The sequence below is a fragment of the Streptomyces sp. NPDC088766 genome (assembly GCF_044750845.1).
Taxonomy (GTDB): Bacteria; Actinomycetota; Actinomycetes; order Streptomycetales; family Streptomycetaceae; genus Streptomyces.
The window spans coordinates 339444-394390 of record NZ_JBIVKQ010000001.1 but is presented as its reverse complement, the minus strand read 5'-3'; the positions used below and the strand labels follow the sequence as shown (position 1 = coordinate 394390).

At 71.4% G+C, this 54947-nt stretch carries 56 protein-coding genes and 1 tRNA gene (2 of these 57 cut by a window edge); 22 read left to right on the top strand and 35 right to left on the bottom strand.

Going from position 1 to position 54947, the window contains the following annotated elements; all coding sequences use genetic code 11:
* The 5 genes from ACIP5W_RS01795 to ACIP5W_RS01775 form a co-directional block, all read right to left on the bottom strand.
* Nucleotides 1-532: the beginning of an AI-2E family transporter gene (locus ACIP5W_RS01795; RefSeq protein WP_401465131.1), read on the bottom strand. 893 nt of this gene lie to the left of the window's left edge; only the first 532 of its 1425 coding nucleotides appear in the window; its start codon is at nucleotides 530-532; its stop codon lies off the left edge, out of view.
* Nucleotides 533-667: 135 nt separating this feature from the next.
* The gene (locus tag ACIP5W_RS01790; RefSeq protein ID WP_401465128.1) at nucleotides 668-1354 is read right to left on the bottom strand and encodes a transglycosylase SLT domain-containing protein; all 687 of its coding nucleotides are present in this window, start codon (nucleotides 1352-1354) and stop codon (nucleotides 668-670) included.
* Between the two features lie 408 nt (nucleotides 1355-1762).
* Nucleotides 1763-3088: a PhoH family protein gene (locus ACIP5W_RS01785; protein ID WP_401465125.1), complete on the bottom strand. Its 1326-nt coding sequence runs from the start codon at nucleotides 3086-3088 to the stop codon at nucleotides 1763-1765.
* 378 nt (nucleotides 3089-3466) lie between these two features.
* Nucleotides 3467-4240 (bottom strand): isoprenyl transferase, encoded by a 774-nt coding sequence (locus tag ACIP5W_RS01780; RefSeq protein WP_401465122.1) that lies wholly within the window; start codon nucleotides 4238-4240, stop codon nucleotides 3467-3469.
* Nucleotides 4241-5220: 980 nt separating this feature from the next.
* The gene (locus tag ACIP5W_RS01775; RefSeq protein ID WP_401465119.1) at nucleotides 5221-6096 is read right to left on the bottom strand and encodes an LLM class flavin-dependent oxidoreductase; all 876 of its coding nucleotides are present in this window, start codon (nucleotides 6094-6096) and stop codon (nucleotides 5221-5223) included.
* Nucleotides 6097-6448: 352 nt separating this feature from the next.
* Here ACIP5W_RS01775 and ACIP5W_RS01770 point away from each other — a divergent pair, with 352 nt between their 5' ends.
* Nucleotides 6449-6832 carry a DUF192 domain-containing protein gene (locus tag ACIP5W_RS01770; protein WP_401465116.1) on the top strand — a complete coding sequence of 128 codons (384 nt, stop codon included), beginning with the start codon at nucleotides 6449-6451 and terminating at the stop codon, nucleotides 6830-6832.
* Between the two features lie 17 nt (nucleotides 6833-6849).
* On the opposite strand, the gene ACIP5W_RS01765 is transcribed toward ACIP5W_RS01770, so the two are convergent.
* Nucleotides 6850-7671: an NmrA family NAD(P)-binding protein gene (locus ACIP5W_RS01765; RefSeq protein WP_401465113.1), complete on the bottom strand. Its 822-nt coding sequence runs from the start codon at nucleotides 7669-7671 to the stop codon at nucleotides 6850-6852.
* A gap of 87 nt (nucleotides 7672-7758) precedes the next feature.
* On the opposite strand from ACIP5W_RS01765, the gene ACIP5W_RS01760 reads away from it, so the two are divergent.
* Nucleotides 7759-8178: a winged helix-turn-helix transcriptional regulator gene (locus ACIP5W_RS01760; RefSeq protein ID WP_401465110.1), complete on the top strand. Its 420-nt coding sequence runs from the start codon at nucleotides 7759-7761 to the stop codon at nucleotides 8176-8178.
* A gap of 251 nt (nucleotides 8179-8429) precedes the next feature.
* On the opposite strand, the gene ACIP5W_RS01755 is transcribed toward ACIP5W_RS01760, so the two are convergent.
* Nucleotides 8430-8645, bottom strand: a complete 216-nt coding sequence (locus tag ACIP5W_RS01755) for a hypothetical protein (RefSeq protein ID WP_401465107.1) — start codon at nucleotides 8643-8645, stop codon at nucleotides 8430-8432.
* Nucleotides 8645-8893: a hypothetical protein gene (locus tag ACIP5W_RS01750; RefSeq protein WP_401465104.1), complete on the bottom strand. Its 249-nt coding sequence runs from the start codon at nucleotides 8891-8893 to the stop codon at nucleotides 8645-8647. Before ACIP5W_RS01750 ends, ACIP5W_RS01755 begins: the two co-directional genes overlap by 1 nt.
* 146 nt (nucleotides 8894-9039) lie before the next feature.
* Between ACIP5W_RS01750 and ACIP5W_RS01745 the strand changes: the two genes are divergently transcribed.
* Nucleotides 9040-9345 (top strand): GntR family transcriptional regulator, encoded by a 306-nt coding sequence (locus ACIP5W_RS01745; RefSeq protein WP_401465101.1) that lies wholly within the window; start codon nucleotides 9040-9042, stop codon nucleotides 9343-9345.
* Between the two features lie 13 nt (nucleotides 9346-9358).
* Here ACIP5W_RS01745 and ACIP5W_RS01740 read toward each other — a convergent pair whose 3' ends face one another.
* From ACIP5W_RS01740 to ACIP5W_RS01675, 14 genes are all read right to left on the bottom strand, one after another.
* Nucleotides 9359-9985, bottom strand: a complete 627-nt coding sequence (locus tag ACIP5W_RS01740; RefSeq protein ID WP_401465098.1) for an OmpA family protein — start codon at nucleotides 9983-9985, stop codon at nucleotides 9359-9361.
* A 6-nt stretch (nucleotides 9986-9991) separates the two neighbouring features.
* Nucleotides 9992-10576, bottom strand: coding sequence for a hypothetical protein (locus ACIP5W_RS01735; protein WP_401465095.1), 585 nt, complete (start codon nucleotides 10574-10576; stop codon nucleotides 9992-9994).
* A 34-nt stretch (nucleotides 10577-10610) separates the two neighbouring features.
* The gene (locus ACIP5W_RS01730) at nucleotides 10611-11213 is read right to left on the bottom strand and encodes a pilus assembly protein TadG-related protein (protein ID WP_401465658.1); all 603 of its coding nucleotides are present in this window, start codon (nucleotides 11211-11213) and stop codon (nucleotides 10611-10613) included.
* Nucleotides 11210-11440, bottom strand: a complete 231-nt coding sequence (locus ACIP5W_RS01725) for a Flp family type IVb pilin (RefSeq protein WP_401465092.1) — start codon at nucleotides 11438-11440, stop codon at nucleotides 11210-11212. The genes ACIP5W_RS01730 and ACIP5W_RS01725 overlap by 4 nt, the downstream gene beginning before the upstream one ends.
* 114 nt (nucleotides 11441-11554) lie before the next feature.
* Nucleotides 11555-12331, bottom strand: a complete 777-nt coding sequence (locus ACIP5W_RS01720; protein WP_401465089.1) for a response regulator — start codon at nucleotides 12329-12331, stop codon at nucleotides 11555-11557.
* A 50-nt stretch (nucleotides 12332-12381) separates the two neighbouring features.
* Entirely contained in the window at nucleotides 12382-13839 is a 1458-nt protein-coding gene (locus ACIP5W_RS01715) for a sensor histidine kinase (protein WP_401465086.1), read from the bottom strand.
* 9 nt (nucleotides 13840-13848) lie between these two features.
* A complete protein-coding gene (locus ACIP5W_RS01710) occupies nucleotides 13849-14736 on the bottom strand; it encodes a DUF5936 domain-containing protein (protein WP_401465083.1) in 888 nt (295 codons plus the stop codon).
* A gap of 54 nt (nucleotides 14737-14790) precedes the next feature.
* Complete coding sequence (locus ACIP5W_RS01705) at nucleotides 14791-15735, bottom strand: type II secretion system F family protein (RefSeq protein ID WP_401465080.1); 945 nt, start codon at nucleotides 15733-15735, stop codon at nucleotides 14791-14793.
* Nucleotides 15736-15870: 135 nt separating this feature from the next.
* On the bottom strand, nucleotides 15871-17208 hold the full coding sequence (locus ACIP5W_RS01700; RefSeq protein WP_401465077.1) for a CpaF family protein: 1338 nt from the start codon (nucleotides 17206-17208) through the stop codon (nucleotides 15871-15873).
* Nucleotides 17209-17224: 16 nt separating this feature from the next.
* Nucleotides 17225-17584, bottom strand: a complete 360-nt coding sequence (locus tag ACIP5W_RS01695) for a TadE/TadG family type IV pilus assembly protein (protein WP_401465074.1) — start codon at nucleotides 17582-17584, stop codon at nucleotides 17225-17227.
* 43 nt (nucleotides 17585-17627) lie between these two features.
* Nucleotides 17628-17960 (bottom strand): pilus assembly protein, encoded by a 333-nt coding sequence (locus ACIP5W_RS01690; RefSeq protein ID WP_382782947.1) that lies wholly within the window; start codon nucleotides 17958-17960, stop codon nucleotides 17628-17630.
* A 142-nt stretch (nucleotides 17961-18102) separates the two neighbouring features.
* On the bottom strand, nucleotides 18103-19359 hold the full coding sequence (locus tag ACIP5W_RS01685) for a CpaE family protein (RefSeq protein ID WP_401465070.1): 1257 nt from the start codon (nucleotides 19357-19359) through the stop codon (nucleotides 18103-18105).
* A gap of 11 nt (nucleotides 19360-19370) precedes the next feature.
* Nucleotides 19371-20078: a Flp pilus assembly protein CpaB gene (cpaB, locus tag ACIP5W_RS01680; protein WP_401465067.1), complete on the bottom strand. Its 708-nt coding sequence runs from the start codon at nucleotides 20076-20078 to the stop codon at nucleotides 19371-19373.
* Between the two features lie 178 nt (nucleotides 20079-20256).
* Nucleotides 20257-21147: a hypothetical protein gene (locus ACIP5W_RS01675; RefSeq protein WP_401465064.1), complete on the bottom strand. Its 891-nt coding sequence runs from the start codon at nucleotides 21145-21147 to the stop codon at nucleotides 20257-20259.
* A 247-nt stretch (nucleotides 21148-21394) separates the two neighbouring features.
* On the opposite strand from ACIP5W_RS01675, the gene ACIP5W_RS01670 reads away from it, so the two are divergent.
* Nucleotides 21395-23086: a chitinase gene (locus ACIP5W_RS01670; protein ID WP_401465061.1), complete on the top strand. Its 1692-nt coding sequence runs from the start codon at nucleotides 21395-21397 to the stop codon at nucleotides 23084-23086.
* A gap of 255 nt (nucleotides 23087-23341) precedes the next feature.
* A tRNA-OTHER gene (locus ACIP5W_RS01665) sits at nucleotides 23342-23401 on the top strand.
* 120 nt (nucleotides 23402-23521) lie between these two features.
* On the opposite strand, the gene ACIP5W_RS01660 is transcribed toward ACIP5W_RS01665, so the two are convergent.
* The 3 genes from ACIP5W_RS01660 to ACIP5W_RS01650 form a co-directional block, all read right to left on the bottom strand.
* Nucleotides 23522-23989: a type II toxin-antitoxin system VapC family toxin gene (locus tag ACIP5W_RS01660; protein ID WP_401465059.1), complete on the bottom strand. Its 468-nt coding sequence runs from the start codon at nucleotides 23987-23989 to the stop codon at nucleotides 23522-23524.
* Nucleotides 23979-24248 (bottom strand): type II toxin-antitoxin system Phd/YefM family antitoxin, encoded by a 270-nt coding sequence (locus ACIP5W_RS01655; RefSeq protein ID WP_401465057.1) that lies wholly within the window; start codon nucleotides 24246-24248, stop codon nucleotides 23979-23981. The genes ACIP5W_RS01660 and ACIP5W_RS01655 overlap by 11 nt, the downstream gene beginning before the upstream one ends.
* Before the next feature lie 318 nt (nucleotides 24249-24566).
* Complete coding sequence (locus ACIP5W_RS01650) at nucleotides 24567-25004, bottom strand: hypothetical protein (protein ID WP_401465054.1); 438 nt, start codon at nucleotides 25002-25004, stop codon at nucleotides 24567-24569.
* Between the two features lie 195 nt (nucleotides 25005-25199).
* On the opposite strand from ACIP5W_RS01650, the gene ACIP5W_RS01645 reads away from it, so the two are divergent.
* The 5 genes from ACIP5W_RS01645 (at nucleotide 25200) to ACIP5W_RS01625 (ending at nucleotide 32514) form a co-directional block, all read left to right on the top strand.
* Nucleotides 25200-25787: a hypothetical protein gene (locus ACIP5W_RS01645; RefSeq protein ID WP_401465051.1), complete on the top strand. Its 588-nt coding sequence runs from the start codon at nucleotides 25200-25202 to the stop codon at nucleotides 25785-25787.
* Nucleotides 25784-26476: a hypothetical protein gene (locus tag ACIP5W_RS01640; protein ID WP_401465048.1), complete on the top strand. Its 693-nt coding sequence runs from the start codon at nucleotides 25784-25786 to the stop codon at nucleotides 26474-26476. Before ACIP5W_RS01645 ends, ACIP5W_RS01640 begins: the two co-directional genes overlap by 4 nt.
* Nucleotides 26476-31194: a putative T7SS-secreted protein gene (locus ACIP5W_RS01635; protein ID WP_401465045.1), complete on the top strand. Its 4719-nt coding sequence runs from the start codon at nucleotides 26476-26478 to the stop codon at nucleotides 31192-31194. Before ACIP5W_RS01640 ends, ACIP5W_RS01635 begins: the two co-directional genes overlap by 1 nt.
* A 17-nt stretch (nucleotides 31195-31211) precedes the next feature.
* Entirely contained in the window at nucleotides 31212-31610 is a 399-nt protein-coding gene (locus ACIP5W_RS01630) for a hypothetical protein (RefSeq protein ID WP_401465042.1), read from the top strand.
* Between the two features lie 448 nt (nucleotides 31611-32058).
* Nucleotides 32059-32514: an Imm50 family immunity protein gene (locus ACIP5W_RS01625; protein ID WP_401465655.1), complete on the top strand. Its 456-nt coding sequence runs from the start codon at nucleotides 32059-32061 to the stop codon at nucleotides 32512-32514.
* 8 nt (nucleotides 32515-32522) lie between these two features.
* Here the strand turns inward: ACIP5W_RS01625 and ACIP5W_RS01620 are convergent, their stop codons facing one another.
* Complete coding sequence (locus tag ACIP5W_RS01620; RefSeq protein ID WP_401465039.1) at nucleotides 32523-33023, bottom strand: ATP-binding protein; 501 nt, start codon at nucleotides 33021-33023, stop codon at nucleotides 32523-32525.
* A gap of 232 nt (nucleotides 33024-33255) precedes the next feature.
* Between ACIP5W_RS01620 and ACIP5W_RS01615 the strand changes: the two genes are divergently transcribed.
* Nucleotides 33256-34107 (top strand): helix-turn-helix domain-containing protein, encoded by an 852-nt coding sequence (locus ACIP5W_RS01615; RefSeq protein ID WP_401465036.1) that lies wholly within the window; start codon nucleotides 33256-33258, stop codon nucleotides 34105-34107.
* 9 nt (nucleotides 34108-34116) lie between these two features.
* Nucleotides 34117-34308 carry a hypothetical protein gene (locus ACIP5W_RS01610; protein ID WP_401465033.1) on the top strand — a complete coding sequence of 64 codons (192 nt, stop codon included), beginning with the start codon at nucleotides 34117-34119 and terminating at the stop codon, nucleotides 34306-34308.
* Nucleotides 34309-34315: 7 nt separating this feature from the next.
* On the opposite strand, the gene ACIP5W_RS01605 is transcribed toward ACIP5W_RS01610, so the two are convergent.
* Both ACIP5W_RS01605 and ACIP5W_RS01600 read right to left on the bottom strand, forming a co-directional pair.
* Entirely contained in the window at nucleotides 34316-34705 is a 390-nt protein-coding gene (locus ACIP5W_RS01605; protein WP_401465030.1) for a hypothetical protein, read from the bottom strand.
* A complete protein-coding gene (locus ACIP5W_RS01600) occupies nucleotides 34702-37419 on the bottom strand; it encodes a SpoIIE family protein phosphatase (protein ID WP_401465027.1) in 2718 nt (905 codons plus the stop codon). Before ACIP5W_RS01600 ends, ACIP5W_RS01605 begins: the two co-directional genes overlap by 4 nt.
* Nucleotides 37420-37623: 204 nt before the next feature.
* On the opposite strand from ACIP5W_RS01600, the gene ACIP5W_RS01595 reads away from it, so the two are divergent.
* Nucleotides 37624-38130, top strand: a complete 507-nt coding sequence (locus ACIP5W_RS01595) for a SigE family RNA polymerase sigma factor (protein ID WP_398098879.1) — start codon at nucleotides 37624-37626, stop codon at nucleotides 38128-38130.
* A 177-nt stretch (nucleotides 38131-38307) separates the two neighbouring features.
* The gene (locus tag ACIP5W_RS01590; protein ID WP_401465024.1) at nucleotides 38308-39588 is read left to right on the top strand and encodes a hypothetical protein; all 1281 of its coding nucleotides are present in this window, start codon (nucleotides 38308-38310) and stop codon (nucleotides 39586-39588) included.
* A 114-nt stretch (nucleotides 39589-39702) separates the two neighbouring features.
* Here the strand turns inward: ACIP5W_RS01590 and ACIP5W_RS01585 are convergent, their stop codons facing one another.
* The gene (locus ACIP5W_RS01585) at nucleotides 39703-41028 is read right to left on the bottom strand and encodes an Nramp family divalent metal transporter (RefSeq protein ID WP_401465021.1); all 1326 of its coding nucleotides are present in this window, start codon (nucleotides 41026-41028) and stop codon (nucleotides 39703-39705) included.
* 382 nt (nucleotides 41029-41410) lie between these two features.
* Here ACIP5W_RS01585 and ACIP5W_RS01580 point away from each other — a divergent pair, with 382 nt between their 5' ends.
* Nucleotides 41411-42775, top strand: a complete 1365-nt coding sequence (locus ACIP5W_RS01580; protein WP_401465018.1) for a M14 family metallopeptidase — start codon at nucleotides 41411-41413, stop codon at nucleotides 42773-42775.
* A gap of 9 nt (nucleotides 42776-42784) precedes the next feature.
* On the opposite strand, the gene ACIP5W_RS01575 is transcribed toward ACIP5W_RS01580, so the two are convergent.
* The 4 genes from ACIP5W_RS01575 to ACIP5W_RS01560 all read right to left on the bottom strand — a co-directional run bounded on the left by ACIP5W_RS01575 (nucleotide 42785) and on the right by ACIP5W_RS01560 (nucleotide 45873).
* Nucleotides 42785-43426, bottom strand: coding sequence for a hypothetical protein (locus tag ACIP5W_RS01575; protein ID WP_401465015.1), 642 nt, complete (start codon nucleotides 43424-43426; stop codon nucleotides 42785-42787).
* A gap of 153 nt (nucleotides 43427-43579) precedes the next feature.
* Complete coding sequence (locus tag ACIP5W_RS01570; RefSeq protein ID WP_401465012.1) at nucleotides 43580-43990, bottom strand: RidA family protein; 411 nt, start codon at nucleotides 43988-43990, stop codon at nucleotides 43580-43582.
* Between the two features lie 21 nt (nucleotides 43991-44011).
* Nucleotides 44012-44755 (bottom strand): IclR family transcriptional regulator, encoded by a 744-nt coding sequence (locus ACIP5W_RS01565; protein ID WP_401465009.1) that lies wholly within the window; start codon nucleotides 44753-44755, stop codon nucleotides 44012-44014.
* Nucleotides 44752-45873 carry a sugar kinase gene (locus tag ACIP5W_RS01560; RefSeq protein WP_401465006.1) on the bottom strand — a complete coding sequence of 374 codons (1122 nt, stop codon included), beginning with the start codon at nucleotides 45871-45873 and terminating at the stop codon, nucleotides 44752-44754. Before ACIP5W_RS01560 ends, ACIP5W_RS01565 begins: the two co-directional genes overlap by 4 nt.
* A gap of 133 nt (nucleotides 45874-46006) precedes the next feature.
* Between ACIP5W_RS01560 and ACIP5W_RS01555 the strand changes: the two genes are divergently transcribed.
* Nucleotides 46007-47284, top strand: a complete 1278-nt coding sequence (locus ACIP5W_RS01555) for an amino acid deaminase (RefSeq protein ID WP_401465003.1) — start codon at nucleotides 46007-46009, stop codon at nucleotides 47282-47284.
* Between the two features lie 10 nt (nucleotides 47285-47294).
* Nucleotides 47295-48911, top strand: a complete 1617-nt coding sequence (locus ACIP5W_RS01550; RefSeq protein WP_401465000.1) for an amidohydrolase family protein — start codon at nucleotides 47295-47297, stop codon at nucleotides 48909-48911.
* A 39-nt stretch (nucleotides 48912-48950) separates the two neighbouring features.
* Here the strand turns inward: ACIP5W_RS01550 and ACIP5W_RS01545 are convergent, their stop codons facing one another.
* Complete coding sequence (locus ACIP5W_RS01545; RefSeq protein ID WP_401464997.1) at nucleotides 48951-49862, bottom strand: serine protease; 912 nt, start codon at nucleotides 49860-49862, stop codon at nucleotides 48951-48953.
* A gap of 590 nt (nucleotides 49863-50452) precedes the next feature.
* Nucleotides 50453-51121 carry a hypothetical protein gene (locus ACIP5W_RS01540; protein ID WP_401464994.1) on the bottom strand — a complete coding sequence of 223 codons (669 nt, stop codon included), beginning with the start codon at nucleotides 51119-51121 and terminating at the stop codon, nucleotides 50453-50455.
* A 125-nt stretch (nucleotides 51122-51246) separates the two neighbouring features.
* Here ACIP5W_RS01540 and ACIP5W_RS01535 point away from each other — a divergent pair, with 125 nt between their 5' ends.
* The 5 genes from ACIP5W_RS01535 to ACIP5W_RS01515 form a co-directional block, all read left to right on the top strand.
* The gene (locus ACIP5W_RS01535) at nucleotides 51247-52458 is read left to right on the top strand and encodes a pyridoxal phosphate-dependent aminotransferase (protein ID WP_401464992.1); all 1212 of its coding nucleotides are present in this window, start codon (nucleotides 51247-51249) and stop codon (nucleotides 52456-52458) included.
* Between the two features lie 113 nt (nucleotides 52459-52571).
* Nucleotides 52572-52985 (top strand): hypothetical protein, encoded by a 414-nt coding sequence (locus tag ACIP5W_RS01530; protein ID WP_401464989.1) that lies wholly within the window; start codon nucleotides 52572-52574, stop codon nucleotides 52983-52985.
* A 93-nt stretch (nucleotides 52986-53078) separates the two neighbouring features.
* Complete coding sequence (locus ACIP5W_RS01525; protein WP_401465652.1) at nucleotides 53079-53663, top strand: Uma2 family endonuclease; 585 nt, start codon at nucleotides 53079-53081, stop codon at nucleotides 53661-53663.
* Nucleotides 53664-53792: 129 nt separating this feature from the next.
* The gene (locus tag ACIP5W_RS01520; RefSeq protein ID WP_401464986.1) at nucleotides 53793-54869 is read left to right on the top strand and encodes a hypothetical protein; all 1077 of its coding nucleotides are present in this window, start codon (nucleotides 53793-53795) and stop codon (nucleotides 54867-54869) included.
* Between the two features lie 24 nt (nucleotides 54870-54893).
* Nucleotides 54894-54947, top strand: partial view of a toxic anion resistance protein gene (locus tag ACIP5W_RS01515; RefSeq protein ID WP_401464983.1) — the start only. 1122 nt of this gene lie beyond the right edge of the window; 54 of the gene's 1176 nt are visible here — the first part of the coding sequence; it begins with the start codon at nucleotides 54894-54896; its stop codon lies beyond the right edge, outside the window.

Here is a 54947-nt window from a genome sequence, read left to right as displayed (position 1 = left end):
TGTTGAGGAGCCAGCGGCGGAGGTCGTCGATGCCGTCCTGGACCTGGTCGGAGAGGTTGTCGATGTTCTCCATGACCTGCCAGGTCACGAACCAGCCCATCAGGCCGATGACGACGAACCCGAGTATGGCCGTCAGCGCGGTCGCGGGCCCGCCGGGGACGCCCAGCCGCTTCAGCCGGGCCACGGTGGGTTCCAGGAGCGCGGTCAGCAGCAGGGACACCACGAAGGCCAGCACGACCAGTTGGACGGCGGTGATGACCTTCATCAGGACCCAGACGGTCCCGGCGAGCACCAGCAGCCGCCAGCCCGCCTCGGCGGCGACCCGGACGCCCCACGGCACGACCTGTGCCGGGTCGGGGCGCGGCGCGGGCGGCGGCAGTTCCGCGGTGGGCGCCACCGGCGTCTCGGGCACCGCCGGTTCGGGTCCGGCGCCGCTCTCTCGGTCGGCCTCGGCCCGACGTTCGTCGAGCCGCTCACCCATCTCGGTCAGACCGGCACCGAGCCGGCCGAGCCACCCTGGCACTCTCGACATGATCCGCCTTCTTCCCCCGTCTCTCCCCACCACTCACCCCTGGAGTCGTCGGCATCGACCGTACAGGGCGAAAGCCCCTCCCCCGAGGACGGGGAGGGGCTGCGCGGGGTTGAGCGGGTGTCGCGGGCGTGCGGCCTAGTACCAGTGGTTGGCCTGCCAGAACGACCAGGCGTCGCACGGGCTGCCGTAGCGCTCGTTCATGTAGTTCAGCCCCCACTTGATCTGGGTGGCCGGGTTGGTCTGCCAGTCGGCGCCCGCGGACGCGTACTTGCCGGCGGGCAGCGCCTGGAAGAGGCCGTAGGCGCCGGAGGAGGCGTTGACGGCCTTGTAGTTCCAGCTGGACTCGTGGTCCACGATGTTGCTGAAGCACTGGTACTGGCCGCCGGGCACCATCTGCTGCGCCATCGCCTGGATCTGGGCGATCGTGTAGGAGCTCTGGACGGCGAAGGTCACGGAGCCACGGCTCGCGGCGGCCTTGGCCTCGGCGCGTTCCTTGGCTTCCGCGGCCGCCTTCTCGGCGGCCTCCTTCTTCGCGATCGCGGTCTTGGCGGCGGCCTTGCGGGCCGCTTCCTCGGCGTCCTTCTTGGCGCTCTCGTCCGCCGCGATGGCCTGGACACTGGCCTGCTGCGTCAGGGAAGCGGTCTGCACCTGGGCCTGCTGGCCCACGGGGATGTCTGCGAGGAGCGTCGTGGCCTCGCTCGCCGTCGCTTCCGCGTCGTTGGACTGCGCGACGCTGCCCGAGGCAACGCCGACCACGCTTCCGACGGCGGTGACCGCGGTGGCCGAGGCCACTGCGAATCCCCGGACCGAGATCCGGCTCACACGGTTTCCTTCCAGCATCGCCCGCTTCGGTGACCCTGGCGGACGCAATCGTGCCCTTGAACACTGGCCTCCCAACTGCGGGGTCACGGGAGGCGCGGGCCCGGTGGGCAACTCCCTGTCCGGGAGCGCCGCGTGGTGCTCGGGCGGCATACGACGAAGCTATGGAGTTGGTGTGGTGCCGTATCGCTGGCGATACATGTGTGTCGTATGCGGGGCCTGACAGGATGGAGACTCTGCCGTAACCCGACGCCGGGTGGCAATTCCGAGTTGCGTGTGAAAGCTCACATCCCGTTTCGCCCTGGGTATTTCATCGTTCGCCCACATGCGAAGGCGCCGCCCGACTAGGCTCACGGCCTTTGCCGAGCGGCGCCAACTCTCCGACGGTGCCCACGAAACGGGGCGGGCCGGTCAGATGTGACCGTCCTCCAGCATTTCGGTCACAAGGGCCGCGATCTGGGACCTCTCGGACCGGTTCAGGGTGACGTGCGCGAAAAGCGGATGCCCCTTCAGTTTCTCCACGACGGCGACGACGCCGTCGTAGCGGCCGACCCGGAGATTGTCCCTTTGCGCAACATCATGGGTCAGAACGACCCGCGAATTGGCGCCGATCCGGGACAGAACGGTCAGCAGGACGTTCCGCTCCAGCGACTGGGCCTCGTCCACGATCACGAACGCGTCGTGCAGCGAGCGGCCGCGGATGTGGGTGAGCGGCAGGACCTCGAGCATGCCGCGGGCGGTGACCTCCTCGATGACCTCGCGGCTGGTGACCGCGGACAGCGTGTCGAAGACCGCCTGCGCCCAGGGGCTCATCTTCTCGGCCTCGGAGCCGGGCAGGTAGCCCAGTTCCTGCCCGCCCACCGCGTACAACGGGCGGAAGACCATCACCTTCTGGTGCTGGCGGCGCTCCAGGACCGCCTCCAGACCGGCGCACAGCGCGAGCGCCGACTTGCCGGTGCCGGCCCGGCCGCCCATCGACACGATCCCGACGTCCGGGTCGAGCAGCAGATCGAGCGCGATGCGCTGCTCGGCGCTGCGGCCCTTGATGCCGAACGCCTCCCGGTCGCCGCGCACCAGCCGCACACTGCCGTCGGCGGTGACCCGGCCGAGCGCCTTGCCGCGCTCGGACTGGATGGTCAGGCCGGTGTGCACGGGCAGCTCGGAGGCTTCCGGGACGTACACGCGTCCTTCCTCGAAGAGGATGTCCACCTGTTCGCCGGGGAGCGTCAGTTCCGACATTCCGGTCCAGCCGGAGGAGTCCGTGATGGCCAGTTCGGCCCGGTACTCCTCGGCGAGCAGTCCCACGGAGGACGCCTTGATCCTCAGCGGGAGGTCCTTCGACACGACGGTGACGTCGAACCCCTCGGCCTGGAGGTTGCGGGCGACCGCGAGGATGCGTGAGTCGTTGTCCCCCAGGCGGTAGCCGGTGGGCAGCACGCTGGGGTCCGAGTGGTTGAGCTCGACACGGAGGGTGCCGCCCAGCTCCCCGATCGGAATGGGGGCGTCGAGACGGCCGTACTTCACCCGGTAGTCGTCGAGCAGGCGCAGGGCCTGCCGGGCGAAGTAGCCGAGTTCGGGATGGTGCCGCTTGGCCTCCAGCTCGGTGACCACGACGACGGGGAGCACGACCTCATGCTCGTCGAAGCGGTTCATGGCGTGCGGGTCGGCCAGCAGGACGCTGGTGTCGAGAACGTAGGTGCGCCGGTCTGGCTTGTGGCGCTTTGTGCTGGTCACCACGGAAGGACGTACCCCCTCGGATGAGGTCGGGGAGCGACGGAGTGGAGCTGGACCGGAATTCGACCGCCTGCACGGGCCGAATACCGGCCCTCCGCTGCGTCCGTGCGGACCGCACGATCGGGCTGGTGCAAAGGGCCTCCCGGGCGGACGGCCCCGTGCCGTCCGCTGAGATCCGACACCCGTGGTTCGGGCGTCGACCTGCTTGGTTTATGCCCTCGAAGATGCGCCGCCATGCCACGGCACATGACGACGCACCGATGAACTCCTTGTTACTTCCGCCCCGGACGGGGTACCCGGGGGGGCTTTCACGGGGACGGCGGAGAGGTGCGGCCGGTGCGTGCGGCCGGAAACGGCCTTCTTGCCGGTGGTGCGGTCGGCTCAGCCGCCGTAGCGCCGGTGCCGGGCCTCGTAGTCGCGCAGGGCGCGCAGGAAGTCGACCTTGCGGAAGGCCGGCCAGAACACGTCGCAGAAGTGGTACTCCGAGTGAGCGGTCTGCCACAGCATGAATCCGGACAGCCGCTGTTCGCCGCTGGTGCGGATCACCAGGTCGGGGTCGGGCTGGGCGCCGGTGTAGAGGTGGCGGCCGATCATGTCGATGTCGACGGACTCGGCGAGGTCCTCCATCGAGACGCCCTTGTCCCGGGCGTCGAGGATCATCGAACGGACCGCGTCGGCGATCTCCTGGCGGCCGCCGTAGCCGATGGCGACGTTGACGAGTATCCCGTCGACGTCGGCGGTGGCTTCCTCGGCCTCCTTCAGCGTGCGCTGCATGCCGGCCGGCAGGAGGTCGGGCGTGCCGACGTGGTGCACGCGCCAGCGGCCGTCGGCGGCGAGGGTGCGGACGACGTCCTCGATGATGCCGAGAAGGGGGACCAGCTCCTCCTTGGCGCGGTCGAAGTTGTCCGTGGACAGCAGCCAGAGGGTGACGACGCCGACGTCCGTCTCGGAGCACCAGCCGAGGAACTCCTCGATCTTGTCGGCGCCCGCCCGGTGGCCGTGCACGGTGGTGGAGCCCGCGGCCTTCGCCCAGCGCCGGTTGCCGTCCATGATCACGCCGATGTGCTTGGGCACCTGAGCGTGGTCCAGGTGGCCTTCCACCCGGCGCGCGTACAGCCTCACCAGCAGGCCGCGCAGCTTGTCGCGCAGGTTCACGTGAATGTCAGCCCCTCCGTGCGGTGGCGGTCCCCGCGGGCGGCAGCCTACCCCCACGGGAGCCGGGGCGGGCGGGCGGGGTGCGGGAGGCCCTCGCGCGACCCCGTCCCCGCGGGCACAAAAAACGGGCCGGTCCGTGGGGGGGATACGGACCGGCCCGAGGGGGGGTTTCCACCATAACCCTTCGTGAGGGATGCCGCGTGCATCGGCGCGCCACAATTACTCTCCGGAGCCGTCCGGCGACGGGGCGCTGACGAGTCGGGGTGGGATTCGCAGGTGGTTCACGACCGAAAGGCGGCGGAATCCAGGCGGACCGCCTCGGACGCCGATGAAAGCGGAGACTTTTCCGCCGATCGGGCCCCGCCCGGGCCGCGCGGCCGACTTCCCTCCGACGGGCTAACCCCGGCCGCACGTCCGCTTGACGCGGCACGTCACCGCGCAGCCCCCTCCGCTGCACGGTGACGCCCGCGCAGCTTTGCTGGCGCGAATTGCCTGGCGTCGAATCTACCGGAGGCGGGGCGGCGGTCCGGACCAACTCCGATAACGATGTGGAAACCCTGTGGAGATGACGGGGCGATGTGTGGAGAAGTAGGCCTGATGCCCGGTTCGCGCAGGGTCGTTGTCCCGACGCAGGCTCGAGGGACGGCCGGCCCCCTGAGGCTCGACGGGGGCGGCGGGCGCAAACAGGTCGCGGCTCCCGGAACGAACGGGAGTCGGGCGAGCGGGTCCGGCGGATGGGCGAAGTGCTGCGAGCACGGACGGAGTTGGCGGTCAGGGAGGTGACGGCCGGGCCGCACGCCCGACGGCCGGGCGCACGGCCGGAGTGCCGGGACGCACCACAGGGCAGCGTCGAAACGTACTACGGGGCAGCGTCGGGACGTACTACGGGGCCGGTCTGCGGGCGTCGACGAGGTGGCGGGGCCGGTCCTCGCCGTTGCGCGACGACGACTGCCGGGAGCCGTTCCTCTTGGCGGACACGGTCACTTCACCAGGGGCCGTACGTCGTCGCCCACGAACCGGATGAAGCCCTCGGGGTCGGGTTCGTCGGCGGTCGGCAGGAGGACGACCGTGTCGGCGCCCGCCTCGGCGTACCGCCGGACCCGCTCGGCGACCTCGGCCGCGTCCCCGGCGACACCCAGACCGGGCACGTCGGCGACACCGGTCGCGACCAACTCCCGCTGGAGGCGGGCGGCGGCGTCCTCGCCGGTGGCGGTGAAGAGATAGACGACGATCTTGTGCGGGGCGGCGTCCCGGCCGGCCGCCGCCCTGCCCTCCGCCACCAGCCGGCGGGCCTCGCGCACGCCCTCCGGGGTGAAGACCTCGTTGAGGACCGTGCCGTCCGCGACCTCGCCGGACAGCCGCAGGGTGCGCGGGCCGATCCCGCCGACCAGCACCTCGGCCCCGCCCGGCGGCGGCCAGTCGAGGGCGACGTCGTCCAGCGTGACGTACCGTCCCCGGGTCGTGATCCGCTCCCCGTTCAGCAGGCCGCGCAGGGCGAGGGTGTACTCGCGCAGCAGGGTCAGCGGGGAGGCGGGGCGGGCGCCGACCTGGCCCATCCAGTCCTGGACGCCGTGGCCGATGCCGAGGCTGACGCGGCCGGGGAACATCCGGTGCAGGGTGGCGGCCTCCATCGCGGTGACGGCGACGTTGCGCAGCGGCACCGGCAGCAGACCCACCCCGATCCGGACCCGCTCGGTCCAGGCGAGCGCGGCCGCGGCGGCCGAGATCCCGGCCTCCCGGAAACAGTCCTCGAAGACCCACAGCTCGTCGAGTCCGGTGGCGTCCGCGAGACGGGCGATCGTGCGGAGCCGCTCCGGGGGCAACTGCGGGCGGAAGATGGCGCCGAGTTCGGTCATGATCCCTTCTTATCCGGGTGTCCCCGTCCGGACAACTCCTTTACCGCGCAGCCGATTCGGCGGGTTCGTGGGGCGCAGCCGGGACCCTCCGTGTACCCGTCGACGGAGACGGAGACCGAGGCGGAGGCGGAGGCGGTCAGGACGACGTCACGCATGGCGGTGCCCCTCGCTGGTCCTCGGGTCCTTCCGCCCACGGTGCCACGGGAGGGGTGTGGTGGGGGTGGGGCGGGGATACGGTCGTGTCGTGGCGCGGGAGTCAGCGCCGGGGGGTGCTGGGCTCACTGGGGCCACTGGGATCGCGGGGTCGGTCGGCGGATCGGATCCGGGGACAGGGACAGGGACGGGGACGGGAATGGGACGGCGGTTTCGGGACGGGCGGGGGCGGCTGGTCGTGCGGGGTGAGGGCGGGGCGGCGGTGACGGTCCCGCTGGAGATCGCGGCCTCGTACCGCGCCCGCACGAGGGGCCTGCTGGGGCGGGACGCGGTCGAGGGCGCGCTGCTGCTCTCCCCCGCCGGCAGCGTGCACACCTTCGGCATGCGGATGCCCATCGACGTCGCCTATCTGGACCGCCGCCTGACCGTCCTGTCCGTCCGCACCATGCGCCCGGGACGGCTGGGCCTGCCCCGGCTGAGGTCACGTCATGTGCTGGAGGCGGGGGCGGGGGTCATGGCGGGGTGGGGGGTGCGGGTGGGGGCCCGTATCGAGGTGGAGGCCGATTTCGGGCGCTCTGCGTGAGGGACCGCTGCTAGCGGCTAGCGGCTTGCTTCCGGTCGGGTGGCGGACGCGGCTGCAACGGCCGTGGCCAGTGGGTCGCGGGCCGGGCGGCCGAGAAGATCCGTGAGGTCGGAGGCGGTGCCGTCCAGGAAGCCGTGCCGGATGCCCGTGGCGATCGAAGCGAGCATGGGCGGCTGGAACGGCAGGAGCCCCGGCGTCTCCTCGAGGAGCCTGCGCCGGTACTCGCCCAGCCCGATGGTGCGGTGCGGGACCCCGAGCCGGTCGGCCACCTGGCCTGCCGTGATCGGCGTACCGACAAGGTCGTGGACGCGCCCGCCGTGTGCCGCCGGACTCACCGCGACGATCGCCGCGGCGTCGGCGAGATCCTCCCGCGCGACGGCCGCCAGGGCACCGTCCCCGAATGCGGACTCCACGCCGTCGTCGGCCCACATCAGCAAGCCGCCGAAGAGTTCGGCGTACAGGCCGTTGCGCAGGATCGTCCACGGCAGTCCGCTCGCCCGCACCAGGCGCTCGGTGGCACGGTGTGCCGACGCGAAACCGAGATGGTCGCCGGCAGTGGTCAGGCTCGTGTACACGACGTGGCCGACACCGTCGCGCGCGGCGGCCTCCAGAACCGCCGCGTGCCGCCCGACGACCTGGTCGTCCTCTGCGTAACCGGCGGAGATCAGCACCAGGGTCGACACCCCGGTGAGGACGAGGCTCGCGTGGTCGTCGAAGTCGAGGTGCCGCATCCCCTCGCCCGGCGTGCGGCTGCCCCCCGTCGCAGCGGCGCCGCCGGCCCGCAGCGCCGCAAGGGTGGCCGAGCCGAGGTTCCCGTTCGCTCCCGTCACCAGGATCATGTCGATCGCAGCCTTCCGTCGTGGTTCCCATCGGTAACTACGCTTGATCCTTGATCGCGCCCCCACCGGCTTCAAGAAGGCAGTTCGATGTCACTCACGCACACCGGGGTAACCACCCCCGCCGACCTCGCCCCCTGCGGCCGCGAAGACCACCCCGACTGCGGGATCCGCGACGTCCTCGACCGCATCGGCGACAAGTGGTCGGTGCTCGTGATCGTCGAACTCGCGGGCGGACCGCGCCGGTTCCGCGAACTGCAGCGCGCCGTCGAGGGCATCTCCCAGCGCATGCTCACCCTCACCGTCCGCAGGCTCGAACGCGACGGCCTCGTGCTGCGCACCGTGTACCCGACCGTCCCGGCCCAGGTCGACTACCGCCTGACCGAGACCGGAGCCGGCCTGACCCACCTGGTCAAGGCACTCGCCGACTGGTCGCTCGCCCACCGCGCCGCCATCGCGGAGGCACGGCACGCCTACGACCGGGCCCACCCCGACCACGACATCCGCTGACGAGGAACACCGTCACCCCGCACCGGGCGTCCGGGGCGGGGCCTACGGGCCGGCCCGGTCCTCGTTCCCCGCAGGCGGGCGGTGGCAGGCGCAGCCGCAGCGGCGCACCAGCAGCAGGCCCCCGCCGTGCGGGAGCGGGACATCCCGCAGGCGGTCGCACGCGCCGTGTATGTCCTCATATCCGGGCCTGCGCGCCAGGGCGCACTCGGGCGACGGTTCGCACTCGTCCGTCGCCGGGCCGGGGGGTGCGGTCACTGCCGGTCCCCGGCCGGGCCGGGCAGTCGCCGTACGGGAAAGGCGTCCTGCTGCGGCGGGTAGTGCACGGCGCACGCCTGGCACGCGTACACGACGAAGCCCGGCCCCGAGTTCTGGTGCACCACGGCGACCACGACCGGGGTTTCCGTGGTCACCTCGCAGCGCACGCACATCCGCACCGGCGGGCGGGGCTTCCTGCCTTCCGCCCCCATCAGGCCGCCCTCTCCGCCGCGAGCACGTACGGGCGGACCGGGGCGGTGCGGGCGCCGTCGAGCAGCACGGGCAGCCCGTACGGGGAACGGGCTGTGGGGAGCGGTACGACCACGGGGCCGGGCCGGCTCTCCGGGACGCGGGCCGGGGCCGTAGCGGCGGGGCACGTACCCGCCCGGCGCCTGCCGGTGCCGGGCCCGAACACGGCCAGGGTCCAGCGCAGCAGCGCGTGGATAATGCTCACTGTCATCAGCTCCTTGAAAGCTGGTGGTCGTGCCCCGGGGCCGTTCGCGCGGTCGCCGGGGTCTCGTCTGCCCACGATCCCACTAAGCCATGTATAGCTATGTATAGCTCTCTATAGATTCGCGCAGCTCAGCACCGACCTATGTTGCCCTTGTGAGTGACCGCAGTGAGGTGCCCGACTTCAACCCGCAGGGAGCCCAGCTCATCTACGTCGCCGTCGCCGACCACGTCGAGGCAAGGATTCGAAGCGGGGAACTCCAGCCCGGCGCCCGCCTGCCCTCGGAGCGCGATCTCGCTAAGGAGTACGGCGTCGCCTACCTCACCGTCCGACGGGCCGCCCAGGTTCTGCGCGAACGAGGGCTCGTCGAGACCGTTCACGGGCGTGGGACCTTCGTCGCCGACCCACTGCCCGAACCAGCCCCGAGCACGCCGGGTAAGGGCGAGGGGCCGGTCGGCTGAGCAGATCGGCCCGTCAGCCCGCCGTCCTCGGGAACGTGACCTCCACTCGGCGGTTCTTCTTGCGGCCTGCCTCCGAGGCGTTGTCGGCGATGGGGTACTGCTCGCCGTAGCCGCGCACCTCGAAGACGACGTTCGCGTCGTTCAGATCGCCGGCGAGGGCGGCCTGGACCGCGTTCGCCCGCTGCTTCGACAGGACGTCACCGTGGGCGGAGGAACCGAGGTTGTCGGTGAAGCCGAAGACCCGGATCTGCGTGGCGTTCTGCTTCTTGATCTCCGCGGCGATCCCGGCGATGCGGGCCTTCGCGTCGGCGCTGAGCTTGGCACTGTCCTTGCCGAAGAGGACCTCCGCCTGGAGGGCGAACTTCACGTCCGCGTTGGTGTCCTCCCGCCGCTCGTCGCCGGTCTCGTCCTCGACGACCTGCTTGATGTCGAGCACCTTGGGCTCCGCGAGGGTGGCGCCCTCGGGCAGCTTGAGGTCGGGGTCGTTGGGGTCCACCTCCACGGGGGCGGTGGCCGTGGGTTCGGTGCCCGGCGGGACGCTGGGGTCGTCGGCGCGGGCGGGGGGCGCGGTGAGGACGAGCAGGGTGGTGGTGAGCAGGGCCAGGGGCAGGTGACGGGGCGCGAGTCCGGTGTGGGTCATCGGGGCTCACCCGGAGATCTTGATGACCGCGCTGGGGAACAGCGGCAGCTGGAAGGAGACGTCGGCCGTGCCGGCGGGCGGCGACGGGAACTGGAGGAACACGTCGATGGATTCGCCGGCCTTGAGCGTCGAGAAGCCCGTCGTCGTCAGGGGGCGGCCTTCCGTGTCACGGAGGACGTAGTAGCGCTTCTTGCTCTTGGAGTCGACGAGGGTGGCTCCGCCGAGGGACCTTCCGTTGTTCATGATCTCGGTCTCGTTGCCGCTCAACTCCAACGGAACAACCGCTACTTCCGAACCGTCATTCTTCAGGACACCATTCACCGTCACGAAGCCGCCGGAGTCGCGCGCGGCAGAAGTGATCTGAAGGAGAAGCCCGCCGGGCCCCTTCACCTCTGCCAACGGATCGTCGGACTTCCCCTCCTGAGGGTTCGGCTGCGATCCATCGGCCGTGGAAGCGGACGACGAGCTTTCAGGCTTCTTGGCGTCGTCGCCCCCGCCCCCGCCGCAGGCTGCCGAGCCGACGGCCAGCCCGGCCACGGCGGTCAGCGCGACCATCCCCCTGCGGGCTTTCCCCGTGAACCGCATGCTCATCACTCTGTTTCCTTCTCCACTCGTCATTCGCTCGTCAGTCGGCCAGGTGGACGTCAAAGAGGTCTTCGGGCCCGGGCAGATCGCCGAGGTCGTCAGGATCCAGCTCCCAGTCATCCCCGCCCTCACAGATGAGCTTCGGCAGTGCGTCCTCCTCGGCGTCCTCACCCGGGGGGTCGAAATCGCACAGCGGTTCGATCACGGCGACGGCGTCGGCGCGCGCCCTCGTGGTGCTCGTGGCAGGAATAACGGATTTTCCCGCCGCTTTGTTCGCCTGGACGGTGACGCGGAATCGCAGCCCGTCCGGGTCACAGCCATCCAAGGTGGCATCGTTCTGTGCGGCGAGCTCACCGGCGCGCCAACACGGGTCGGGTAGCCCCAACCCGTCGCCGCCCTCGAAGATGTCCTGCCATTTCGTGGGATCGAGAACGTCCTCCACCCACTGACCTGCAAGCCCGTCCCTGGTCTCCTGCGCGGCCGCCAGCGCCGCCGCGTCAGCGGCGGTCTGGGCGCCGTTGCGGTTCACCGCGGCCTGGCCGACCGCGAAGTACGCGAACGCGAGAAAGAGCAGGCCCGCCACCACCGTGAGGTAGATGGGGAAGACCTGCCCTGCGTCGCCGTGCCCGCGTGAAGGCGTCAGGGAGCCACCTTGGCGATCTGAGCTGTCAGCTTGTTGACGATGGTCGCTCCCAGGTTCGTGTTCGCGATCAGCACCACGATCGCCACCACCACCGCGATGATGCCCAGGTACTCGACCGCGGTCTGCCCCCGGTCGCCGCGGCGACGGGCGGCCTCGGCCGTCGTGTTCTTCCAGCCGCTCACCCGGACCTTGGCCGCGACGACGGTCTTCAGCATCAGGTCGCTCATGGTGTTCCCCTCCGTTTGCGGCGTTACCGGCACGAGGAACGTAGAGCGGAACGGGAGTCCCGGCGGAGGGTCCCAGGGCCCAATCGCGGGCCCAATCGGGGGTGCGGCGGCTTGTCACGGGGTCACCGCCGTTCCCAGCCACTTGGCCGCCGCTTCGGAACGGCTGGTGCTGTGGAGCTTGGCGAAGATGCGGTTGATGTGGTTCTTGACCGTCTTCTCGCTGATGAAGCAGGTGGCGGCGATCTGCTGGTTGGTCAGGCCCGCTGCGATCAGGTCCATGATCTCCGCCTCCCTCGCGCTGAGTTGGTGCGCCCCGACCGACTGTCCCACAAGTGGTTGCATATGCGAAAGCCGTTCGCGATAAGTCGCAGGGAGTAAGGAACCTGAGGAACCGTCATAATGTGCACTCGCATTGGAGGAGCGGAGGTGGGCGAGCACCGCCGTCGCCGCCGCGGGGGTGAAGTGGGCCCGTCCCGCCACGATGTCCCGGATCGCGGAGAGCAGCTCCGTGACGGTGAACTCGCCGTGCACCAGGTAGCCGCCCGCCCCGCGCCGCAGGGCCTCCTGGACGACCTCCGACTCGCTGCTGTAGGTGAGCATCACGACGGGGGCGATGCGCACCAGGTGGGGAAGTGCCGAGAGGCCGTCCACGTCGGGCATGCGGACGTCCAGCAGGACGAGGTCGGGGCGGTGGTGGAGGGCGGCCTCGTAGGCCTGGCGGCCGTCGGCGGCCTCGGCGACCACCGTGATGTCCTCCACGCCGGAGAGGAGAGCGGTCAGGCCGGCGCGGACCACCGGGTTGTCGTCGGCCACCACCACGCGCACCGGCGTGGACGGGGGCGGTGGGGCGAAGGCGTCACCCAAGGGGGTGGCGGGGGGCTGGTCCGGCATCGGGCGGCCTCCTCTCGGGGGGTGGGGGGTCGGGTCGTAGTGTGTGCCGGTCATGGTGTCGAAGTCGTGAGTGCCGCGAGCGGGAGTTGCAGGAACACTCCGGTGCCGCGGGGGTGAAGACCGTCGCCGAAGCGGATGCGGGCGCCCACGGTCGCGGCCCGCTCCGCCATGCCGACGAGTCCGAAGTGCCCTGTGCGGCGCAGCTGTTCGAGGTCGGTGTCGGGCGGCAGGCCGGGGCCGTCGTCGAGGACGCCGACGTCGAGGAGTCCGTCCCGCACGCCTGCCCGTACCTCGACGCGGGTGGGGTCGGCGTGCCGGTGGGCGTTCTCCATGGCTTCCGCGGCGATGGTCAGGAGGTGTCGGGCCACCGCGGGCGGGACGGGGAGCGTGCTGCGGTCGCCCGTGGGCCGGTAGGTGGCCGGCAGGCCGGTCCGGGCGGTGAAGGCGCGGGTGTGGGCGGCCAGTTCGTGCAGGAGGTCGACGCCCTGGTCCGGGTCCGTCTCGCGGCGCAGGTCGGTGAGGAGTTCGCGGGACTCGGCGGCGGCGCGGCGGGCGGCGCGGGCGACGAGTTCGGCCTGTTGCCGGACGCGGTCCGGGTCCATGGCCGCCGACCCGGCCGAACGGGCCAGGCCGTCCGCCGCGAGGGCCACGCCGTGCAGGGTCTTGGCGACGGAGTCGTGCATCTCGCGGGCCAGGCGGGCCCGTTCGGCCGCGACCGCCTGGGTCACGGCCAGCCGGGCCTTGACCGTGGTCAGGGCCAGGGTCGCGGTGCCGAAGCGGAGCATGAGGCCGCGCAGGGTGGAGCCCACGGCCCCGGTGATGACGCAGAAGCCGGGGAGCAGCAGCCTCTCCGCGAGGCCGGCGCCGGACTCCCGTTCCAGGGTGGCGTGGACCAGCAGCAGGATCAGCGACTGGAGCGAGGCGAAACCCGCGGCGCCCCGCCAGCCGTAGACGATGCCGGCGAGGAGGGGGGTGCAGACGCTGACGTAGGCGAGCGTGGTGTCGGGGCCCGCGGAGATCAGCAGCAGGGTGCCGAAGAGGGTGTCCACGGCGAGCAGGGTGGGGTGGCGCAGCAGGAGGGGCCCGAAGCGTTCCCAGTCCCGGAAGAGGACGTAGGAGCCCATGAAGGTGATGACCACGGCCGCGCCGACCAGGCGGGCCCCCAGGCCCGGTGAGGCGTTGAGGAGGGCGGCCGGGGCGGCCAGGGCGATCATGGCGAGCCGGAAGCCGAAGACCTGGCGGCACATCGCCTGGAGGGCGTTGACCTGGAGCGGTATGGGCGGCTCGGCCTCCCGCCGCTCGGCCGGGAACTCGGCCGCGGAGGCGGCGGGTGCGCCGACGGGGGCGGCGGCGGGGGCGGGGGCGGGGGCGGCGGCGGAAACGGGGGCGTCCGCGAGGTCCGGACCCGCGGCGGGAACGCCGGCCGCCGCAGCGGCTTCCGCCGCCCGTGCACGGCGGCGGCGCAGCAGGCCGCCGCGTCGCCCCGGAGTGGCCGTCATGGCCGTCATCCCGCTCACCTACTCGCCCGTGATCGAGCTGAAGTCCGTGCCGGAGCCCAGCAGCATGCCCGCGCCGAGGAGGAGCATCGTGGCCGGGACCATGAACGTCGTGATCATCAGCGTGGCCTTGGGGACCGCGCGGGCGGCCTTGCGGCGGGCGTTCTGGGCGTCCGTACGGCGCATGTCCTTGGCGATCGCGACCAGCGTGTCGACGATCGGCGCGCCCAGTTCCTCGCCCTGCTGGAGTGCGGTGACGAACATGGCGACCTGCTCGGAGTCGTTGCGGCGGCGGAGTTCGGCGAAGGCGTCGCGGCGGCTCATGCCGAGGTCCATCTGGCGGAGCGTGATCCGGATCTCGTCGGCCCACGGGCCCGCGTACCGGGACGCCACCCGGTCGAGGGCCTGGCGGAAACCGAGGCCCGCGCTCACGACGACGGCGAGTACGTCCAGGAAGTCCGGCAGGGTGCGTTCGATCGCGTCCCTGCGGACCCGGATCGCCGACCAGATGCCGACCTCGGACCAGAACAGGCCGAACGCGATCATGAGGAGGGCGAGGAAGAAGCTGCCCTGGAGCAGCGCGGCCAGGGCGCCGAGTGCGCCGATCGCCCCGTAGACCGCCCGGCGGGCCGCGTAGCGGTCGATCGTCAGGCCGCCGGGGTTGCCCGCGAGGTCGATCCTGCGGCGGTATCCGGCGACCTGCCGGGGACCCATGAGCCGCAGGACCGCGGGGGCGTAGCGCATGCCGAGGCGGTCGACGAGGGAGCCGACGGCACCGGTACGGGTGGCGCCGACCTCCAGCGCCAGGGCGAGGTCGCTGGGCAGTTTCACCTCGGCGCGGTACATGCGCAGGCCGGCGAAGACGCCCCAGACGGCGAGGCCCATGACGAGTGCGAGCAGAAGTTCCATGGCGGTCGATTCCTCCCTCGGTCCTGAAGTCCTCAGTCCTGAAGTCCTCAGTCCTCAGACGTCGATGCGGGACATGCGGCGGATGAGGACGAAACCGACGGCGTAGAGGGCGAAGGCGATGATCACGCTGGCCTGGCCGGCGGCAGATCCGGTCATGCGGTCGAGGGTGCCGTCCGCGACGCTGTCCATGAGGAACAGGGCGCCCACCCCCAGCGCCGGCACCGCGTAGGAGGTCATGTTCACCTGGGACAACTGGGTCCGGACCTCGCGGCGGGTCTCCTTGCGTTCCTCCAGCGTCTCCGTGAGGTTGCGCAGGGCGCCCACCACCTGGCCGCCGGCCCGGTTGGACAGGACGAGGGTGGTGACCAGGACGACGAGTTCGCGGGAGGGAAGGCGGTCGGCGAGTTCGCCGAGGGCGTCGTCCAGGGAGTGGCCGACGGCCAGTTGGTTGGCGACCTTGGCCAGTTCCTCGCCGGCGGGGGCCTCCAGTTCCTCCGCGGCCATGCCGATCGCGGTGCGCAGGGCGAGGCCCGCGTTGGTGGCGTTGGCCAGGATGCGGGCCAGTTCGGGGAGTTGGTTGATGAAGCGTTCGATGCGTTTCTGGCGCTGCCAGTTGAGGAACTGCCAGGCGGCCCAGATGCCGAGCAGGCCGGCCAGGGGGCCGAAGAAGGGCGCCAGGGTGGCATGGCCGATCAGCCACAGGGCCGCGACCGCCGTCAGCATGTGGGCGAGGAACTCGCCCGGCGTCACGTCCAGGCCGGTGGCCGTCAGCCGCAGTTCCAGTGTGCGGCCGAGGTCGGTGCGGCGCAGGCGGCGGTCCAGGGTGCGGAAGCGGCGCCGGCGGCCGGCCGGGGGGACCTGGCCGGTGGCGGTGAGGCGGTCGACGAGGGCGGCCCGCTGGGCGCGGCCCCGCGCGTAGGTGTGCACGCCCGCGACGGCCAGGCAGCAGGTCAGCAGGCTCACGCCGGTGGTGAGGGTGATCAGGTTCTGGAGGGTCATGTGGGGTCCTGCCTGTCCTGTCCTGTTCCGTTTCCGTCCTGGCCGCGCTGTCGCGAAGGTCTGCTGCCGGGCTGTGGGGCTGTGGGGTTGTGGGGCTGTCGGGCTCTCCGGCCACTGGGCTGTCGCGCTGTCGGGTTATCGGGCTTCTCTGGTGGTCAACTCGTCGAGCGTGCGGGCCACTCCGAAGGCCTGCGGGATCGGCTGGCTCGCCATGTAGAGGCGGTCGGCGGTGCGGCGCGGCAGCGGGTGGTACGCGAAGACGCCGTGGATGCGGCCGTCCGCGCCCATCGGCCGGGCGTTGAAGCGGGCGATGGTCGCCAGCCGGTACGGCTCCCCGCCGTGGCTGTCGAGCAGCGCGATCTCCGTCACCCGCCGGGTCCCGTCCGCGAAGCGGGTGAGCTGGACGATGACGTCGACCGCGCTGTTGATCTGGTCGTGCAGGGCGACGAACGGGATCTCGACGTCCGACATGGACGCCAGGGTCTGGAGCCGCATCAGGGCGTCCTCGGCGCTGTTGGCGTGGACGGTGGCCAGGGAGCCGTCGTGACCGGTCGACATCGCCTGGAGCATGTCCAGGGACTCGCCGCCGCGGACCTCGCCGACCACGATGCGGTCGGGGCGCATGCGCAGCGAGTTGCGGACCAGGTCGCGGATGGTGATGCGGCCCTTGCCCTCGACGTTCGGGGGCCGGGACTCCAGGCGGATGACGTGGGACTGCTGGAGCTGGAGTTCGGCCGAGTCCTCGATGGTGATGATGCGTTCGTGTTCCGGGATGAGCCCGGAGAGGGCGTTCAGGAGGGTCGTCTTCCCGGTGCCGGTCGCGCCCGAGACGATGATGTTGAACTTCGCCTGCACCAGTGCCGCCAGCAGGTACAGCATCGGCTCGTCCAGCGAGCCGAAGCCGATCAGTTCGTGCAGGGTGAAGGAGCGCGGGAAGCGGCGGATGGTGAGGGTGGGTCCGGTGAGGGACAGCGGGGGGATGATCACGTTGACGCGTTCGCCGGACGGGAGGCGGGCGTCGACCATGGGGTTGGTCTCGTCGACGCGGCGGTTGACCGTGGAGACGATGCGCTCGATCGTCTGCATGAGCTGGTCGTCGGAGGCGAAGCGGAGGGGCAGTTGTTCGACCCGGCCGCCCCGCTCGACGAAGATCGCGTCCGGGCCGTTCACCATGATCTCGGTGATGGAGGCGTCCTCCAGGAGCGGTTCGAGGATGCCGAGGCCCAGCGCCTCGTCGACCACCCTGCGGATGAGCTGTGCGCGCTCCGTCGTGGACAGCACCGGGCCCTCGCGGCTGATGATGTGCGCCAGCACCCGTTCCAGACGGGCCCGGCGCTCGGCCGCCGCCAGTGCGCTCATCTCGGCGAGGTCGATCTCCTCCAGGAGCTTGGCCCGGTAGGAGGCGACCAGGTGGCCGTCCTCGCCCCGGCCGCCGTGCTCCTCGGGCGAGGTGATGCGTGCCCGCAGGCTCATGTCGAAAGCCCTTCCCTCAGTGGTCGACCGGCATGGTGGCCGTCTTGTGGGCCTCACCGAAGTCCCCTATGCCGGGGATGACGGAGGGGATGGTGACGGTGGAGGTGACGCGGACCTCGTCGCCCAGGTCCTCGGGGGCACAGCTGGTGCCGCCGGCGAGCCAGGAACTGACCGCGCCCTGGCAGGCTCCCCCCGCGCCCTCGCCGAGCGACGCGCTGCGGGCCCCGGCCCTGGCCGCCGTACCCGCCTGCTGCGCCGCGTACGCGATCAGGCCCAGCTGTACGGCGGCCAGCGCGACGAGCAGCAGGATCGGCAGGAAGCCGAGGTACTCCAGGGCGACCTGTCCCCGGTCCCGTCCGAGGCGACCACGTCCCATGTCACGTCCGAGGCGTTCACGTCCGAGGCGTCCACGTCCCATGTCAGTCGCCGTCCTCTTCCTCCACGGCACCGGCGTGGCCCTTCACCTCGAACGGGAAGTCGATCGCGCCCGGGAACAGGACCGGGACCCGGAGGGTGACGGTCGCCGTCACGTACCCGCCCGACGTCGGGCAGCTGACCGTGGCCCCGGAGCGCCACGCGTCCGACAGCTTGTCCAGTCCCGCCTGTTCGCACACGGCCTGCCGCTCCCCCCGCTGCGCCGCCGTCCCCGCCCGCACCGCCTCGTCGGCAGCATTCCCCGCGAGCGTGAACGTGTATCCCACGAGCACGAACTGCCACACCACCACCAAGGTCACGATGATGAGCGGGGTCATGCCGAGGAGTTCGACGGTGACCTGGCCCCGGTCGCCTCCGTACCGCCCCGGTGCCGGTCTCCGTGGTGTCGGCAAGGTCGGTCGCCATGGTGTCGGTCGCTGTGGGGCCGGTCGCTGTGGGGCCGGCCGTCGTGCTCTCACGTCACTCCCTCCTGCGGCGGAATCCCGCCGCCCCCCGGTCGCCGCCGCGCCCGGCCCGGCCGGACCTTCGGTGCTGCGAGCCCTCCGGGGCCGCGACGAGGCCGAGTTCGCCCGCGAGGGCCCACATGGCCTGGCGGACGGTGCCCTTGCCGTCGAGGGCGTGGACGCGGCCGGCGTCCACGGCGGACTGGAGTTCCTTGAAGTTGGCGGGGATCGCGGTCTCCGCGACGGGCGTACCGGTGATCTTCTGGACGAGCGCGGGCTGGATCTCCGTGGCGCGGCTGTGGCGGTTGACGACGACCGTGGTCTCCTCGGCCTTGCGGATCTGGAGGCGGTCCCACATGCGGACGGTGCGTTTGGCGCCGCGGACGGCGACCACGTCGGGAGTGGTGACGAGCAGGGCGCGGTCGGCCATCTCGACGGCGGTGGCGCCGGCCCCGCCGAGCTGGGCGCCGCAGTCGACGACGACGACCTCGTAGCGGGAGCGCAGGGCGCCGATGATCTGGCGGGCGGCGCGGTCGGTGACCTCCTCGCCGCGTTCGCCCTCGCCGGGGGCGAGCAGCAGGGCCACGCCGGTGTCGTGGCGGAAGACGGCCTCGGCGAGGATGCGGGGCGAGAGGTCGTTGATCGCGGCGAGGTCGACGACCGAGCGGCGGAACTGGACGTCGAGGTAGGAGGCGACGTCGCCGGCCTGGAGGTCCAGGTCGACGAGGGCGGTGGGACGCCCGGAGGCCTGTGCGGCGAGGGCCAGTTGGACGGCGAGCAGGGTCGCGCCGACGCCTCCCTTGGCGCCGCTGACCGTGACGACGGTGCCGCCGACGCCGGTGAACACGTCGCCGCCGTGGCCGAGATGGCGTCGTACGCCGACCGACCACTGGGCGACGGCCTGGACGCGGTGGGCGAGGTCCTCGTAGCCGAGGGGCAGGGTGACCAGGCCGCGGGCGCCGGCGTCCATGGCGGCGGAGAAGAGGCCGGGGCCGGCGTCGGTGGTGACGAGGATGACGCCGACGGCGGGGAAGCGCAGGGCGACGTCGCGGACCAGTTCCAGGGCGGGGACGGGACCGATGCGCTCGTGGACGATGACGACCTCGGGCAGTTCGTCCACCGACTCGGCGGCGAGGCGGGCGAGGGTGTCGACGAGCTGGGTGGAGTCGGCGACCGGGGTGACGGGTTCGGCGTCGGGGAGCTGGCTGAGCAGGCTGGTGAGGGAGCGGACCGCGTCCGCGTCGCCGACGGCCGGGAGGATCCTCGTGGGCATGGCGGCGGCCCTCACTTGTCCGTGACGAGTTCGTACGTGCGGTCCTTGTCGGGGACCGTGGTGGGAGTGCCGGGCGCCACCAGGGCGAGCCGGACGCGCTTGGCGAACGACTCGGCGTACGTGATGCGCTGGGCGTCGAGGGTGGACAGCGCGAAGGTGATGGGGACCGCCTCGGTGAGCTGCTGTCCGCGGTCGTCCTTGTCGGGGTTCAGGGCGCGCAGGTCGCCGACGTCGAGGACGCGGGCGTTGGTGACGATGATCTTCGACTGGTCGGGGTCGCTCTCGCGGGCGCCCTCGAAGGTGGCGTAGACGTTGACGGAGGAACCCGGGGTGATCTTCCCGGCTACGCCGGTCGCCGCGTCGATCATGATGGCGACCTCCTGCTGGCCGGCCTGGAGGGCGGGCTGGTCGACGATCATGTCGCTCTGGAGCAGCGAGCCCTTCTTCAGGGTCGTCACGGCGATCTTGCCGCGGATGCCCGCGAGGTCGGTCACCGCGTTCCCGGAGAGCCAGCGCTCGGGCATCTCTATCTTCTCGAACTGGTCCTCGGTGAGGGGCGCGTAGGGAGCCACGTCGGACCTGACCCGGTACGCGGTGACCTCGGGGCCGACCTTGGACTGCACGTCGTCGATGACGGAGAGGACGCCGGCGAAGGCGCCGAGGGCGCACAGAACCGACAGGAGCAGGAGGATCACGCCGCGGCGCTGACGGGAGTTCATGAACCGGTGCAACCTCGTTGGGGGTCGGATCGAGCGGACGGTGGCGGGGCGGGCGGGGGACGTGGTGGGGCGGGCGGAGGGACGTGGCGGGCGGGGCGGAGGGACGTCGGCGGTTCCGGGTCGGGGCCGTCCGGGGCGGGCCCGGGCGGATCGCGCGGTCGGGGGGCCTCGTGCCGGCTCAGCCGCCCGTGGTGAGTGCGCGGTGCGGGGGGCCGCCGCCGGTGAGGGCGCGGGCGGGGGCGGGCTCGTGGGCGGGCGGCGGGGTGGCGGAGCAGAAGACGCAGAGGTCGCCGATGACGTCGACGCCGCACCAGTGGCACACGGCCTGGCGGACCGAGGTGACCAGTTGGTAGAGGACCGACAGGTCGGGCAGGTAGGCGCAGAACTCGATCAGCCTGTCGGTGCCCCACCAGGCGGCGGACTCGGCGGGCGCCTCCGTCTCGCGCAGGCCCTGGGTCCGCCAGGCGGGGGCGAGGGTGCCGGTGACCCAGTCGGACTGGAGCCGGCCGCGGGCGACCAGCATCCGGGTGCCGAACTCGGGTCCGGGCAGGACCGTCTCCGGCCCGGCCTTCACCAGCTGGGGCTGGGGGTGTGCCAGTACGGCGAACTGGCTGCCGGGCATCCACGACCGGGCGTGCGAGGTCAGGCCGACGGGGACGCGGTCGAGGCGGGCCACGGAGGCGAGGAGCGCGCCGGCGTGGATGTAGTGCGTGAGCAGCCGGCCGGCCGAGGCGAGCACGCCGGGGCTGAGGTCGCAGGAGGCGAGCTGGCGCAACTGGCGTGCCAGGACGGCGAGTCCGAGGGGCGGCAGGTCCGGCCGGAACAGGGCGATGCGGTCGCTCTCCAGGAGGGAGCGGACGGTGTGCAGCCGTTGTTCGACGGCGGCGGGGACCGCCTGCGAGTACACGACGACGAGGTGCCCGTGCTGGTCGAGGAGGGTCTGGACGTCGGCGACGGCCTGGTCGAGGGGCCGGCGGTCCAGGCCGTCGAGCACGGCGGCGGGCACGGTGCGTTCGTCCTGCGGCGGCAGGGCCAGGTCGGCACCGGTCACGGCAATGGCAGTTGGCACGCGCAGCTCCCCGATTCCCGCGGTCCGGTCCACCGGGAGTTACTCCGGCGCACCGAGGTGACTTCATTGCGTGACTACCTCAGCACTGTATCCACGCCGCTGTGGCGGGAGAACAGCTTTCCGTGGCCGCCTGCGGACGGATCTTCACGCAAGTCACTGCAAAACGGGGCAGGTTGCTCACGAGGGTCCGTCGCGGACCGGCCCCTTGACGCTTGACAACGGAATTGGTCTGGACCAACTTATTGTCATGTCCCCACTTAAAAGATCGGCCCGGCTCTGGTCGGGAGCCGTCACCGCAGCGCTCGCCCTCACCCTCGCGGGCACGGGCCAGGCGTCCGCCGCGGACGTCAACAACGCCAGGAACGCCGGCTTCGAGTCCGGCCTGGGCAACTGGACGTGTTCCGCGGGCAGCGGGACCACCGTCGCCTCCCCCGTGCACGGCGGCACGGCCGCGCTGAAGGCGACCCCGGCGGGCCAGGACAACGCCCGCTGCACCCAGACGGTCGCCGTGAAACCCAACTCCACCTACACGCTGAGCGCGTGGGTCCAGGGCGGCTACGCCTACCTCGGCGCGACCGGCACCGGCAGCACCGACGTCTCCACCTGGACCCCGGACTCCGCCGCCTGGAAGCAGCTGTCGACGACGTTCTCCACCGGCGCGTCGACCACCTCGGTCACCATCTACCTGCACGGCTGGTACGGCCAGGCGGCCTACCTCGCCGACGACGTCTCGGTGTACGGCCCCGACGGCGGCGGGGGCACCGACCCGGGCCCCACGGTCCCGTCCGCCCCGGCCGGTCTCACGGTCTCCGCCACGACGTCCTCGTCCGTCTCCCTGGCCTGGAACGCGGTCTCCGGCGCGACCGGGTACGGCGTCTACCGCGACGGTACGAAGGTGACGGCGGTGACCGGCACCTCGGCCACCGTGACCGGACTCGCGGCGGCCACGTCGTACTCCTTCCAGGTCACCGCGACGAACGCGGCCGGCGAGTCGGTGAAGTCGGCGGCGGTGACCGGGCGGACGGCCGCGACCGGACCGGGCGGCGGGGGCTCGGTGCCCAGGCACGCCGTGACCGGCTACTGGCAGAACTTCGACAACGGCGCGACGGTCCAGCGGATCTCCGACGTGCCCGCCCAGTACGACATCATCGCGGTCGCCTTCGCCGACGCGACGACGACTCCGGGCGCGGTCACCTTCACCCTCGACTCGGCCGGCCTGAAGGGCTACACCGTCGACCAGTTCAAGGCCGACATCAGGGCCAAGCAGACGGCGGGCAAGAAGGTGATCATCTCGGTCGGCGGCGAACGCGGCACGGTGACCGTCAACGACCCCACCTCCGCCACCAACTTCGCGAACTCCCTCCACGCCCTGATGCAGACGTACGGCTTCGACGGCGTCGACATCGACCTGGAGAACGGTCTCGACGCGACGTACATGACGCAGGCGCTGCGCTCGCTGTCCGCGAAGGCGGGGCCGTCCCTCGTCCTCACGATGGCCCCGCAGACCATCGACATGCAGTCGACGTCCAACTCCTACTTCCGGACGGCCCTGAACGTGAAGGACATCCTCACGGTCGTCAACATGCAGTACTACAACAGCGGTTCGATGCTGGGCTGCGACGGCAAGGTCTACAGCCAGGGCACCGTGGACTTCCTCACCGCCCTGGCCTGCATCCAGCTCGAAGGCGGCCTCGCCCCCTCCCAGGTGGGCCTCGGCCTCCCCGCCTCCACCCGCGGCGCGGGCAGCGGCTACGTCTCCCCCACGGTCGTCAACAACGCCCTGGACTGCCTGACCAGGGGAACCTCCTGCGGCACCTTCAAACCGTCCCGCACCTACCCCGACCTCCGCGGCGCGATGACCTGGTCCACCAACTGGGACGCGACGGCGGGCAACGCGTGGTCCAGCGCGGTGGGACCGCACGTGCACGGGCTGCCGTAGGGCGGACGCCGGTTGAGGGGGTGACGACCTCTCGCCTGCCGAGTGTGCGTCCGTTCTGGTCCGGCTGGAGGCGATCACCGACCAGTGGGCACGGGGGAAAAGCGACCAGCCCCTCCAACAGCACCTGGAGGACGCCCGCCGGTTGGCGGGCGTCCTGCGCCTCTGCATCGAAAAGGACGCCCCGCCGGCCTTCCTCTGAGGCAACCAGCCACGGAACCCGCTCACGGGACAACCCTCGGGTCGCCGGCCAGCCGTGCCCCGTAGCCAGTCCAGCGCAGGGAGCAGGTGTCGCAGGTTCGAATCCTGCCGGGGGCACACGGCACAGGGCCGGTTCCAAGGACTTGATCTCTCGAACCGGCCCTGCCCCATGATCACATCCGTGCCACGCGCGGACCATGAAGTCCGGTGTGCTTCCACCGCACCGGTGCCCTGCCGTCAGCCTTCGTGGGGCACCCTCGGCCGGGTGACCGGCACGACGGTGAGGAGGTCGTCCAGCTCTTTGAAGTCGTCGGGGTTGGTCGTGAAGAGGGGGAGGCCCTCGGCCACGGCGATGGCAGCGATCATCAGGTCGGCCACCCGGCGGCGCGGCTTGCGGCCGGCGCCGATCACTGCGGCACAGATACGGCCGTAGATGCGGGCTGCTTCGGCGTCGAAGGGGATGGGGTCGAACTCGTTCTCGGCGCGTTGCAGGACGTCGAGCCTGCGGGCGCGTTCGGCGTGCTCGTCGTAACTGCTCTGTTCGTCGTTGCGACGGACCTCGTGCGGACCGGCGGACAGCTCGGCCAGGGTGATGGCGGTGATCGCCATTTCGTCCGGCAACTCCTCGGGGGCCACCCAGCGGCGCAGAATCATGATGTTGGTGTCGAGGAGGCCCTGCTGATACGTCGAGCGGTCAACGGTCATAGGGGTCGTCCAGGTAGGTGTCGGCCGTGGCGTCCTGATCGGCGCGGAACCTGTCAAGGTTGATGCCGGGGGCGGTCCTGGACATCGCGGCGAACTCCTGGCGGGAGACGAACCGACGGCGTCGACGCAGCGGGACGAGCTGGCCGATCGGATGTCCGTCGCGAGTGACGGTGAACGACTGGCCGCCCTGTATGGCATCCATGATCTCTCGGGACCGGCTGCGCAGATCCCGTTGGGTGATTTCGGGCTGAACGCTCATATCGACCAAGGTAGCACTCGGTGCCACCAGGTAGCACGTGACGGCCGAAGGCTTGCACCGACAGACCTTCGGCCGTGGCGGCCGGATATGGCCTTCGCCGGTCGCTTCGGTGGGAGCCACGGGTGAGAAGGCACCTGACATCCACAGTCGACATCAGCGATGTCGGACGGCCGAAGCCGGCACTTCATCCAGATCGGCTTCTCAGTTCCGTGTCACAGCCGTGTGGGACACAGAGGTCAGAAACGGTCGACGAGGGTGTCCTGCGGTCGGGTGGCCAGATGGCTCACCAGGTCAGGAAGCGCCAGTTCAGCAGAATGATCACCCAGCCTCCCTGTACGTACGGCGGTCGACGAGGAGCAGGGCGGAGCAGACGACGACGCAGGCCAGCCCCGCGTACAGCAGAGGCAGAACCCAGAACCGCACCTCCTGGCTACTGTGGCCGCCGGTCCAGTGACAGGTGATGGACGGGGGGAAACTGTCCACACTCACCGAGACCAGGACGTGGTCCCGCCCGGCATCCATGTACACGCCGCCACCGGTCTTGTCCCCGCACACGTCGAGCGGATTCGTGAAGGCGAGCCCGTAGACGGTTCCGGCCCCGTAGGCGGCGAGCGCTGCCGCAACCCCGATCGCAGCCCAGCGGGCCGGTCGTGAGGGTTTCCTCCTGCTCACCCACAGCGCGTACGGGAACGTCCCGACGGCGAAGAGGAGGAGGGTGACGGCGGGCGGGCCGAAGAACGAGAACAGAGACACCATGCGCCTTGACGCTGCTCAGAACGGAGGAGTCGCTGCCGGCCGCCCGACGCTCGGCCCGGCGGACTCTTGCCGTACGTCGCTGCGCCTCCCCTCAGCGGCCTCGCCCGCATACGGGTGCCGCCGACCGCAACGCCGAACCGCCTTCCGGCGAGGCGGCGTTGCGGTCGGCAATGTGCTGGTGTTTTGATGCCGGACATGGCTGAACAGGGGGACGGGGACGGTCCGAAGGCCCACACCCGCAGGTCCGTACTGGACGACTACGCGGAGCTGACCGGACCGGGCACGGCGGACGAGCGCCCCCCTTCGGCCACCGCGAAGGTGCTTCCCGCCCCGGACGACGGAGCACCACCCTCGCCCGTTCCGGCATCACCCGAGCTCGCGCCCTCCTTCCCGGAGACGGACGACATCGCCCGCGGCCGTCGCGAGTTCGGCGCGCTGCTGGGCGAGTTCCGCCGTACGGCCGTCCTGGTCCCGGTCGGCGAGGACGAGGCCCCCCTGGTCGCGGACCACGGCGGGATCCGTTGGCTGTACGCCTTCTCCGACGAGTCGGCGCTTGCCCGGTTCGCGATCGCGAGGGGCGAAGCCGCACGCGAGTGGCCGTACCGGCGGGTGCTGGGAGCCCGGTTGCTGGACGCCGGGGTCGGGGCGACGGGCGTGCCGTGCGGGGTGGCTCTGGACGTGGGGAGCGAGGGGAACGGCGTGCTGTTCCCGCCTGTGGCAGGGATCGTGCCGGACGCGGTGGCGGTGGACTTACGGGCGGCACACGGGGAGGAGCCGCGATGAGCGGTGACGAGGACAAGGACATCAAGGCGTCGGGCCTGGACTCGATCGCCCGGGGGATCACTCTGACGCTGGCCGAGTTGAAGGAGATCGGTGTCGACAGCATGGCCGGGTCGGGCCGGGGCTTCTCCGGACTCTCCCTCTCGGGACTGCAGTTGGGGCACGAGGGGCTGACGTCGGCGTTCACGACGTTCTGCGAGCGCTGGGAGTGGGGCGTGCGCTCGCTCGTGATCGAGGGGAACGGCTTCGCGCAGAACGTGGGGCTCGCGGCGGGCACGCTCCACGAGACCGACGAGTACGTCGGTGGCGCGCTGAAGGTCGGGGCGAACTCGCTGCTGGGCAACCCGTACGCCTCCGAGGAGGAGGTCACGCGGATGGGCTGGGGCGAGCTGGCCCAGAACAACATCGACGCCTACCGCAATCCGGACTACAGCAAGGAGTCCTTCGAGCAGGCGTGGGAGAACAGCAAACAGGGCTGGAAGGACGCGGGCCGGGACGTGATGACCTCGCGCTGGGCGGGGCCGATGTACCTCAACCCCGAGAACCTGCACGGCGCCTTCGGGGTGGATGACGCGCAGTACGACCAGTGGCTCGACGACACCTTCGGTCCCTCACCGGAGGAGCGGGCCGAGGCAGCGGAACAGCAGGGGCAGCAGGGGCAGCAGGGGCAGCAGGACGGGAACACCGGCTGATGGACATCGGCAAGCTGGTCGACTCCGGTCTGGAAAAGATCGATGACGGTGTCGACGCGGGCAAGAAGTTCCTCGGTGAGGGCATCGACAAAGGCACCGACCTCATCGGGGAGGGACTGGAGAGGGTCGGCGCCGAGGGCTGGGCCGACAAGGTCGAGGACTTCGGTGACAGTCTTGCCTCGGAGCTCGGGGCGACTCCGGGCGAGCAGCAGCTCGGGGAGACCGACCAGGCCGACGAGCTGATCCACGGAGACCCGGCTGCCATCCGGGGGGCTGCCGGGCACCTCAAGGACTTCCGGAAGGCCTTCGACACGACCGGCGAGGGCATGCGGAAGCTGGACTCCTCGCACTGGAAGGGCGAGGCCGCCGACACCTTCCGCGAGAAGTTCGCCATGCATCCCGCCAAGTGGCTGCGCGCGGCGGACGCCTGTGACAAGGCCGCCAAGGCCCTGGAGGACTTCGCCGACACGGTGACCTGGGCACAGGGCCAGGCGAAGAACGCCATCGCCCTGTACAAGCAGGGCCAGAAGGCCTCCGAGCAGGCGAGGGAGACGTACAACAAACGCGTCGACGCCTACAACGCCAAGATCAAGGCGAACGAGGAACCCGGCCCGCGCCCGGAAAAATTCGAGGACCCCGGCTCCGCCGACATCGCGCGTGCCCGCGAGATCCTCGCGGAGGCCCGGCGCCAGCGCAACGACGCCGGCCGCACCGCCGCCACCTCGGTCACCGCCGCGCTCGCCCACGCCCCGGCCGAACCACCGGCGTTCGACCGCCTCAAGGCCGATGCCGGCGACGGGTTCGCGGCGGTCAACACCGAGGGCCTGCACCTCCTGGGCGGCGTGGTCAAGGGCACGGCCGGGCTGGTGAACTTCGCCCGCGGCCTCAACCCGATGGACCCGTACAACGTCACGCACCCGGCGCAATACCTCCAGAACGTCAGCATGACCCTGTCCGGTCTCGTCTCGGCCGCCTCACACCCCGAGCGCACGGCGAAGGCGGCATGGGACGGTTTCGTGAAGGACCCGTCGGAAGGAACGGGGCGGCTGCTTCCGGAGCTGATCGGCACCAAGGGCCTGGGCGCGGCCCGGGGCGGCATACGGGCCGGCGTCAAGGCCGGAATGGAGGAGGCCGCCGAGACGGCGGCACGCCGGGAGGGGAGGGGAGCCGCCGAGACGGCCCGGGAGCGTCCCGCCGAGTACGACAACCCCAATCCCCGTGACAAGGTCGACAAGGATCCCACCGACCCGGTCGACCTCACCACCGGCAGGATGTACCTGCCGCAGACGGACGTGACGCTGCCGGGCGCCCTCCCCCTCGTCTTCCGGCGACGCGTGGAGTCGGGCTACCGCTTCGGACGCTGGTTCGGACCGTCCTGGTCCTCGACGGTCGACCAGCGCCTCGAGATCGACTCCGAGGGCGTCGTCTTCGTCACCGAGGACGGCATGCTGCTGTCCTACCCGCACCCCGCACCCGGTCTGCCGACGCTTCCCGGTCACGGCCCGCGCCGGCCGCTGGACCGCGTGGACGGTGGCTACACGGTCACGGACCCGCGGACACGCCGCGTCTGGCACTTCGCCGACCGCGGTGACGACCTGGCGGTCCTGGAACAGATCGACGACCGCAACGGCAACTGGCTCACCTTCGAGTACGACGCCGAGGGCACGCCGCTGGGGATCGTCTCCAGCGCCGGTTACGACGTCCGTGTCTCCACGGAGGCGGGCAGGGTCACCGCCCTGCGTCTGTCGGCGGCCGACCAGGTGCTGATGCGTTACGGATACACCGACGGCAACCTGACGGAGGTCGTCAACTCCTCCGGCCTGCCCCTGCGCTTCACCTACGACGAGGCCGGCCGCGTCACCTCCTGGACGGACACGAACGACCGCGGCTACACCTACGCGTACGACGACCGGGACCGCTGCGTCGCCGAGGGCGGCTCGCACGGCCACATGAGCCTGCGGCTGTCGTACGGCGAACGGGACCCGGACACCGGTCTGAGGGTCACCACGACCACCACCGCCGAGGGCCACACCCGCCGCTACACCGTCAATGACGCCTGCCAGGTGATCGCCGAGACCGACCCGCCGGGCGCGGTCACCCGCTTCGAACGCGACCGGTACCACCGCCTCCTCTCCCGCACGGACCCACTCGGCCACCGGACGACGTTCACCTACGACGCAGCGGGCAATCTGCTCGCGCTGACCCGTCCCGACGGGCGCGCGTCGAGGGCCGAGTACAACGACCTCGGGCTGCCGGTGAAGGTGGTGAACCCGGACGGCACCACCGTCCGCCAGACGTACGACGACCGCGGGAACCGCACGTCGGTGACGAACCCGGCGGGCCGGACCACCCGCTTCACCTACGACGAGGCCGGCCACCTGACGTCGGTGACCGACCCTCTCGGCCGCACGACCACGGTGGTGTGCGACCGTGCGGGCCTCCCGCTGGAGATCACGGACCCGCTCGGCTCGGTCACCCGCTACGAACGCGACGCCTTCGGCCGCCCCGTCACCGTCACGGACCCCACCGGATCGGCGACCCGCCTGGAGTGGACGGTGGAGGGCCGCCCGGCCCGCCGTACGGCAGCCGACGGCACGACCGAGTCCTGGACGTACGACGGCGAGGGCAACTGCACCAGCCACACGGACGCGACGGGCGGCGTCTCCCACTTCGAGTACACCCACTTCGACCTGCTGACGGCCCGCACCGGCCCGGACGGCGTGCGGTACACGTTCGACCACGATCTGGAGCTGCGGCTGACGAAGGTCACGAACCCGCAGGGCCTGACGTGGACGTACGCGTACGACGCGGCCGGCCGGCTGGTCACGGAGACGGACTTCGACGACCGCGCGCTGACGTACACGTACGACGAGGCGGACCGTCTGACGTCCCGGACGAACGCGCTCGGCGAGGTCGTGTTCTTCGAGCGCAACGCGCTGGGGCAGGTGATCCGCAAGGACGTGGCCGGCAGGGTCACGACATACGCGTACGACATGACCGACCGGCTCGCGCAGGCGACGGGCCCGGACAGCACCGGGGTGACCCTGCTGCGGGACCGCTTCGGGCGCCTCAGATCCGAGACGGTCGACGGCCGGACCCTGACCTACGGGTACGACGAATCGGGCCGCCGAACGGGCCGTACGACCCCGACCGGCGCGGTGACGACGTGGTCGTACGACGCGGCGGGCCGCCGCACCGGCATGACGGCCTCGGGCCGCTCCATCGACTTCACGTACGACGAGGCGGGCCGCGAACTGGCCCGCCGCATCGGCGAGACCGTCACCCTGGAGCACGGCTACGACGACCTCGGCCGCCTGACGAGGCAGTCGGTGACGGGGCCGGGCGGCCACGCCGTCCAGTCCCGCACCTACACCTACCGCGCCGACGGCAACCTGACCGGCATCGACGACCAGCTCTCCGGCTCCTGCCGCTTCGACCTGGACGCGGCGGGCCGGGTGACGGCGGTGCACGCGGCGGACTGGACGGAGACGTACGCGTACGACGCGACCGGCAACCAGACCTCGGCGTCCTGGCCCGCCTCCCACCCGGGCGGGGAGGCGACCGGCGACCGCGAGTACACGGGCACCCGCATCACCCGGGCCGGCCGCGTCCGCTACGAACACGACGCGCTCGGCCGCATCGTCCTGCGCCAGAAAACCCGCCTGTCCCGCAGGCCTGACACCTGGCGCTACGAGTGGGACGCCGAGGACCGCCTGACGTCGGTGACGACTCCGGACGGCACGCGCTGGCGGTACACCTACGACCCACTGGGCCGCCGCACGGCGAAGCTGCGTCTGGCGGAGGACGGCGAGACGGTAGTCGAGCAGGTGCTGTTCACCTGGGACGGCACGACCCTGTGCGAACAGACCACCACGTCCACGGACCTGCCCAACCCCGTCACCCTCACGTGGGACCACAAGGGTCTGCAACCCGTCGTCCAGACCGAACGCATCCTCGGGAGCGACGCCGCGCAGGAGGAGATCGACTCCCGCTTCTTCACCATCGTCACGGACCTGATCGGTACGCCGAACGAACTCGTAGACGAGCAGGGCGTCGTCGCCTGGCGGACTCGTAGCACGCTGTGGGGCACAACCGCTTGGGCCGTGAACAGTACCGCCTACACGCCATTGCGCTTCCCTGGCCAGTACTACGACCCCGAGAGCGAGCTGCACTACAACTATTTCCGGTACTACGAGCCGGGGATCGCTCGCTACCTCACACGAGATCCACTGGGAATCACCCCTTCGCCGAACCCCGCCACATATGTCGAAAATCCGCACCTACGATCGGACTCGCTCGGCCTCGCTCCTGATTACCCTGGAAGCGAGGGCGACCGTGGCACCTACGACTTCAGAGAACCGAATCCAAACTATCCGCCCGACGAAGGAGCTATCACCGCCATGAGGTCCGCCCCCATTGGCGGCAATATCGACTGCTCAGAGATCGCCGAGTACATCTTGAGAGAAAACGGAGGGAAAGGAAAAATCGTCAACTTCACCTCACCTCACAGCTCGACCATCAACATCCCAGAGCAATCAGGATCCCAAGTTCAGGAGTACCGATACCATGACGTATACACTGACGGGAGGTACGTCTACGACCCAGCCATGAGTTCGAATCCAATCACATATGGCGATTACGAACGAGCCATTCGACTGGAGAACCCAGGCAAGAAAATTTACGTCCAAAACGGGGGATACTCGGGCCCTCTCTGGTAGCACGGGAATGGATCACCATGTCAATTCGCAGCGAGAGCGCCGTAAAGGCGCTCAGGCGATTCGGGGAACTCGAATGGTTCAAGCTGCCCTTGGAGGTCAATCCAAGGTACGGCTACCATCAGGTGCCTTACATGGGGTGGCGCTACACAGCCCCCGAGGAAAGGACTGCACAATACATTGAAGCCGCCGTGAAGGCGCTTCCTACGCAAGTCGAATGGACGCTTGACAGGTCTAGAAGAAATTGGGTGATTTTGCCGACTCGGATTCTCCATGAAGCCGGAGGGCTAGCAGATCCCGCTTTCAGAGATGCCGTTGATTTGATCAACAAAAATGACCAGGACTTCTGCCTCGTAGCGCTAGAAGATTTTAAAATGATCATCCATAAACTCCGGGAGATCCCCGCCCTCAAGGGCTGAATTTTAGATTCACACCATGCGGCTTGGTGGCGCACAACCGTGACAACTGGATGACTAATCCGAATGATGCGAAAAACTAGATATCGTCTACATAGGCATTTCGGCGGACTAGCGGTCGATCTCACCACAGAATCAAGACGCCCTACAGATAACACCGCTCCCAGTATTCAGGTATACGGAAACATCCGATTGACACTGCCCCCGACGGTCTCCACTGGAAAGATGTTGCACGGCTCTCCTTCGGGCTCGCTCTCAATGCCCAGGAGATCGACACCAGGCTCCCGGAAGGCGTCACAATTCAAGTGATCAGCCTAGAAATGCCGTTGAGTGACTACAGGGCCGAAGCCGCAGCACTTGCCATGAATTTGTGGACCCAAGAATAATTCGGGCTTCCCAAAAATGATGCAACTGCCGCATTTAATGGGTCGACTGGCGACTACACCTTCACCTGGGGAGGAACAGAAAACCCGTTTTCAGATCCCACGCCGCAGGGGGCATTCGACTGCACATCTTTGATCAGACCGGACTTCGCGCCGCTGCGGCTACTCAAGACCCGGACCTTCCGCCCGCTCCGGAGAAGTGCGATCTGTTCTACGTCCATATCGACGAACGCGGTGACTCGGTCACGCTCGGGTTCGAGACCGTCCACCTTCCCTCGCATCCTCTGCCCGAGTGGTCCGAGAAGCCGTACAACCGGCTGGAGTTCTACCTTCTCTTTTGCGGTGTGACCGAAATAGCCGTCGCGGGGTGGACCGCCTCCGAGGCCGAGAGCTTCGGCGTCTCGGCCGTGCCGGAGAAGGAGATCGCCGTCCGCCTGGGCCGCGATCAGGCCGGTATGCGATTCCGGGCCTCGTCGGTGCGGCTGGCGAACACACGTGTGTATCTCGCCGCCGAGTCACCCTGAGCTCCCGGCTATTCCCTTCCCGTAGCCGCACCGTAGGCCGCCGCGCTCCGCCTCGGCAGCCTCGCCCACATGCGGGTGCCGCCGCCCGGTTCGCGGGACTCGCCGAAGCCCCAGTCGCCGTCGCAGGCGCGGCAGACGCAGGCCAGGAGGCGGAGTGCCGCTCGGCGGCGGGTGTCGCAGGCGGTGGCGAGGTGGGGCTGGGCGTGGCGGGGGTGGTTGTCGTAGACGATCACTCGCAGGGTGTTCGCGCGGTAGCGGAGGGAGAGGTAGAAGTCCGCGGACTCCGTGAACTGGGCTGCCACCGCCGTCAGTTCGCCCACCGCTTGCAGTGCCGGGTCCAGCATGTCGTGCAGGTCGTGGGCCTTGAGGACCTCGCGGGTCGTTGCCCGTGCGAGGGCGGGGCTCGCCAGGGCGGCGGGGAGCGTGAGGCTGTAGGAGACGGTTTCGGGCACGGGGGCGGTGAAGTCCGCGGGGAAGGTGGGGGCGAGCGGGCAGCGGGGCATGGGCATGGCCGGTCTCCTCGTGATGGGTGGGCAGGCGTGTGCGGTCGGTGGCTCGTCTCCCTGGCGCGGGCCCGCCCCTCCCAGGGAAGAAGCGTGCGGGCAGGCTCGCGCGGTGCACTGCCGACAGCGGTGTGTAGCTTGTGCATCACTGAAGGTAGAGGAAAGGGGCCTATGTTGCCCCTTAGTTGGGGCAATACGTGCCCCGATAGAGTGACTCCGGCTCCGAGGAGGGAACCGCATGGCCGCGAGGACGTCTCCGACCGAACGTCAGAAAAGGCTCGGCGCAGAGGTGCGGAGGCTACGTACTGCCGCCGGCATGACCGGGGAGTACGCGGCCGGTCTGCTCGGCGTGGACCGGGGGAAGATCTCCAACATCGAGTCGGGCACACGTGCCATCAGCCCCGAGCGGTTGCGCACCCTGGCCTGCAACTGTGACTGCGACGACGAGGCGTACATCGACGCTCTGGTCGGGATGGCCCAGCCGTCCGAGCGGGGCTGGTGGGAGCGGTACCGGGGCAGCCTTCCCACCGGGATCCTCGACATCGCCGAGTTGGAGTACCACGCCGCGGGAATCCGCAGCGTCCACCTCGTCCACATGCCAGGACTGCTGCAGTCCGGCGATCATGCGCAAGCCGTCTTCAAGGCCGCGCTTCCGCCCCTGCCCGAGCACGAGGTCGCGCTGCGGGTCGCCCACCGGCTGGAACGGCAGCGGATCCTGGAGCGTGAGACGCCCACCGAGTATGTCGGGATACTGCACGAGGCCGCCCTGCGCATGCAGTTCGGCGGACGCAAGGTCGCTCGTGGACAGCTCGAGCATCTGCTCGCCGCGTCGGAGCGGCCTCATGTGACGTTGCGCGTCATTCCGTTCGAGGCCGGTTCGTTTCCCGGTGCCGGGCAGACCGTGGTCTACCTGGAAGGTCCGGTGCCACAACTGGACACCGTCCAGGTCGACAGCACGCACGGTCCGGAATTCCTTTACCAGGAAACCCAGTTGAGCAAGTACCGCGCACAACTCGACTGGATGGAGGAACGTGCGCTCTCACCCGAGGAGTCGTACGGATTCATCCAGGACATCGCCAGCCAACTCTAGGAGACGAACGTGCCCGACATCACCTGGGAAGAACCCTTCTGCGCCGAGGGATCGGCGTGCTTCCGCCTCGGTACCGACCCCGAAGGCAACGCCTACATCGCCATAGCCGGGGCCGAGGAGGCCTACCTCACCGACTCCCGTGACGCGCTGCGGACCATGATCCTCGACATCAAGGCGGGGAAGGCCGACCACCTGCTGTGAGTCGGCGTCAGCCCGCCGGGCGGTAGTGGCCGAGGACCCAGGCCAGTTGGGCGAACCAGGTGTGCAGCACCTGCTGTGGCTTGGCGTTCACCACGGCCTCGTAGACGCGGCCGTCCAGGTGGACCACGGCGACCATCAGGGCCTTGCCGTCGGGGCGCGCCTTGTAGTGGACGCTGCGGATCTCGGTCCAGGAGAAGTCGACGACGGTGCCGTACATGTCGAAGGCCACGCCGGACGCGTCGACGAGGACCGAGTTGTGCTTGTCCATCGCCAGGAACTCCGGGGCGTCCGGCGGTACCTGCGCGGGCACGGGTACGGGCGCCGGCACAAAGGGGGCGTACTGCGGCGGAGGCGGGCCGAAGCCGGTGGGGACGGGGGCCTGCGGCTGCTCTGTCACACCGGGAATCTACCCGCCGTGGAGCCGCCCCGGGGAGTGGGGCGGACGGCGAGGAGGGCGATGTCGTCGCCGTTGTCCGCCCCCAGGCCGATGAGGAGTTCGTCGCAGAACACGTCCAGGGGTTCGCGGGCCAGCGCGGCGGCGTGCCGGCGGAGGCGGTCCATGCCGTCGCCGAGGCACTCGTCGCGCCGCTCGATCAGGCCGTCGGTGTAGAGGAGGACGGTCGAGTGCGCCGGGATCGCGTCGCGGCCCCGGGGGCGGGGCAGGTCGGGGTCGAGCCCGAGGAGGACTCCGGCGCCCTCCTCCAGGTAGCGGGTGCGGCCGTCCTCGCTGATCAGGAGGGGCGGCAGATGGCCGGCGGAGGAGTGCACCAGCTCCCAGGGGCCGTCCGCGGGGCCTTTGAGGAGTCCGTAGATGCAGGTGGCGGTGGCCTCCTGGTAGAGGCTGTGGTTCGCCATGTCCAGGCGGCGCAGAACCGTCTCGGGGGGTTCCTGCCGGTCCACGGCGATGCCGCGCAGCATGCTGCGCAACTGGCTCATGGCGATGGCCGCGTCGAGGTTGTGGCCGGCGACGTCGCCGATCACCAGGGCGGTGTCCCCGCTGGGGAGGACGAAGCTGTCGTACCAGTCGCCGCCGACCTGGGCGGTGGTGGGGGAGGCCACGTAGCGGGCGGAGATCCGGAGGTGGTCGATCTCCGGCAGCGCGGGCAGCAGGGAGCGCTGGAGACGTTCGGCGATGTTCCGCGTCTCCTGGTGGAGGCGGGCGTTGTCCACCCCCAGGCCGAGGGCGCGCGCCAGATCGTCGATCAGGGGCAGGTCCTCCTCGGTGAACGGCCGTTCCGCACCGCTGCGGGCCACGGTGAGCGCGCCGATGACCTGGCGGCGTGCCCGGAGCGGGGCGACGACGGCGCTGCGCGTGTCCATGCTCCGCAGCAGTTCCGCGTAGTGGGTGTCCAGCGGGCTGGTGGCCAGGCCCGGCGGTGGGGGCTCGGTGAGCAGCAGCGGGCCGGCGCCGCTCAGGGCGCGGGCCAGGGGACCGCGGGAGGCCTGCGACACGGGCGGAAGCCGGCCCTCGTGCTCCTCCGGGTCCGTCGCTCCGGGGGCGCGGCGGACGACGCAGACGCGGTCCACCTGGGTGGCGCGCGCGGTGAACAGGTCCACCGCGCACCAGTCGGCCAGCCGTTCGGTGAGGACGCGGGCCACCTGCTGGACGCCCTCGCTCAGGCCGGTGGCGTTGCTCAGCGTGTTCCCGGTGTCGGCCAGGAGTGAGAGCCGCTCCAGCGCCGACATGCCCGCCCCGTCGCCCTCGTTCTGCGGGACGGCCGACGGGGCGGGTCCGCCGGGCTGCTGCGGCGCCGGGGGCCGGGCCCGGCCGGGCGGGTGCGACACGGCGTCCGGCGCGGCCGCCCTGGGGGTGAGCTGGGCCACGAACACGGTGCGGCCGTCGGGCATCTCCTGGGACTGGACGAACAGCCGGATGGGGACGAGCCGGCCGTCGCGGTGCAGCGCGGGGAGCGGCACCGAGCGGCCCAGGATTCCGGGCCGCCCGCTGAGCATCAGGGACGTGAACGCCGTGCGGTGGCGTTGGCGGAGGTGTTCCGGCATGAGCGTGGTGAGCCGCCGCCCGACGAGGTCGTCCGGGTGCCAGCCGAGCAGGTCCGCCGCCGGTCCGTTCACCACGACGATCGTGCCCCGCTCGTCGGCGGCGATCGTCGCGACCCTGCTGGCCCGCACCTGGTCGGCGTCCCAGGAGACCGGCTCCGACAGGCTGGCCCCCGGTTCCCGGGGCACCACCGTCCACGCGGTGGGTGGCTCGCCGGCGAGCTGGCCGATGATCTGGTCGCACAGCCACTCGTGGAAGACGCGACCGCGCGGCAGGGCCGGCAGGGTGAGGAACCGTCCGTCACGGGCCGCCTCCTCGGCCAGGTCGAGCACGGCGCGCAGCGCCCGCGCCGCGGGGCCGGCGTCCGCCGGCACGGACAGCGGCAGGGACCGGATGCCCGCTCCGCCGGCCTGGTGCCGCAGCGCGGCCGTCACACACGTGCTGATCAGGTGGTTCATGTCCTGGGCGGCGGCGAGTTCCGCCGGTGCGACGCCCAGGACGTGTCCGGCGGCCAGGGCCAGGGCGACCTCGCGGAGCAGCCTGTGACGGTGCTGCTGGGAGGCGGAGTACAGCGCCCCGGGCACGTCGATGAGCGTCACGGTCGCGCCGGGAGCCTCGTCCCCGCCGGCTTCCGGACCCCCGCCGGACCCGGTGTCCGCCGGCGGGGCCGGGGTCCCCCACCCGTCCGGCTGCGCCGCCGTCCCGTCCGGCTGCGCGCCGGGCCCCAGCTCGAACCACACCGTCTTGGTCTCTTCGCCGGTGTCGACGCCGTACCGGGACGCCAGCCGTCCGACGAGGGCCAGGCCCTGCCCGGTGCCGGCGTACGCGGGATAGGTGTACGACACCGGCCGGCGGTCCGGCCGCCGGTCGCTCACCGCGACGCGCACCGCACCGTCGGCCGCCCGGACCTCGACCTCGACCTCGGCCTCGGTACGGGCGTGCAGCAGGGCGTTGGTCACCAGCTCGCTGACCAGGAGCTCGGCGGTGTCGACGGCGTCCGGCGCGAGGACGTCCTCCAGCGCGGACCGCACGAACCGCCGGGCCTCCGCCACGCTCCGCGGCCCCTGACCGAACCGCCGCGACGGCGCGCCCGGAACATGGTGGTCGGCCATGTGCCCAGTCTGACCCAGGGGGCCCGGCCCCGCGCCCGCGCACGGCTCGGGGACGGCGGACGGGTGAAGGCACCCCCGCTCACCGTGAAAGCGCTCCCGCTCACCGTGAAAGCGCTCCCGGTCGCCGTGAAACATTTCCGGGGGCCCACCGCATCAGTGAGGTGAAAGCAGCACACGGGGACGTACCGGACTGGGGGAACAGGCATGAGACAGGTCCGCGCCGACGGGTACGCCGAGTTCGCGGCGGCACGGACCGGGCATCTGTACCGGTCCGCGTGTCTGCTCACCGCCGGGGACACGCATCTCGCCGAGGATCTCGTGCAGGAGACCCTCGGCAGGCTGTACGTCCGCTGGGGGCGGGTCTCCCGGGCCGACAACCCCGCCGGGTACGCGCAGACCGTCCTCACCCGCACGTTCCTCGCCCATCGCCGACGGCGCAGCAGCGGTGAGCGGGCCGTGGACGTCCTTCCGGAGCGGGCCGGTGCGGGGGCCGACGTGCCCCTGCGGCTCACGCTGGTGGAGGCCCTCGGCCGGTTGCCCGCGAAGGACCGGGCCGTGCTCGTCCTGCGGTACTGGGAGGACCGGTCCGTGGAGGAGACGGCCCGGGCGATGAACGCCAGCTCCGCCGCCGTACGGACGCGGTGCGTGCGGGCCCTCGGCCGGCTGCGGGAGCTGCTGGGCGAGGACATCGGGGAGTACGCCCGTCCCTGAGCGTCCCCGCCGTACCCGTAGTCGTACGCGTACAACCTCGTACGTGTACACCCCCGTACGCGTACACCTGTGTCCGTCCGGGTCCGGCACCTGTCCGTCCGTGTCCGGCACCGGGCGGTCCGACCACCCCCACGACGTCCTTCCGACCACTCCGACCCCCGGAAACGGTGGTGCGACATGCCCGTCGACCAGACCCACGACCCCTTCGAGGAGCAGCTCTCCGCCGCCCTGCACCAGGCCGGCGGCGCCTTCGACACCGACCGTGCGGCGCTCGCCGCGGCCGGCGAGGTGCGCGGTCGCCGGCTGCGCCTGCGGCGGCGGGCCGTTCTCGCGGGGGGTGCGGCAGGCCTCGCCCTCGTGGGGGTGGGCGGGGCGCTGCTCGTACCCTCCGGCGGGGGTGACGGCCCGCGGCACGGCTCGGTCGCCGCGAACGTGTCCGGCGGGCCGACGGCCACCGCCGCCGCCGTCTCGGCCGACGACATGGTCCGTACGCTCACGAAGCTGCTCCCCGAGGGGAAGGTGACCCGCGGGGCGGCGCGCGGGACGGACGATCCGCTGGGGCTGCCGCCGCTCGCGCAGGTGGTGTTCGACGACGGCGAGGGCGTGGGGGCGGTCTCGCTGCTGGTGGACCGGGTGGGGCGCGGGGAGGGGACCTTCGATCCGGCGAGCGTGGTGACGCCCTGCCCCGGGATGGAGATGCCCGGCTCGGTACCGGACAGCTGCGTGACGCAGAGCCTGCCCGACGGGTCCGTGGTGACCCTGATCCAGGGGTACGAGTACCCGGACCGACGCGAGGACACCAAGGCGTGGAGCGCCGACCTGGTCACTCCGGCCGGGCAGCGGGTGAGCGTGAGCGAGTGGAACGCCGCCGCCGAGAAGGGCGAGCCCGTCTCCCGGCCCGAACCCCCTCTGACCATGGCGCAGTTGAAGTCGCTGGTCGCGGCGAAGGAGTGGCGCCGGGTCGCCGACGCCCTCCCGGAGCCGGCCGCGGCGCCGACGGCGTCGGGCTCCGCCGCGGGCACGTCGGGGCTCGCAGGGCGGCGGATCCTCGCCGTCCTCACCGGCTCGCTGCCCGACGGCGTGCAGGTCGTCTCCAGCGACCACGACGAGACCGAGTTCGCCTGCGCCGTCGTGGACGACGGCAAGGGCAGGAGCTACCTCCAGGTCAACATGCAGCGCGGCATGTCCGACGCCGCGGGCGAGCTGTACGGCTCCGGTGCCGAGACCCTGGCCGACGGCACCCGGGTCGCGACGCGGCAGGGGCCGGGCGAGAAGGGCGGCGAGGGCGTCGTGATGTGGACCGTGGACACGATGCGCGCGGACGGCAGGCGTGTGGTGGTCAGCGCCTTCAACTCCGGCAGCCAGACGACGGCCGCCACGCGCTCCGAACCGGCGCTCACCATGGCCCAGTTGCGCGAGATCGCGCTCAGCCCGCAGTGGGAGGTGCTGGGCGGCTGAGCCCGGCCCCGCCGCGGCCCCGGTGCCGGCCGCGTCGACCGCGGCCGGCACCGGGGCGAGCGGGCGCCGTCCGCCGGGGTCGGCAGCCGGGGTCGGCTGCCGGCCGGGCGTTGCTCAGAAGAACTCCGACCACGGCTGGTCCGCGACCTGCTTCACGCACAGCACCAGGAACAGCAGCCCGGCCGCCGCGAGCATCCCGTTGCTGAGCCGGCCGTTGCGCCACTCGGCGGGCGTACGGGCCGAGTTGAGCAGCCAGATCAGGGTCAGCGCCAGGAAGGGCAGGAAGGCCGCGCCCAGCACGCCGTACAGGATGACCAGGCGGAAGGGCTGGCCCTGGAAGAGCAGGACCATCGGCGGGAAGGTCAGCCACAGCAGGTACAGGCGGAACGGCCAGGAGCGCTCCCGCCGGCCGGAGGCGACCTCGGTGCCCGTGGCCCGCGCGCCGGCCCGGTGGCGGGCGACGAAGTCGGCGAACATCAGGCTCACGCCGTGCCAGACGCCGATCAGGGAGGTGAAGGAGGTGGCGAAGAAGCCGATGAGGAAGAACGTGGCGGTGGCCGAGCCGTACTCCGCCTCGAGGATGTCGCCGAGCTGCACGAGTCCCTTGTCGCCGCCGGCGATGGCCACGTTCGCGGAGTGCAGCAGCTCGGCGCCGACGAACAGCATCGCGACCACGAAGACGCCGGTGGTGAGGTAGGCGACGCGGTTGTCGAGCCGCATCACCTTCATCCAGCCGGTGTCGGTCCAGCCCTTGGCGTTGACCCAGTACCCGTAGGCCGCGAGGGTGACGGTGCCGCCGACGCCGCCGATCAGGCCGAGGGTGTTGAGGACGGAGTCCTTCTCGTCGGGCAGGACGGGCAGCAGTCCCGCAAGGGCGTCCGGGATGTTCGGCGTCACGCGGATCGCGAGGTAGACGGTCACCACGAACATGACGCCCACCAGGACCGTCATGACCTTCTCGAACACCACGTACTTGTTGAACCAGACGAACACCAGGCCCACCAGCCCGCAGGCGATGGCCCACCACTCCAGGTCCATCACGCCGGGGAACAGGGCCTGGAGGGGGAGCGCGCTGGACGACATCGCCGCCGCGCCGTAGACGAAGCCCCAGACGACGACGTAGACGAGGAAGAACCACGTCGTCCAGCGGCCGAGGCTCGCCCAGCCGTCGAACAGGGTGCGGCCGGTGGAGAGGTGCCAGCGGCCGGCCGCCTCCGCGAGGGAGATCTTGACCAGGCAGCCGAGGACCGCCGCCCAGAGCAGGGTGTAGCCGAAGTTGCTGCCGGCGATGAGGGTGGCGACCAGGTCGCCGGCGCCGACGCCGGTCGCGGCGACGACGATGCCGGGACCGATGTGCCGCCAACTCGGCTTACGGGGGGTGGGGTTGTCGCTGCCGGATGATGCCTCGGTGTCAGTGGGGTTTCCCGTGGTGTCCGCCATGCCCCTCAAGAAAGCCGAAGCGGGCGGGCCCGGCAAGGGGCCGTACACATCCGCACGCGCGACTCACACCCACGGGTGCACTTCGCCGGGGCCCGCCGCGCCGGGGCGGGCCACGCGTACGCTGCGCAGCCGCCGTCGGCGCGGCAACCGCCGTCCGCGCACGGCCGTTCCGTACGATTCCGGCCATTCGACTCCTTGACCACTCTTGACCTGACCATGTCACACCCCGACGATGAGCGGCACCCCGCACCCGTGCACAGCGAGCACACAGCACCGCAGCACCGCAGCACCACAGACGCACCGCACCTCGCACGCAGCTCCACACCGCTCCATCCCCCACGTGTCCGGCGATCCCGGACTTCTGGAGAACCGAGGAGAACCCATGCGACTCCGCACACGCGGCGCAGGCCTCGTCCGCGGCCGCGGCGGCAGACGAACCGCCGCGCTGGCCGCCCTGATGGCCCTCGCCCTCGCCGCGCCGATCTCGGCGACGGCCACGAACGCGGCGGCCGGCGGCGCCGTCAAGGCGGCACCCTCCGCCGACGACATCCGCCAGTACGAGATCCACGTCCGCCACAGCACGCCCGAGATGCGCACCGCGATCGCCGCGGCCGGGGTGAGCGTGGACGAGGCCGACGAGGAGACCGTCGTCGTCTCCGGCCGCGCGGACCAGATCAGGAAGCTGCGCGCGCGGGGCTACGAGGTCGCCGCGCTGGGCGCCGCCCCGGACCGCACCGCCGAGGGCGAGACCCGGCTCTACGACTTCCCCTCCGCCGACTCGCGCTACCACAACTACGCCGAGATGACCGCGGAGATCGACCAGCGCATCGCGGCCTACCCGAACATCATCAGCAAGCGGGTGATCGGCACCTCCTACCAGGGCCGCGACATCGTCGCCGTCAAGATCAGCGACAACGTCGGCACCGACGAGGCCGAGCCCGAGGTGCTGTTCACCCACCACCAGCACGCCCGTGAGCACCTGACCGTGGAGATGGCCCTGTACCTGATCCGTGAGCTGGGCGCCGGCTACGGCACCGACTCCCGCATCACCAGCATGGTGAACAACCGCGAGATCTGGATCGTGCCCGACCTCAACCCGGACGGCGGCGAGTACGACGTCGCCACCGGCTCCTACCGGTCGTGGCGCAAGAACCGCCAGCCCAACTCCGGCTCCACGGCGGTCGGTACGGACCTCAACCGCAACTGGGCCTACCGGTGGGGCTGCTGCGGCGGCTCCTCGGGCTCGACGTCCTCCGAGACCTACCGGGGTGCGGCGGCCGAGTCGGCGCCCGAGGTGAAGGTGGTCGCGAACTTCGTGCGCAGCCGGGTCGTGGGCGGCGTCCAGCAGATCAAGTCGGGCATCGACTTCCACACCTACAGCGAACTGGTGCTGTGGCCCTTCGGGTACACCACCGCCGACACCACCACCGGGATGACCGCGGACGACCGCAACGCCTTCGCCACGGTCGGCCGGTCGATGGCCGCGAGCAACGGGTACACCCCGGAGCAGTCGAGCGACCTGTACATCACGGACGGGTCGATCGACGACTACCTCTGGGGCACGCACAGGATCTTCTCGTACACCTTCGAGATGTACCCGGGCTCGTCGGGCGGCGGCGGGTTCTACCCGCCCGACGAGGTCATCGAGCGGGAGACGGCGCGCAACAAGGACGCGGTGCTGCAACTGCTGGAGAACTCGGACTGCATGTACCGCTCGATCGGCAAGCAGGCCCAGTACTGCGGCTGACGGCGCCCGCTAGTCGGCGTCGGGCTCAGCGTCCGACTTGGCGCCGGGCTCCGCGTCCGACGTGGCGTCGGATGCGGCGTCGGACGCGGCGTCGGATGCGGCGTCGGACGCGGCGTCGGACGCGGCGTCCTCGCGGTCGGCCGCGTCCTCGAAGTAGGCGTCGAGGACCGCGTCCAGCTGCTCGTCCCACTCCTTGAAGCGGCCCCTGGCCGTCGCCTCGATCTCGATCGGGTACCAGCGGCGGTCAGGGGTGTGCACCGTGATGGTGAACCGCTTCCCGAACCGCGGGGTCTCCGTCTCGATCGCGCCGATCTCCTCCCAGCGGAACTCGCACTCCTCCTCGTCGAGGCGGAGGCGGACGCCCCGGGCGTCGGCGACGATCCGCGCCCGGCGGTCGGCGGCCTCGAAGACGGGGCCGTCCGGCGTCGCCTCCGGCTCCGGCTCCTCCGACTCCCCGGCCGACGCGGCCACTTCGGCCGGTGCGCCGCCGGAGACGTCCGGGGCGGTGACCGCCCCGTCCTCCTCCGCGTCGTCCTTCGGCCTGGCGTCCTTCGGCTCCGCGGTCACGGGCGAGGTGAGCCCGGGGATGAATGCCGGATCGAATCCGGCGCCCTCCAGGGGCTGGCTGCTCGAACCTATGCGCTGCTCCACAGCGGGCAGTATGGTCGACGATCCTGTGCCGGACACAGCCAGCCCCGACTTCGTTATGAGACGCCTACACGCGAGCAAGCGGCCGCGGCTGGACGAACAGGCCCAATACGGCCGCCACGGCGAAGCCGACGCCGGACGGCGCCGTCTTCGGGATCAGTCCAGGACGGCGAGCGCGTCGATCTCGACGAGGAGGCCGGCGGGGAGACCGACGTAGACGGTCGTGCGCGCGGCGGGCGGGGCGGTGAGCGCCTGCTCCTCGAAGTAGGTGTCGTAGAGGTCGTTCATCTCGGCGAAGTGGTCCACGTCCGTCAGGTAGACGCGGATCATCACCACGTCGTCCCAGCTCGCGCCGCCCTCCTCCAGGACCGCCTTGACGTTGGCGAGGGTCTGGAGGGTCTGCTCGCGCAGGGTGGGGCCGGCCGGTGCGGGGGGCCTGCCCTCCTCGGCGGGCAGGAAGCCGACCTGCCCGGCGACCTGGAGGATGTTGCCCTTCCGCACGCCGTGCGAGAACTTCGCGGGCGGAGCGGTGTGGGTCTTCGGGGTGAGCGCGGTCTTGTCGGTCATGGTCGTACGGTGTCCTTCGCTTCAGGTCCTGCCGGAGTACTCGCCGCTGATGTCGTCCGCGGTGCGGCGCACCTGCGGGAGCAGGGTGAGGAGTTCGTCGGCGGTGACGACGACGTTCGGCGCGGAGACCGACATCGCGGCGGCCACCCGGCCGTCGGCGCCGCGGATCGGTGCGGCGACGCAGTTGACGGACTCCTCGTGGCCGCCGAGGTCGGTGGCCCAGCCCTGTTCGCGCACCTTCGCCAGCTCCCGCAGGAAAGCGGGTGCGTCGGGGGTGGAACGGGCCGTGTAGAGGGGGTAGTCGAGCCGCTCGGCGACCGTGCGCCGCTCGGGCTCGGGCAGGTCGGCCAGGAGCAGTTTGGCGACCGCGGCGACGGTGATGGCGACCGGCCTGCCGATCCGCGAGTACATCCGCACCGGGTAGCGGCTCTCCACCTTGTCGATGTAGAGGACCTCGCCCTCCTCGTACACGGCGAGGTGCACGGTGTGTCCGCACCGCTCGTTGAGCCGTACCAGGTGGGGGTGGGCGATCTCGCGGACGTCGAGGTTCTCCATCGCCTCCTGGGCGAGGGCGAAGAGGCGGGCGCCGAGCCGGTAGCGCTGGTCGGACTGCCGGTAGACGAGCCCGTGCTCGTGCAGGGTCCGCAGCAGCCGCAGGGCCGTGGACTTGTGGACGCCGAGGCGGTCGGCGACCTGTCCGAGGTCGGCGGGGCCCTCGGCGAGCAAGGGCAGGATGCTCAGGGCGCGGTCGACGGTCTGGCTCATGGGGTGCGTACCTCCTCGGTGGCCGCCGCGGCTTGCGTCCAGCCCGGGCCGAGTCGAAGTCTCCCCCACGCGCCGTCGTCGAGGGCGGCGAGGCGGTCGGCGTGTGCGATCCAGGCGGGGCGCGGCGCAGCCGCTCCGTGAGGGGCGGTGGCCGGGCGACGGGCGGGCGGGGGCACGGCGAGGTCGCCGGGGACGGTCAGGGCGGCGGCGGCCCAGAGGTGTCCGTGGCGCAGGCGGTCCTTCACCGGCAGGCCGCGCAGGGTGGCGGAGAGGAACCCGGCGGCGAAGGCGTCCCCGGCGCCGACGGCGGCGACGACGTCGACGCGGGGGGCGGGGACACGGGTGGCCGTCCCGTCGGCGTCCTTTGTCCCCTCGGCGTCCCGGTCGAAGGCCACGGCTCCGTCCGGTCCCTGCTTGACGACGAGGAGGTCCACCCCGGGCAGCGCGTCGGCGACGGCGCGGGCGCCGTGCAGACCCCAGGCGTCCCGTGCCTCGTCGGCCCCGACGAAGACGATGTCGGCGCGGCGGGCCAGTTCGAGCAGGACGTGCGGGCCTTCGGCGTCGGGCCACAGCACGGCCCGGAAGTTGACGTCGAAGGAGACGAGCGGCCGGTCCGGCCGGGGCCCGGTCAGTTCCTCCAGGAGGCCCAGGCAGTCCCCCGACAGGGCCGCCGTGATCCCCGACAGGTGCAGGACGCGGCCGGCCCGCGCGGCCGTGAGGTCCACGTTGCCCGTCGTCATCGCGGAGGCCGCCGAACCGGCCCGGTAGTACGCCACCTCGTGGGCGTCGGTCGCCCGGTCCCCGGCGGTGCGGAAGTACACGCCGGTCGGCCGCGCCGGGTCGCGCCGGACGGCGGTGACGTCGACGCCGTACGCCCCGATCGTCTCGACCAGGTGGTCGCCGAACCCGTCGGCGCCGACGCGGCCGACCCAGCGCGCCGGGTGGCCGGCGGCGGCCAGCACGCAGGCCACGTTGGACTCGGCGCCGCCGACGGCCCGGTCGAAGGAGGGGACGTCGGCGAGGCGGCCGGGCCGGGAGGGCAGGAAGGTGACCATGGACTCGCCGAGCGTGACGACGTCCACGACGTCGGGGGCGTTGCGGGATCCGGTGGCGGTCACGATCGTCGTAGCTCCCTGGTCGGTGTGCGGGTCGGTTCCGTTGACCCCGCGTCGGCCGAGATGTTAGACAGCCGCAAGCGGCATACGCAACGAGTGTTGCACATGATGCAACACGGTACTTCTGGAGGCTCGTATGGCCCTCGATCCCGGGACCGAAGCGCTCGCGCGGCTCGCGCAGGAGCGCGTCGACCACCGTTTCAAGGGCCTGCCGCCGGACGCCGACGGTCTGACGGTCGGCGAACTGGCCGCCCAGCGCCGCAACCTCTTCACCGGCGGTTTCACCACCCCCGTCCTCGCGCTGTCCGCCGAGCGCCTGGAGCACAACCTGCGGCTCATGGAGACGTACGCCACCCGGCACGGACTCGCGTTCGCCCCGCACGGCAAGACCTCCATGGCGCCCCGGCTGTTCCGGCGGCAGATCGAGCACGGCGCCTGGGGCATCACCCTCGCCGTCCCCCACCAGGTCCGCGTGGCGCGGGCGTACGGCGTCCGGCGGGTCTTCCTCGCCAACGAACTGGTGGACCCGGCGGCCCTGCGCGCCGTCGCGGCGGACCTCGCCGCCGACCCCGGGTACTCCTTCGTCTGCTACGTCGACTCCGTGCGCGGGGTCGAGCTGATGGACGCGGCACTGCGCGGGGCGGCCCGGCCGCTGGACGTGGTCGTCGAACTGGCCGCGGGCGAGGGCGCCCGCACGGGGGCCCGCACGGAGGCCGGGTGCGCGGCGGTCGCGGAGGCGGTGGCCGCCGCGCCGACGCTGCGGCTGGTGGGCGTCGCCGGCTACGAGGGCGAGGTGCCGCGGGCCGACCCGGAGCGGGTGCGCGCCTGGCTGCGCCGGCTGGTGGCGCTGGCCGTGGACCTCGACGGGGCGGGGCGGTTCGCCGGCGCGGAGGAGATCGTCGTCAGCGCGGGCGGCAGCGCCTGGTTCGACGCGGTCGCGGACGTCTTCGCCACGATTCCCGAACTCTCCCTGCCGGTACTGAAGTTGCTGCGCTCCGGCGCCTACGTCTCGCACGACGACGGCCACTACCGGAGGCTCACGCCCTTCAACCGCGTCCCGCAGGAGGGCGCCCTGGAACCGGCGTTCCGCCTCTGGGCGCAGGTGGTGTCCCGGCCGTCCGCCGAGCAGGCCTTCCTGAACGCGGGCAAGCGGGACGCCGCCCACGACCTCGACCTGCCCGTCGCGCAGGTCGTGCGGCGGGACGGCGGCGAACGCCCGGCGGCAGGCATCGACGTCACCGCCCTGTCCGACCAGCACGCCTGGCTGCGGACGGCACCGGACGCCGACCTGGAGGTGGGCGACTGGGTGGGCCTCGGCCTGTCCCACCCGTGCACGTCCTTCGACAAGTGGCAGCTGATCCCGCTCGCCGAGGCGGACGGCACGGTCGTCGACTACATCCGTACGTTCTTCTAGGAGGCCGGTCGTGGAAGCTCTGGTCATCCGGGACGCGGACGTCGTCGACGGCACGGGCGCGGACTCCTACCGCGCCGACGTGGTCGTCGACGGCGGCCGGATCGTCTCGATCGTCAAGGAGGCCGCCGCCGCGGGCTGCCAGCGCCCGAAGGCGGTCCGCGAACTGGACGCCGAGGGGCTGGTCCTGTCCCCCGGCTTCATCGACATGCACGCCCACAGCGACCTCGCCCTGCTGCGCGACCCCGACCACGGCGCGAAGGCCGCGCAGGGCGTCACCCTGGAGGTGCTGGGCCAGGACGGCCTGTCGTACGCGCCCGTCGACGACCGCACGCTCGACGGGGTGCGCCGGTCCATCGCCGGCTGGAACGGCCCCGGCGACGACATCGACTTCGACTGGCGGTCGGTGGGCGAGTACCTCGACCGGCTGGACCGCGGCATCGCCGTCAACGCCGCCTATCTGATCCCCCAGGGCACGGTCCGTGCGCTCGTCGTCGGCTGGGACGACCGCGAGGCGACCCCCGGCGAACTGGACCGGATGCGGCACCTGGTGGCCGAGGGCCTGGAGCAGGGCGCGGTCGGCCTGTCCTCCGGGCTGACCTACACGCCCGGCAGGTACGCCGGGAACGCCGAACTGACCGAACTGTGCCGGGTGGTGGCCTCGTACGGCGGCTACTACTGCCCGCACCACCGCTCCTACGGCGCCGGGGCCCTGGAGGCGTACGCGGAGACGGTCGAGCTGGCCCGGCAGGCGGGCTGCGCGCTCCACCTCGCCCACGCCACCATGAACTTCGGGGTGAACGAGGGCCGGGCGTCCGAGCTGCTGGCGCTGCTGGACGAGGCGCTGGCCGCCGGGGCCGACATCACCCTCGACACCTATCCCTACACCGCCGGCTGCACCACCCTGGCGGCGCTGCTGCCGGGCTGGGCGGGCGAGGGCGGCCCCGGGGAGATCCTGCGCCGGCTGACGGACGAGGAGAGTGCCGAACGGATCCGGCACGACCTGGAGACGGTGGGCTCGGACGGCTGCCACGGCGTGCCGGTCGACTGGGGCACCGTCGAGATCTCGGGTGTCGGCAGCGCCGCCCTGGACGCGTACGTCGGCCGCACGGTCCGGGAGTCGGCGGCGCTGCGCGGCGAGACGCCCTGGACGACCGCCCGCCGGCTGCTGGTCGAGGACCGGCTCGCCACGGCGGTCCTCCAGCACGTCGGCCACGAGGAGAACGTCCGCGCGATCATGCGGCACCGGGTGCACACCGGCGGCTCGGACGGCATCCTCCAAGGCGCCAAGCCCCACCCGCGCGCGTACGGCACCTTCCCGCGGTACCTCGGCCGGTACGTGCGGGAGTTGGGGGTGCTGTCGCTGGAGAGCTGCGTCGCCCACCTCACCGGCCGCCCGGCGGCCCGGCTGCGGCTGCCGGACCGGGGCCTGGTCCGCGAGGGGTACCGGGCGGACCTGGTCCTGTTCGACCCGCGGACGGTGGCGGCGGGCTCGTCCTACGACGCGCCGCGCACGCCGCCCACCGGCATCCCGTACGTGCTGGTCGACGGCCGGTTCGTCATCGAGGACGGCCGGCGCACGGACGTACTGGCGGGACGGGCGGTCCGTCGCACTCCCGTGTCCGGGTGACGGACGCGAAAGCACGGCGGGCCGCCCCCGCGCGTCGTCCTACGGCTTGGGCAGGGCGCACCCGGCGGCGCTCAGGTTCAGCTGGTTGCCGGTCGTGAAGCAGGCGGGGAACTGGTAGGTCTCCTGGGCGTAGTTGATGCCCTGGCGGACGGTGACGTTGCCGCTCGCGTCGACCTCGCAGGGGTTGTTCACCGTGCAGGACTCGCCGTCCTCGTTGCCGGTGTTGTTGACGGCGACGACCTTGCCGGTGGCCTGGTCGACCACCGGCGAGCCGGAGGTGCCGCCGATGGTCTGGCAGGCGGAGGTGTAGCGGACCGAGTCCTTCCAGGTCCAGTCGCCCTCCTTGATGCGGTACACGAACCCGTCGATGTTGCAGCTGTAGAGCCGCTTCCAGTAGCCGGAGGCGACGGTGATCGCGGTGCCGGCGGTCGGGTGCGTGTCCTGCACGGTGAGCGCGCTGATGCCGTAGGAGCTGCGGATCGTCGCGTACGTGCTGGTGAGCTGGTAGACCGTGGCGTCCGTGTCGGTCATCGTCGAGTAGGCGATCTTGCTGGCGCGCAGGGTCGCGACCCGGGTGCCGGCGGAGTTGAGCAGCCCGAAGGTGCGGCTGGAGGCCCGGTTCACGATGACCTGGCCCGGCGCCGGGAACCCCGTCTCCAGGCAGTGGCCGTTGGTGAGGACCAGTGCCGGGTCGGTGTCCAGGGAGTTCGGGAAGCGGACCAGGGAGCCGGAACAGTTGCTCAGCGCCACGGTCCCGGCCAGGGTGACGGCCTGCAGGGCCGGCGACGCGGCCGCCTTCGTGTCCGCCGCGTCCGCGACGGCCGACGCCGTGCTCACGACCGCCGGCGCCTCGCCGGCGGGCGCCTCGCTCACGGGCGCCGCGACCGCGGGCGCCGCGCCGGCCCCGGCGATGGCCAGGGCGATGAACGCGGCGACGAGAGGCTTTCTCATGTGGGGGTCCCCTCTGACGACAGGACGACCGGAGATCTTCCGGCCGCCGGTGCTGTGCCACGCGCGACGGATCAAGCGCGCTTTTTGTCATGCGCATTGTTAGCGCAGAGAGAGGGGAGGACAAGGATCACTTTTCAGCCGCGGGGGGTGCGGTGGGGCGGGACGGCCGGGACGGCCGGGACGGCCGGGACCACTGGGTGCGGCGGCCCGGCGCCGCCGAGGGATCGGCGAGGGCGGCCGCCGGCAGCCGGCGCGAGTCGGCGGGGCCGTCGGAAGCCGGCTGGAGCCGCCCGAGCACCGGTGCGGAACCACCGGAGACGGCGAGACCGGCCGGGAAGCCGGCGGGCGCCGCCGGAAGGTGCCGCCAGTCGGCGGGAGCGGCCAGGAAGCCGACGGGTGCGGCGCAAGCGGCCGAAGGCCCGTCGGACAGCCGCGAGGCAGCGCCGGTGACCGGCGGGAGGCGGCAGGGGACGCGGTGCGGGGCCGGCGGGAGCCGACAGGGGACGCGGGCCGGAGCCGGCGGTCGGGGGGCCGGATGCGGCCGGGAGCCGTGGCCGCCTCAGTGCGGACCGGCGCTCTCCCGGCCTCCTCTACCTCTGCCCTTTGCCCCGCCCTTTGGCGTTCCCCCTGCCGGATTCGGCTGTCGGGGCGGTGCCCGCCTCGTCGGGTGCGGAGCTCGTCGCGGGGGCTGCCGAAGGGGACGCCGCCGCCGTCGGCCCGGGCGCCTTGGCGTCCGACGAGGGAGTGGGCCGGGCCGCGGTGGGGGACGCCCCGGCCGTCGGCCCGGTGTCCGTCCCCCGGGCGGGGGACGGGGACTGCTCGCCCTCCGCTCCGGACGTCTCCACCGGAGCCGACCGGGTGTCCGCCGGCCGCCCCTTCTCCGCGTCGTCCGGCGGTCCGGAGAACGCGAAGCCCGCGACCAGCGCGGCCACGGAGGCGACACCGACCGCACCGACGGCGGCGAGCGCGCGCCGGGGCCGCCGGGCGGCCCGCCGACGGTCCGCACGGCCGCCGGACGGCTGCGGGTCGTATCCCCACGGGCCGTATCCCTGCGGGTCGTGTTCCTGCGGGTCGTGTTCCTGCGGGCCCGGCGTCTCCGCGACGCGCGGCAGCTCGCTCGTCTCGTCGTAGGCGTTCTCCCACCCGTGCGCCGCGGCCGGATCCCGGTACGCCTCGTAGGGCGGCGGGTCGGTCTCGGCGTACGGGAGGTACACGTTCGGCTGAACCGGGGGGTTCGCGCTCTCACCTGGCCTGGACATGGCCGGGGATTGTAGAGAGGCGGGGGGCCTCCGGGACAGCGGGCGGCGATATCACCGCAAACCAGACGTCTCACGTGGCGGAAAACACGCCCCGGGGAGCGTTACCGAGCCGTAAGCTCCCAGACATGCAGGTGATCCAGTCGACCAAGCTCAGCAATGTCTGTTACGAGATCCGGGGCCCGGTTCTCGAAGAGGCGATGCGTCTGGAGGCGGCGGGACACCGCATCCTCAAGCTGAACACGGGCAATCCGGCCGCGTTCGGCTTCGACTGCCCGCCGGAGATCCTGGAGGACATCCTCCGCAACGTCTCCTCGGCGCACGGCTACGGCGACGCCAAGGGCCTGCTGGCCGCGCGCCGCGCCGTGGTCATGCACAACCAGACGCTGGGCATCGAGACGGACGTCGAGCACGTCTTCATCGGCAACGGCGTCTCCGAGCTGATCGTGATGGCGATGCAGGGCCTGCTGGACGACGGCGACGAGGTCCTCGTCCCGGCACCCGACTACCCCCTGTGGACCGCCGCCGTGGCGCTCTCCGGCGGCACCGCCGTGCACTACCGCTGCGACGAGCAGGCCGACTGGATGCCGGACCTCGCGGACATCGAGCGCAAGGTCACCGACCGCACCAAGGCGATCGTCGTCATCAACCCGAACAACCCGACGGGCGCGGTGTACGACGAGGCGATGCTCCGGGGCCTGACCGACATCGCCCGCCGGCACAACCTGCTGGTCTGCTCGGACGAGATCTACGACAAGATCCTCTACGACGGCGCCACGCACACCCCGACCGCCAGGATCGCACCGGACCTGCTCACCCTCACCTTCAACGGCATGTCGAAGGCGTACCGGGTGGCCGGGTACCGGGTGGGCTGGATGTCGATCTCGGGGCCGCGCGCCCACGCCGACTCCTACATCGAGGGCCTGACGATCCTGGCGAACATGCGCCTGTGCGCGAACATGCCGGGTCAGCACGGGGTGGTGGCCGCGCTCAGCGGGCGGCAGACGATCAACGAGCTGGTGCTGCCGGGCGGACGGCTCAAGGAGCAGATGGACACGGCGTACGAGCTGCTGACGCAGATCCCGGGGGTGACGTGCGTGCGGCCGAAGGGGGCGCTGTACCTCTTCCCGCGCCTGGACCCGTCGGTCTTCAAGATCAAGGACGACCGGCGGATGGTCCTCGACCTGCTGCGCCAGGAGAAGATCATGGTGGTGCAGGGCACCGGCTTCAACTGGCCGGAACCCGACCACTTCCGGGTGGTCACGCTGCCCACGGTGACGGACCTGCGGGACGCGGTCGGACGGATCGGACGCTTCCTGGACGGTTACGGCCAGCCCTGAAGGCCCGGCCCGGTCACGCCCGGTGAGCGGCCGCGTCCACTTCCGAGACCGCCACAACTTTAGACGAATTCCAAGCTAGGATGGTTTCCTGTCAGCACACGGGAGGCCATCTCATGTACGAACCGATCCGCACCAAGTCGGTGCACAGCACGATGGCCGGCACCTCCGACTTCCCCCACCGGACGCGCGAGGAGGAGCTGGACATCCAGCTCGCGGGACATCTCGCGGCACTGCTCGCCGTCACCGACGAACTGCGCGCCCGGACCCCGTCCTGCGACCTGGACACCGCGGCCGAACGGCTCGCGCAGCAGGTCGCCCGGCTGCGGGGAGGCAGGCCGCCGGTCCGCACCACGACCTCCGGCACCACCCGGTCCGCGGCTCTGCACCGCCGGGCCCACACCCTCGCCGGACGCGCCCTGGTCGTCGCCGCGTCCCGCGCCGACACGGCCGCGGCGATCCTCGCGGCCGAGCGCATGGACGCCCACACCGCGGCCCTGGCGGCCGACACCCTGACCGCCACCGCCTGACCCCACCGGGGCCCCCGAACGGCCCCGGTCCGCGCGCACCCGCAGCGACGCGCGGACCGGGCGCCACGCTCTCGGTACTCTGGCCGCATGGGCATGGAGTACGCGAAGATGCGCGCGATCGCCGAGGAACTCGGGACCTACGCCGAGCGCCTCGAAGGGGCCTGGAGCGTCGAGATCGGCCCGTCCGGCCCGATACTGGCCATGATGTGCCCGTCGAAGCGCCACGAGGGCACGATCCGCCGCATCTGCAAGCAACTGGACGCGCAACTCCTCAACACTCACCCGGGGTACATCTGTGCGAACGGTCCTGAGATCGAGCACCCCGGTATCGGCCGCATGCGTCTCCCCGACGCCGCCGTCATCCCCGAGGAGGCCCTTGACGAAGAAGGTCTCGCCGTCGACGCCGTCCAGGTGCTCGCGGTCGTCGAGATCATCTCGCCGTCCAACCCGAACAACGACTACATCGAAAAGCTCGCCGACTACCCCGCCATGGGCATCCCCCACTACCTGATCGTCGACCCGCGCACCGGCACCGTCGAGGTGCACTCCGAGCCCTGCAAGGGCCGGTACACGCGCAAGGACCCGTACATCTACGGCGACAAGGTCCCCTTCGGTCCCTGGACGATCGAGACGGCCGACTTCCGCCGCTACGGCAGGGCCGGTGACAGCGTGGACTGAGCCGTCCTCCCGACGGCCGCGGGCCCACAACAGGAAGGGCCGGTTCCCGTTGCATTCCGGGTCCGGTCCTTCACCCCCCGTTCATCCCGGTCACCCGGGAATGTGCGGTTCCGGGAGCACGCTCCGGGCGTGAGACGTATCGCAGGAATCGTCCTCGCGGTGCTGCTGATCGGTGGCGTGGTGGCCGCCGTCGTCGCAGGCCGGGACAACGAGGAGACAGGCACGGCAACGAAGACCGTGCGGATGGTCATCGGATCGGAGAAGGCCGAGTTCTTCGCCGATCCGGACGTGGTGAAGGCCCTCGCCGCCAAGGGCTACACCGTGCGGGCCGAGACCTCCGGATCCTGGGCCATGGAAGGACTGGACCTCGCGGGATTCGACCTCGCCTTCCCGTCCAGCCAGGCGCCCGCCGCCGAACTCGCCGCCAAGTACGAGGTCACGGGGACCCTCCCCCGCCCGTTCTACTCGCCGCTCGTCGTCGTGGCCCACCGCGGGGCCGCCGAGGTGCTCGCCAAGAACGGGCTGGCCGCGCTCGACGGAAAGAGCCGCGGCACGCTGGACATGGCCGCCTTCCTCGACGCGGCCGGGCACGACCGCACCTGGCAGCAGCTCAAGGGCGCCGCGGCGTACGGGGAGCTGACCGGCACCCTCTACATCTCCAGCACCGCCCCGGAGAGCTCCAACTCCGGCGCCCTCTACCTGGCCGCCGCCTCCTACGTCGCCAACGGCGGCAAGGTGGTCGCGAGCGACGCCGAGGTCACGAGGACCACGCCGCTGCTGCGCAAGCTGGTCGGCGTGCAGGGTGCCCAGCAGTCCAGCACCGACGCGGCCTTCCGGGACTTCGTCAGCGGCGCCGGCAACCCCCTCGTCCTCGTCTACGAGTCCCAGGTGGCAGCCCTCCTCGACGGGCAGCCCGACCTCAAAGACCTGGTCGTCCTCTACCCGGACACCACGGTCAACAGCGACCACACCGTCGTACCGCTCACCGAGCGGGGCAAGGCCGTCGCCGAACTCCTCGGCAGCGAACCGCGGTTGCGCAAGCTGGCCGTGCGGCACGGCTTCCGTCCGCAGGGCGACCCCGCCGAGTTCGCGGCGGCCACCGCGCAGCGCACCGCCTATCTCAAGCAGCAGCTGACCGGCGTCCGCCAGGCGCCCGTGCCCACCTCCGCGGTGCTGCACGAGCTGGCGCGACGGGCGCGCGGATAGAGCCGACATGGGGGGACACACCAAGTGAGCACCACAGACAGCGACTTCACCCTCACCCCGCCGGAGGCCGTCACGGCC

Bases quoted from the DNA above. Each gene is read 5' to 3' on its own strand.
- ACIP5W_RS01775 (WP_401465119.1), bottom strand. From the start codon at position 6,096: ATGACCGAACTCGGCGCCATCTTCCGCCCGCAGTTGCCCCCGGAGCGG.
- ACIP5W_RS01770 (WP_401465116.1), top strand. From the start codon at position 6,449: ATGGGACGGCGGTTTCGGGACGGGCGGGGGCGGCTGGTCGTGCGGGGT.
- ACIP5W_RS01765 (WP_401465113.1), bottom strand. From the start codon at position 7,671: ATGATCCTGGTGACGGGAGCGAACGGGAACCTCGGCTCGGCCACCCTT.
- ACIP5W_RS01760 (WP_401465110.1), top strand. From the start codon at position 7,759: ATGTCACTCACGCACACCGGGGTAACCACCCCCGCCGACCTCGCCCCC.
- ACIP5W_RS01755 (WP_401465107.1), bottom strand. From the start codon at position 8,645: ATGGGGGCGGAAGGCAGGAAGCCCCGCCCGCCGGTGCGGATGTGCGTG.
- ACIP5W_RS01750 (WP_401465104.1), bottom strand. From the start codon at position 8,893: ATGACAGTGAGCATTATCCACGCGCTGCTGCGCTGGACCCTGGCCGTG.
- ACIP5W_RS01740 (WP_401465098.1), bottom strand. From the start codon at position 9,985: ATGACCCACACCGGACTCGCGCCCCGTCACCTGCCCCTGGCCCTGCTC.
- ACIP5W_RS01735 (WP_401465095.1), bottom strand. From the start codon at position 10,576: ATGAGCATGCGGTTCACGGGGAAAGCCCGCAGGGGGATGGTCGCGCTG.
- ACIP5W_RS01725 (WP_401465092.1), bottom strand. From the start codon at position 11,440: ATGAGCGACCTGATGCTGAAGACCGTCGTCGCGGCCAAGGTCCGGGTG.
- ACIP5W_RS01720 (WP_401465089.1), bottom strand. From the start codon at position 12,331: ATGCCGGACCAGCCCCCCGCCACCCCCTTGGGTGACGCCTTCGCCCCA.
- ACIP5W_RS01715 (WP_401465086.1), bottom strand. From the start codon at position 13,839: ATGACGGCCATGACGGCCACTCCGGGGCGACGCGGCGGCCTGCTGCGC.
- ACIP5W_RS01710 (WP_401465083.1), bottom strand. From the start codon at position 14,736: ATGGAACTTCTGCTCGCACTCGTCATGGGCCTCGCCGTCTGGGGCGTC.
- ACIP5W_RS01705 (WP_401465080.1), bottom strand. From the start codon at position 15,735: ATGACCCTCCAGAACCTGATCACCCTCACCACCGGCGTGAGCCTGCTG.
- ACIP5W_RS01700 (WP_401465077.1), bottom strand. From the start codon at position 17,208: ATGAGCCTGCGGGCACGCATCACCTCGCCCGAGGAGCACGGCGGCCGG.
- ACIP5W_RS01695 (WP_401465074.1), bottom strand. From the start codon at position 17,584: ATGGGACGTGGTCGCCTCGGACGGGACCGGGGACAGGTCGCCCTGGAG.
- ACIP5W_RS01690 (WP_382782947.1), bottom strand. From the start codon at position 17,960: ATGACCCCGCTCATCATCGTGACCTTGGTGGTGGTGTGGCAGTTCGTG.
- ACIP5W_RS01685 (WP_401465070.1), bottom strand. From the start codon at position 19,359: ATGCCCACGAGGATCCTCCCGGCCGTCGGCGACGCGGACGCGGTCCGC.
- cpaB (WP_401465067.1), bottom strand. From the start codon at position 20,078: ATGAACTCCCGTCAGCGCCGCGGCGTGATCCTCCTGCTCCTGTCGGTT.
- ACIP5W_RS01670 (WP_401465061.1), top strand. From the start codon at position 21,395: ATGTCCCCACTTAAAAGATCGGCCCGGCTCTGGTCGGGAGCCGTCACC.
- ACIP5W_RS01660 (WP_401465059.1), bottom strand. From the start codon at position 23,989: ATGACCGTTGACCGCTCGACGTATCAGCAGGGCCTCCTCGACACCAAC.
- ACIP5W_RS01655 (WP_401465057.1), bottom strand. From the start codon at position 24,248: ATGAGCGTTCAGCCCGAAATCACCCAACGGGATCTGCGCAGCCGGTCC.
- ACIP5W_RS01650 (WP_401465054.1), bottom strand. From the start codon at position 25,004: ATGGTGTCTCTGTTCTCGTTCTTCGGCCCGCCCGCCGTCACCCTCCTC.
- ACIP5W_RS01645 (WP_401465051.1), top strand. From the start codon at position 25,200: ATGGCTGAACAGGGGGACGGGGACGGTCCGAAGGCCCACACCCGCAGG.
- ACIP5W_RS01640 (WP_401465048.1), top strand. From the start codon at position 25,784: ATGAGCGGTGACGAGGACAAGGACATCAAGGCGTCGGGCCTGGACTCG.
- ACIP5W_RS01635 (WP_401465045.1), top strand. From the start codon at position 26,476: ATGGACATCGGCAAGCTGGTCGACTCCGGTCTGGAAAAGATCGATGAC.
- ACIP5W_RS01630 (WP_401465042.1), top strand. From the start codon at position 31,212: ATGTCAATTCGCAGCGAGAGCGCCGTAAAGGCGCTCAGGCGATTCGGG.
- ACIP5W_RS01620 (WP_401465039.1), bottom strand. From the start codon at position 33,023: ATGCCCATGCCCCGCTGCCCGCTCGCCCCCACCTTCCCCGCGGACTTC.
- ACIP5W_RS01615 (WP_401465036.1), top strand. From the start codon at position 33,256: ATGGCCGCGAGGACGTCTCCGACCGAACGTCAGAAAAGGCTCGGCGCA.
- ACIP5W_RS01600 (WP_401465027.1), bottom strand. From the start codon at position 37,419: ATGGCCGACCACCATGTTCCGGGCGCGCCGTCGCGGCGGTTCGGTCAG.
- ACIP5W_RS01595 (WP_398098879.1), top strand. From the start codon at position 37,624: ATGAGACAGGTCCGCGCCGACGGGTACGCCGAGTTCGCGGCGGCACGG.
- ACIP5W_RS01590 (WP_401465024.1), top strand. From the start codon at position 38,308: ATGCCCGTCGACCAGACCCACGACCCCTTCGAGGAGCAGCTCTCCGCC.
- ACIP5W_RS01585 (WP_401465021.1), bottom strand. From the start codon at position 41,028: ATGGCGGACACCACGGGAAACCCCACTGACACCGAGGCATCATCCGGC.
- ACIP5W_RS01580 (WP_401465018.1), top strand. From the start codon at position 41,411: ATGCGACTCCGCACACGCGGCGCAGGCCTCGTCCGCGGCCGCGGCGGC.
- ACIP5W_RS01570 (WP_401465012.1), bottom strand. From the start codon at position 43,990: ATGACCGACAAGACCGCGCTCACCCCGAAGACCCACACCGCTCCGCCC.
- ACIP5W_RS01565 (WP_401465009.1), bottom strand. From the start codon at position 44,755: ATGAGCCAGACCGTCGACCGCGCCCTGAGCATCCTGCCCTTGCTCGCC.
- ACIP5W_RS01555 (WP_401465003.1), top strand. From the start codon at position 46,007: ATGGCCCTCGATCCCGGGACCGAAGCGCTCGCGCGGCTCGCGCAGGAG.
- ACIP5W_RS01545 (WP_401464997.1), bottom strand. From the start codon at position 49,862: ATGAGAAAGCCTCTCGTCGCCGCGTTCATCGCCCTGGCCATCGCCGGG.
- ACIP5W_RS01540 (WP_401464994.1), bottom strand. From the start codon at position 51,121: ATGTCCAGGCCAGGTGAGAGCGCGAACCCCCCGGTTCAGCCGAACGTG.
- ACIP5W_RS01535 (WP_401464992.1), top strand. From the start codon at position 51,247: ATGCAGGTGATCCAGTCGACCAAGCTCAGCAATGTCTGTTACGAGATC.
- ACIP5W_RS01530 (WP_401464989.1), top strand. From the start codon at position 52,572: ATGTACGAACCGATCCGCACCAAGTCGGTGCACAGCACGATGGCCGGC.
- ACIP5W_RS01525 (WP_401465652.1), top strand. From the start codon at position 53,079: ATGGAGTACGCGAAGATGCGCGCGATCGCCGAGGAACTCGGGACCTAC.